The organism is Pseudomonas sp. A39 (genome assembly GCF_058145955.1).
Genome location: NZ_JBYVMD010000011.1, coordinates 53,565 through 111,235 on the forward strand (window position 1 = coordinate 53,565; position 57,671 = coordinate 111,235).

45 protein-coding genes, 1 tRNA gene and 1 pseudogene (3 of these 47 running past the window's edge) are annotated in these 57,671 nt (G+C 56.9%); 28 read left to right on the forward strand and 19 right to left on the reverse strand.

Translation table 11 applies throughout. The annotated features are described in order from the left end of the window. Nucleotides 1-18, forward strand: partial view of an integration host factor subunit alpha gene (gene ihfA / locus AC3ZU9_RS11210; protein ID WP_002553164.1) — the 3' portion only. It extends 285 nt beyond the left edge of the window; the window shows 18 of its 303 coding nt (coding positions 286-303); its start codon lies beyond the left edge, outside the window; its stop codon occupies nt 16-18. Next, nucleotides 1-355, forward strand: the 3' portion of a protein-coding gene (locus AC3ZU9_RS11215) for a MerR family transcriptional regulator (RefSeq protein ID WP_003174972.1). It extends 2 nt beyond the left edge of the window; the window shows 355 of its 357 coding nt (coding positions 3-357); its start codon straddles the left edge of the window (only 1 of its three bases is visible, at nt 1); its stop codon occupies nt 353-355. Before ihfA ends, AC3ZU9_RS11215 begins: the two co-directional genes overlap by 20 nt. Nucleotides 356-445: 90 nt before the next feature. Then, a tRNA-Pro gene (locus AC3ZU9_RS11220) sits at nt 446-522 on the forward strand. 207 nt (nt 523-729) lie between these two features. On the opposite strand, the gene AC3ZU9_RS11225 is transcribed toward AC3ZU9_RS11220, so the two are convergent. Beyond that, nucleotides 730-1,602: a helix-turn-helix transcriptional regulator gene (locus AC3ZU9_RS11225; protein ID WP_490090703.1), complete on the reverse strand. Its 873-nt coding sequence runs from the start codon at nt 1,600-1,602 to the stop codon at nt 730-732. 119 nt (nt 1,603-1,721) lie between these two features. On the opposite strand from AC3ZU9_RS11225, the gene AC3ZU9_RS11230 reads away from it, so the two are divergent. The 11 genes from AC3ZU9_RS11230 to brxL all read left to right on the forward strand — a co-directional run bounded on the left by AC3ZU9_RS11230 (nt 1,722) and on the right by brxL (nt 19,976). Then, nucleotides 1,722-1,976: a hypothetical protein gene (locus AC3ZU9_RS11230; RefSeq protein ID WP_490090704.1), complete on the forward strand. Its 255-nt coding sequence runs from the start codon at nt 1,722-1,724 to the stop codon at nt 1,974-1,976. 9 nt (nt 1,977-1,985) lie between these two features. Continuing rightward, nucleotides 1,986-2,951, forward strand: coding sequence for a BrxA family protein (locus AC3ZU9_RS11235; RefSeq protein WP_490090705.1), 966 nt, complete (start codon nt 1,986-1,988; stop codon nt 2,949-2,951). Beyond that, nucleotides 2,942-3,520: a DUF1788 domain-containing protein gene (locus tag AC3ZU9_RS11240; RefSeq protein WP_490090706.1), complete on the forward strand. Its 579-nt coding sequence runs from the start codon at nt 2,942-2,944 to the stop codon at nt 3,518-3,520. The genes AC3ZU9_RS11235 and AC3ZU9_RS11240 overlap by 10 nt, the downstream gene beginning before the upstream one ends. Nucleotides 3,521-3,525: 5 nt before the next feature. Continuing rightward, entirely contained in the window at nt 3,526-7,203 is a 3,678-nt protein-coding gene (brxC, locus tag AC3ZU9_RS11245) for a BREX system P-loop protein BrxC (protein ID WP_490090707.1), read from the forward strand. Nucleotides 7,204-7,288: 85 nt separating this feature from the next. Further along, the gene (locus tag AC3ZU9_RS11250; protein ID WP_490090708.1) at nt 7,289-7,918 is read left to right on the forward strand and encodes a hypothetical protein; all 630 of its coding nucleotides are present in this window, start codon (nt 7,289-7,291) and stop codon (nt 7,916-7,918) included. Continuing rightward, complete coding sequence (pglX, locus tag AC3ZU9_RS11255) at nt 7,915-11,553, forward strand: BREX-1 system adenine-specific DNA-methyltransferase PglX (RefSeq protein ID WP_490090709.1); 3,639 nt, start codon at nt 7,915-7,917, stop codon at nt 11,551-11,553. Before AC3ZU9_RS11250 ends, pglX begins: the two co-directional genes overlap by 4 nt. Nucleotides 11,554-11,606: 53 nt before the next feature. Next, a complete protein-coding gene (locus AC3ZU9_RS11260) occupies nt 11,607-13,295 on the forward strand; it encodes a DUF262 domain-containing protein (protein ID WP_490090710.1) in 1,689 nt (562 codons plus the stop codon). A 174-nt stretch (nt 13,296-13,469) separates the two neighbouring features. Continuing rightward, nucleotides 13,470-14,234, forward strand: coding sequence for a type IV toxin-antitoxin system AbiEi family antitoxin domain-containing protein (locus tag AC3ZU9_RS11265; protein WP_490090711.1), 765 nt, complete (start codon nt 13,470-13,472; stop codon nt 14,232-14,234). Next, complete coding sequence (locus AC3ZU9_RS11270) at nt 14,224-15,156, forward strand: nucleotidyl transferase AbiEii/AbiGii toxin family protein (RefSeq protein WP_490090712.1); 933 nt, start codon at nt 14,224-14,226, stop codon at nt 15,154-15,156. Before AC3ZU9_RS11265 ends, AC3ZU9_RS11270 begins: the two co-directional genes overlap by 11 nt. 160 nt (nt 15,157-15,316) lie before the next feature. After that, nucleotides 15,317-17,938 (forward strand): BREX-1 system phosphatase PglZ type A, encoded by a 2,622-nt coding sequence (gene pglZ / locus AC3ZU9_RS11275; protein WP_490090713.1) that lies wholly within the window; start codon nt 15,317-15,319, stop codon nt 17,936-17,938. Then, complete coding sequence (gene brxL, locus AC3ZU9_RS11280) at nt 17,922-19,976, forward strand: protease Lon-related BREX system protein BrxL (protein WP_490090714.1); 2,055 nt, start codon at nt 17,922-17,924, stop codon at nt 19,974-19,976. The genes pglZ and brxL overlap by 17 nt, the downstream gene beginning before the upstream one ends. Nucleotides 19,977-20,068: 92 nt before the next feature. On the opposite strand, the gene AC3ZU9_RS11285 is transcribed toward brxL, so the two are convergent. The 4 genes and pseudogenes from AC3ZU9_RS11285 to AC3ZU9_RS11300 form a co-directional block, all read right to left on the reverse strand. After that, the gene (locus tag AC3ZU9_RS11285) at nt 20,069-21,223 is read right to left on the reverse strand and encodes a hypothetical protein (protein ID WP_490090715.1); all 1,155 of its coding nucleotides are present in this window, start codon (nt 21,221-21,223) and stop codon (nt 20,069-20,071) included. A 48-nt stretch (nt 21,224-21,271) separates the two neighbouring features. Then, nucleotides 21,272-21,982, reverse strand: a complete 711-nt coding sequence (locus tag AC3ZU9_RS11290) for a YaaW family protein (RefSeq protein ID WP_490090716.1) — start codon at nt 21,980-21,982, stop codon at nt 21,272-21,274. A 300-nt stretch (nt 21,983-22,282) separates the two neighbouring features. Then, entirely contained in the window at nt 22,283-23,215 is a 933-nt protein-coding gene (locus AC3ZU9_RS11295; protein ID WP_490090739.1) for a methyl-accepting chemotaxis protein, read from the reverse strand. After that, nucleotides 23,192-24,007 (reverse strand): annotated as a pseudogene (locus AC3ZU9_RS11300) (MCP four helix bundle domain-containing protein); the annotation flags it as partial. The pseudogene AC3ZU9_RS11300 and the gene AC3ZU9_RS11295, both read right to left, overlap by 24 nt. Nucleotides 24,008-24,619: 612 nt before the next feature. Between AC3ZU9_RS11300 and AC3ZU9_RS11305 the strand changes: the two are divergent. Beyond that, on the forward strand, nt 24,620-24,823 hold the full coding sequence (locus tag AC3ZU9_RS11305; protein WP_043205631.1) for a hypothetical protein: 204 nt from the start codon (nt 24,620-24,622) through the stop codon (nt 24,821-24,823). A 782-nt stretch (nt 24,824-25,605) separates the two neighbouring features. Here the strand turns inward: AC3ZU9_RS11305 and AC3ZU9_RS11310 are convergent. After that, nucleotides 25,606-26,289 (reverse strand): response regulator, encoded by a 684-nt coding sequence (locus AC3ZU9_RS11310; protein WP_015884913.1) that lies wholly within the window; start codon nt 26,287-26,289, stop codon nt 25,606-25,608. A 3-nt stretch (nt 26,290-26,292) separates the two neighbouring features. After that, complete coding sequence (gene baeS, locus AC3ZU9_RS11315; protein WP_102060005.1) at nt 26,293-27,678, reverse strand: sensor histidine kinase efflux regulator BaeS; 1,386 nt, start codon at nt 27,676-27,678, stop codon at nt 26,293-26,295. Nucleotides 27,679-27,822: 144 nt separating this feature from the next. Between baeS and AC3ZU9_RS11320 the strand changes: the two genes are divergently transcribed. From AC3ZU9_RS11320 to AC3ZU9_RS11335, 4 genes are all read left to right on the forward strand, one after another. Next, nucleotides 27,823-29,007, forward strand: a complete 1,185-nt coding sequence (locus AC3ZU9_RS11320) for an efflux RND transporter periplasmic adaptor subunit (protein WP_490090717.1) — start codon at nt 27,823-27,825, stop codon at nt 29,005-29,007. Between the two features lie 2 nt (nt 29,008-29,009). Beyond that, a complete protein-coding gene (locus AC3ZU9_RS11325) occupies nt 29,010-32,144 on the forward strand; it encodes an efflux RND transporter permease subunit (protein WP_490090718.1) in 3,135 nt (1,044 codons plus the stop codon). Further along, nucleotides 32,141-33,535 carry an efflux transporter outer membrane subunit gene (locus AC3ZU9_RS11330; RefSeq protein ID WP_102060007.1) on the forward strand — a complete coding sequence of 465 codons (1,395 nt, stop codon included), beginning with the start codon at nt 32,141-32,143 and terminating at the stop codon, nt 33,533-33,535. The genes AC3ZU9_RS11325 and AC3ZU9_RS11330 overlap by 4 nt, the downstream gene beginning before the upstream one ends. Before the next feature lie 85 nt (nt 33,536-33,620). After that, nucleotides 33,621-34,322, forward strand: a complete 702-nt coding sequence (locus AC3ZU9_RS11335; RefSeq protein ID WP_046035346.1) for an MlaA family lipoprotein — start codon at nt 33,621-33,623, stop codon at nt 34,320-34,322. Between the two features lie 99 nt (nt 34,323-34,421). Here AC3ZU9_RS11335 and AC3ZU9_RS11340 read toward each other — a convergent pair whose 3' ends face one another. Together AC3ZU9_RS11340 and AC3ZU9_RS11345 are read right to left on the reverse strand one after the other, a co-directional pair. After that, nucleotides 34,422-35,957: a sensor domain-containing diguanylate cyclase gene (locus tag AC3ZU9_RS11340; protein WP_122810223.1), complete on the reverse strand. Its 1,536-nt coding sequence runs from the start codon at nt 35,955-35,957 to the stop codon at nt 34,422-34,424. A gap of 262 nt (nt 35,958-36,219) precedes the next feature. Continuing rightward, nucleotides 36,220-37,260, reverse strand: coding sequence for a zinc-dependent alcohol dehydrogenase family protein (locus tag AC3ZU9_RS11345; RefSeq protein ID WP_043205628.1), 1,041 nt, complete (start codon nt 37,258-37,260; stop codon nt 36,220-36,222). A 185-nt stretch (nt 37,261-37,445) separates the two neighbouring features. Here AC3ZU9_RS11345 and AC3ZU9_RS11350 point away from each other — a divergent pair, with 185 nt between their 5' ends. Continuing rightward, nucleotides 37,446-37,928 (forward strand): Lrp/AsnC family transcriptional regulator, encoded by a 483-nt coding sequence (locus AC3ZU9_RS11350; RefSeq protein ID WP_093541229.1) that lies wholly within the window; start codon nt 37,446-37,448, stop codon nt 37,926-37,928. A gap of 149 nt (nt 37,929-38,077) precedes the next feature. On the opposite strand, the gene AC3ZU9_RS11355 is transcribed toward AC3ZU9_RS11350, so the two are convergent. The 10 genes from AC3ZU9_RS11355 to bamA form a co-directional block, all read right to left on the reverse strand. Continuing rightward, nucleotides 38,078-39,076: a helix-turn-helix domain-containing protein gene (locus tag AC3ZU9_RS11355; protein ID WP_046035349.1), complete on the reverse strand. Its 999-nt coding sequence runs from the start codon at nt 39,074-39,076 to the stop codon at nt 38,078-38,080. 72 nt (nt 39,077-39,148) lie between these two features. Then, nucleotides 39,149-40,627, reverse strand: a complete 1,479-nt coding sequence (locus AC3ZU9_RS11360) for an aldehyde dehydrogenase family protein (protein ID WP_093541231.1) — start codon at nt 40,625-40,627, stop codon at nt 39,149-39,151. Between the two features lie 70 nt (nt 40,628-40,697). Continuing rightward, nucleotides 40,698-41,546: a VOC family protein gene (locus tag AC3ZU9_RS11365; protein ID WP_046035351.1), complete on the reverse strand. Its 849-nt coding sequence runs from the start codon at nt 41,544-41,546 to the stop codon at nt 40,698-40,700. A gap of 22 nt (nt 41,547-41,568) precedes the next feature. Next, the gene (locus AC3ZU9_RS11370) at nt 41,569-43,215 is read right to left on the reverse strand and encodes a bifunctional 3-(3-hydroxy-phenyl)propionate/3-hydroxycinnamic acid hydroxylase (protein ID WP_490090719.1); all 1,647 of its coding nucleotides are present in this window, start codon (nt 43,213-43,215) and stop codon (nt 41,569-41,571) included. A gap of 21 nt (nt 43,216-43,236) precedes the next feature. Continuing rightward, a complete protein-coding gene (locus AC3ZU9_RS11375) occupies nt 43,237-44,058 on the reverse strand; it encodes an IclR family transcriptional regulator (protein WP_015884900.1) in 822 nt (273 codons plus the stop codon). Between the two features lie 3 nt (nt 44,059-44,061). After that, nucleotides 44,062-44,913: a fumarylacetoacetate hydrolase family protein gene (locus AC3ZU9_RS11380; RefSeq protein ID WP_046035353.1), complete on the reverse strand. Its 852-nt coding sequence runs from the start codon at nt 44,911-44,913 to the stop codon at nt 44,062-44,064. A gap of 226 nt (nt 44,914-45,139) precedes the next feature. Next, nucleotides 45,140-46,585, reverse strand: a complete 1,446-nt coding sequence (locus tag AC3ZU9_RS11385) for a carotenoid oxygenase family protein (protein WP_046035354.1) — start codon at nt 46,583-46,585, stop codon at nt 45,140-45,142. Between the two features lie 35 nt (nt 46,586-46,620). Continuing rightward, entirely contained in the window at nt 46,621-47,802 is a 1,182-nt protein-coding gene (locus tag AC3ZU9_RS11390) for an MFS transporter (protein WP_489096990.1), read from the reverse strand. 15 nt (nt 47,803-47,817) lie between these two features. Beyond that, nucleotides 47,818-48,810, reverse strand: coding sequence for a SphA family protein (locus tag AC3ZU9_RS11395; RefSeq protein ID WP_043205623.1), 993 nt, complete (start codon nt 48,808-48,810; stop codon nt 47,818-47,820). A 261-nt stretch (nt 48,811-49,071) separates the two neighbouring features. Continuing rightward, nucleotides 49,072-51,438: an outer membrane protein assembly factor BamA gene (gene bamA, locus AC3ZU9_RS11400; RefSeq protein WP_490090720.1), complete on the reverse strand. Its 2,367-nt coding sequence runs from the start codon at nt 51,436-51,438 to the stop codon at nt 49,072-49,074. 188 nt (nt 51,439-51,626) lie between these two features. On the opposite strand from bamA, the gene AC3ZU9_RS11405 reads away from it, so the two are divergent. The 8 genes from AC3ZU9_RS11405 to AC3ZU9_RS11440 all read left to right on the forward strand — a co-directional run. Beyond that, nucleotides 51,627-52,310 carry a response regulator transcription factor gene (locus tag AC3ZU9_RS11405; RefSeq protein ID WP_043205622.1) on the forward strand — a complete coding sequence of 228 codons (684 nt, stop codon included), beginning with the start codon at nt 51,627-51,629 and terminating at the stop codon, nt 52,308-52,310. Beyond that, nucleotides 52,307-53,590: an ATP-binding protein gene (locus AC3ZU9_RS11410; protein ID WP_046035356.1), complete on the forward strand. Its 1,284-nt coding sequence runs from the start codon at nt 52,307-52,309 to the stop codon at nt 53,588-53,590. The genes AC3ZU9_RS11405 and AC3ZU9_RS11410 overlap by 4 nt, the downstream gene beginning before the upstream one ends. A 57-nt stretch (nt 53,591-53,647) precedes the next feature. Then, a complete protein-coding gene (locus AC3ZU9_RS11415; protein ID WP_043205621.1) occupies nt 53,648-54,088 on the forward strand; it encodes a hypothetical protein in 441 nt (146 codons plus the stop codon). Nucleotides 54,089-54,367: 279 nt separating this feature from the next. Beyond that, nucleotides 54,368-55,036, forward strand: a complete 669-nt coding sequence (locus tag AC3ZU9_RS11420) for a GntR family transcriptional regulator (RefSeq protein ID WP_015884891.1) — start codon at nt 54,368-54,370, stop codon at nt 55,034-55,036. A 64-nt stretch (nt 55,037-55,100) separates the two neighbouring features. Next, nucleotides 55,101-55,907, forward strand: a complete 807-nt coding sequence (locus tag AC3ZU9_RS11425) for an ABC transporter substrate-binding protein (protein ID WP_015884890.1) — start codon at nt 55,101-55,103, stop codon at nt 55,905-55,907. A 12-nt stretch (nt 55,908-55,919) separates the two neighbouring features. Next, complete coding sequence (locus AC3ZU9_RS11430) at nt 55,920-56,696, forward strand: amino acid ABC transporter permease (RefSeq protein ID WP_015884889.1); 777 nt, start codon at nt 55,920-55,922, stop codon at nt 56,694-56,696. Between the two features lie 2 nt (nt 56,697-56,698). After that, a complete protein-coding gene (locus AC3ZU9_RS11435; protein ID WP_015884888.1) occupies nt 56,699-57,478 on the forward strand; it encodes an amino acid ABC transporter ATP-binding protein in 780 nt (259 codons plus the stop codon). A 37-nt stretch (nt 57,479-57,515) separates the two neighbouring features. Next, on the forward strand, nt 57,516-57,671 hold the 5' portion of the coding sequence (locus AC3ZU9_RS11440) for a gamma-glutamyltransferase family protein (RefSeq protein ID WP_490090721.1). The gene runs 1,455 nt beyond the window's last position; the window shows 156 of its 1,611 coding nt (coding positions 1-156); its start codon is at nt 57,516-57,518; the stop codon falls past the right edge of the window.

A 57,671-nucleotide genomic window follows, 5' to 3' on the forward strand; every position in this document is an offset into this window, starting at 1 on the left:
GCTGGAACCAAGTCATAACGACGAGCTACCCGTCATCCCAGGCAAACGCTACTTCACCATTGGTGAAGTCAGCGAGCTCTGTGCGGTAAAACCGCACGTGCTGCGCTATTGGGAGCAGGAGTTTCCTCAACTCAACCCCGTCAAACGCACCGGGAACCGTCGGTATTATCAGCGCCAGGATGTGCTGATGATCCGACAGATCCGCGCGTTGCTGTACGACCAGGGGTTCACCATCAGCGGCGCACGCCAGCGTATGTCCGGTGATGAAGCCAAAGACGACACCACCCAATACAAGCAACTGATCCGCCAGATGATCTCCGAGCTCGAAGATGTGCTGGTGGTTCTGAAAAAGTAATTCCGGCTTTTAAAATACTTCCACATTTCAAAAGCTTGCGGTATATTCCGGATCGCTTCGTCAAGAAGCGAACCCAGTAACACGCCTAGTCGGGGCGTAGCGCAGTCCGGTAGCGCACTAGCATGGGGTGCTAGGGGTCGAGTGTTCGAATCACTCCGTCCCGACCATATTTTCTGAGTAAAATCATACAGTTAAACCGATCTAGCAAGGTCGGTTTTTTTGTGCTCCTGAATTTTTTAGTTTAGGGCACATATAGGGCACATCAGCGTGCTGTGCCCTATGCGATGAACAAAATCGGTATGCCCCGTCCAAAAACCTTACAGATCCCAGCGCTTATAGGGCGGAATGCGATCACTCGCGTCCTGATCATTGAATCACTCGTAAAGCCAGGGCTTCAAATCATCCAAATTTTTCACCACGATCTGTTGAGCTGCCGCCTTGGGATCTAGCTTTTTTGGATCAATTTGGAAGCGTTGAAGAACATATTTGACCAGCGCGCGGCGCGTCGGAATCACCAGTACCCCCTCCTTCATCCCGAAATCGACTTCGATAATCGCCCTTTGTTCCGGCTTGAGGCGTGAGTCGGGTTCGATAACTACGTCGACCTCTGTATTCCAGTCTTCATCTGCGCTAATGAGGTTTTCGGTTTTCCGTTCGAACTCTGGCAGGCCACGTAGGCGGCTAAGCACAAAGTCACGGTACTCACGATTCTTTTCGCAATACGCCCGCACATGCCAGCGCATGCCTGTGTAGACCAGGGTATGCGGTGCGATCAGACGAGTTTCCGGGTTCGGATTGGCCAGTGACACGTATTCGACTTCAATCACTTCACTATGGCGGCAAGCTTTCAGTAGTGGGCGCAAAATTTCGGGACGGATTGTCCTATCTGGTACTTCTAAAACCATGGTGTGCGCATAGGCCAGGGCTAACCCTTCTACATGCGGCGCGCGGGAGTGCGTCTGATTCAATAGATGCAAATAGGCGCTGGCACTGTCGTCAATGAACAGCGGCTTGAAGTGTTTGCTGGGTACGTAGCCTTTCAGTTGCTTGTCATATGTAAGGTTTTTAGGCGCATGTTCAGTGATGTAGGTGTTGATGTCCTTCGAGGCCTGCTGACGGCTTATGCCAAAGCTCTGAATCAGGTGTCCCGTGGTCAGCCGCCCCTCCCACCAGACCACCGTCTCGATCAAACGATAGCGAAGTGCCAGATCCCATCGCACCTGCTTGATATCTTGTTGGCGTTTCATAACCCCTCCATGTGCGTGAATACTTTACCTGTATAAGTCTACATTCTATACCTGTCGTAAAACACTACATATCATTGGCCTGTCTTCGAGATGATTCGAACTCACGAAGGGGTGTGGACATGACAACGTCGGATGCGATTTCGACAGGGGCTCTGCTGGTAATGTTTGTGATTGGAGTGGTACTGCTGCTTCACTACCTGAAACTGAAAGGCATCTGGCAATTGATCGTCGACTGCAAAAGCTCCATGCGCTGGGCGCAGATCCAGGAGGTGGAAAACAGGGAGCTGCGATCGGCCCTACGAGCGGAAAGAGCGCACGTCGAGCAACTGAAAAGAAAAGTGGTACTGCTGCAAGCACTGATTCCGGCAGCGTAAGGAAACAACATGAACAGGCTTCACCGTATCAAAGGATGTCTGCTGGGTGACGCATTGGGGGCACCCGTTGAATTCCGTAAGTGGAACACCATCCGCGCAGAATTCGGGCCACAAGGTATCGTCGATTTCACTACAGGTTACGGCATCTCCGGAGCCATCACGGACGATACACAAATGATGCTCTTTACCGCCGAAGGCTTGCTGCGAGCTTATGTTCGCGGTAGCTCTCGGGGCATCTGTCATGTTTCAGGTGTTATGAGATCTTACGGATACCTGAGTGTCGTGTTTTTTACGGATCCTATGGTGTTCGCGCTGGCGCTGCCTGCCCTTGACCGTCAAAATGTGGCTCTTGTAGCGGTCGCAGAATCAAAGTCATTTATGAGCAGTCAATCCCTAAACAGCTTCACTCGGTGCTCCCTCATCGTTCCTGAGACCCGTGTCGTCGCTGCGATGCTTTTACAGGGGGTCAGTAAGCAGGAGTGGCAAAGGCAGATAGTCGAATTGAACGTGTTGCAGAAACGGACCGCGAAGACTGCAACGACCTACGCGAGCATGGCCCGATCAAGATTGGAGACGATGGATTCTGAGCTGTGGGAGCTTGTGCGAGATGGGAGCTTGCCGGTGGCGACACAAGCCGTGCTTGCGGCCACCGTGAAATTTTCTCCGTTGTTTGGAGACTTTCTCCGCACCGTGGTTCGTGATCAATTTCGACGTTTCTCTACACACCTTGAACCGCGCCATTGGAATGCTTTCTTGGAGGATCGCCTCCACACAAATCTGGATGCTCCCACATTCAGTGATTCGACTCGGGTCAAGTTAAGGCAAAATGCCATGCGTATGCTTGCCGAGGCTGGCTTCATTGATGACACCCGTAGTCTTCGTTTGCGTAGCCAGCACATTGAGCCTGCCGTGTACCACTTTTTACATCAGCACAACGAGCAGTACGTGCTTGATTGCCTTCAGGTATGTCCGTGAATAATCTCGACGAGCGCCTCAACAAAATTTTGGACCGAGTGACTTCTGATGATTTTCTCGGTGGGGAAGGATTAGGGAATGAGGTGCCGTTTTACGCCTTCGATTACCTACCCCAGGATGAACTTAAGGTTCGTGATCACGTTGGATTTCTCCTAGGTGCTATTCCCAAGCGTCGGCCTGATCTGAAGGTTGCGTACATCAATTTGTTCGAACTTGTACTCGATATGCTTACCAGTCGAAATTTGCTGGAAAAATCTATCGAACGGCAAGCTCAAAAAGGGGACGAGGCTTTGCAAAAAGCCCTTAAAGCGCCACTCGACGCCGGCAAGGTCGCCAAAGAGTTGGTGGGTCGCTATCCACCCAATGAGTACGGGCTGATCATGATTACTGGTGTCGGTAGCGTCTATCCGCTTGTCCGTACCCATAATCTTCTGAACAACCTTCAACCGTTTATGGGGCAGACCCCCTTAGTGTTGTTCTACCCAGGTCGCTACGACGGTCAGTCTCTCCAGCTGTTCTGCCAGTTAGGCGAAAAACCTTATTACCGAGCTTTCCGTCTGGTGAGCTGAAAAGGATGTCCACCTTGTTAATCAAAAATTTATTTACGCGTCCCATCAACCGTTCCATCAACGGAGTAATCAAGGCTGACCAGGACGATGCTGAGTCCGTCTGGCAGGAGCTTGATGAGTACGTTATTACCCGAGAATTGGATCAACACCTCCGTAGTTTTTTCGAAAGCTATCTAGCGGCATTAGATAACCCTCAAGCAGCCTCTGGACGGGTTGGGGTGTGGATCTCCGGCTTTTTCGGTTCTGGTAAATCCCACTTTCTGAAAATCCTGTCATATCTTTTGGAAAACAAGCGCGTCAGTAGAGAAGGTGATACTCGCCAAGCCATTGACTTTTTTGAGCGCAAAATAGCCGACCCGATGCTCGCTGCCGATATCAAGCGGGCTATTGCGGCCGATACTGACGTGTTGTTGTTCAACATCGACAGCAAGGCTAACAGCGGCGATGGTCGTGACGCGATCCTTCGCGTATTCCTAAAAGTCTTCAACGAGCGCCTCGGCTTCTGCGGTGATCATCCACATATTGCACATATGGAGCGTTACCTGGATGACCAGGGAAAATTTGTAGCCTTCAAGCAAGCTTTCTCCGAGGCTTCTGGATCTACCTGGGAAGATGAACGCGACGCGTACCACTTCCAGGTCGATGCAATGGCCACGGCCTTGTCCCAAACATTGGGTCAGGAAATAAAGGACGCTGACGCGTGGGTAGAGCGCTTTGAGAACGACTTCAACCTCAATGTCGAGAGCTTCGCCAAATGGGTGAAGGACTACCTGGACAAACGTGGCAAAGATCAACGCATCGTGTTCCTGGTGGACGAGGTTGGCCAGTTCATTGGCCAGGACACCCATCTAATGCTTAGTCTGCAAACCATTACCGAAAACCTCGGCACTGTCTGTGGCGGTCGCGCATGGGTATTGGTGACATCACAAGAGGATATCGATGCGGTCCTTGGTGAGGTACGCGCGTCCAAGGCCAACGACTTCTCCAAGATTCAGGGTCGTTTCAAAACCCGTTTGTCGTTGTCCAGCGGCAACGTAGATGAGGTCATCCAGCGTCGCCTACTCGACAAGGAGCCAGAGCCCAAGGATGCCTTGCGTAAGATATATCGCGAGAAAGCCGACATTCTGCGTAACCAGTTAAGTTTTACCAACACTGGGCGTACTTATAAGGCCTTCACCGACGAAGACAACTTCGCTGCCGTTTACCCCTTTGTGCCATATCAGTTCCAATTGGTACAACGCATCTTTGAAAGCATTCGCAAGGCCGGTGCCACCGGCACTCACCTGGCCCGAGGCGAGCGCTCGCTGCTGGATGCTTTCCAGTCAGCGGCCAAGGCCGTCAGCGAGAACACCATTGGTGTTCTGGTGCCACTTTACCGCTTCTACCCGTCTATCGAAGGCTTCCTTGAAGGGGTGGTCAAATCGACCATTGACAACGCGGCCAGCAATCTCAGTCTGCAAGAGTTTGACACATTAGTTTTGAAAACCCTGTTCCTCATCCGATATGTCGATGAGATCAAGGGCAACGTAGATAATCTGATCACACTATTTATTGATGAGATCGACGCCGACCGCCAGGCGCTACGTAAGCAGATCGAAGACAGCCTCCAACGTCTGGAAAAGGAAACCCTCGTCAGTCGCAATGGTGATGATTTCTTCTTCCTGACCAACGAAGAGCGCGATATCAGTCGCGAGATCAAAGAGGTTGATCTCACCAGTGCCGACGAAGCTCGTGAGCTGGGTCAATTGCTGTTTGATGAGTCCTTGCGCGGTCAGCGTAAATTCCGCTTCCCGGACAATGGCAAAGATTTTGGCCTCAACCGCCAATGCGATCTTCACCCCCTGGGTAACCGTGTCGACGGCGATCTGCTGATCTCGGTCATCAGTCCGTTGGTAGATGACCGTGACACCTGGAGTGAACAACGCTGCATTTTGGAATCCAGTCAGGGTGAGGGCAGTGTGCTGTTGCGCCTGGACGATGAGCGCGATTTAGCGCGTGAACTGCGCCTGTACCTACAGACCGACAAGTTCATCACACGAAAGAACGATGGGACGCTGCCGCATAACACCAAACGTATCCTTCAGGATCGTGCCGAAGAAAACCGCCAGCGCCGCCAGCGCTTGAGCGCAAGTGTGGACCGTCTGCTGCGTGAGGCAGAGGTCTATGTCGCGGGCAACAAGCTAGAAACTAAGGCCTCCAGTGCACCAATGCTGGCGGAGGAAGCGCTAGATTATTTGGTACGGAACACTTTCAACAAGCTCAGCTATATCCAGCACCTGAGCAGCGATCCGCAGAAGGAAATTCAGGCTTTGTTGGCCACGCCGCTCACACCAGGCCTCGGTCTGGAGAGCACTGGTGAAGCCAATCCGCGTGCGCTCAAAGAAGTTAGCCAGCACATCGAATTGCTGGCCTCGCAATCGCGGCGCATCGTCCTGCACGATCTCGCGGAAAGTCACTATGGTCGGCGTCCGTATGGCTGGCCGGAGTGGGAAACCGTTCTACTTATCGTACGTGTGTTGCTCAAAGGTGAAGTCAGCCTGATCGGCAATGGCGGGCCGTTGGCTCCGCAGCAAATATGGAACGAGATTTCCACCCCAGCACGTTGGCGCACCACTGAAATTCAGAAACGTCAGCAGGTAGGTTCTGGAGAGCTGCAAAAGGCCCGCCAGCAGTTCAAGGACGTGTTCCAGAAGATTGCTCCGGACGGTGAAGATACCCTCTACGATCAGTTGCAAAGCAGCCTGGCAAGCTGGGAGAGCGAGCTAAAGCAATGGCGTGTGTTGGCGCAAAATGGCCAGTACCCAGGTTTGGATGAAATCGATCAGGGCCTGAAGCTAGTTGGTAGGCTCAAGGCTGCGCCTGATAGTTTTGATGCAATCCAACTGTTTCTCAAAGAGCGTAGCCCGCTGCTCGACCTTTCTGATAGCTACGGCGATCTAGATAATTTCTACGGCAGCCAGAAAACGGCGTGGGACAAGCTACGTTCCGCACAGTTAGATTTTCAGTCCAACCGGCCAAAGCTGGAGAAGGACGAGAAGGCGGCCCGTGCGTTGACACGTATCGACGAAATCCTAAGTGCCAAAGATCCGTACAATTTGATCCGCGAAGGCGAAGGGCTGGTCCAGACAGTTACCCAAGTCAATGACGGCTTCCTTCAGGAAGCCCATGAGCGCGCCGACTCATGGGTTGAGAAGTACATAGCCAAGGTCAGCGTTGAGCTGGACGCGTTGCTAGCCAGTCCGGATCAACGCAACCGCAGCTTGCTGGCCTTGCAAACCCTCCGTAAGACCATCGCCAAGCAGCCCAGTCTGGCTCATATCAGCCAGATGCAGGATGAGGCCCGGGAGTTGGCGGATGCTGCCATCGATCATCTACATTTGTTGGCCGACCAAGCCGCAGCTAAAGCAAAAATGGCAGCCAGCGAACCGGCACCGAAACCTCCAATATCGGGCAGCGATACGTCAGGTTTGACCGTGGCGGAACCAACGGCTCCGGCGAATAACACCCCAGCGGCAGTAGTAGCACCAGCAGTACCGGTCAAGAAGCGTCGGATTATCGATGCTCAGCTGCTTGCCGGTTCTGGCTACATCGAGAGCCAGGTCGACATCGATAACTTCCTTGCCAAGCTTCGTAAGGAGCTGGAGGAAGCTGTGGCTGACAACCAGCGGGTGGAGATTCGCTAAGAAGTCCGGGTTCAAAAATAGGTATAGCGGTTGTGTGGGGCACAACCGTTGTTCTTCTTAAGTCGGCGCATAGGAGCAAGCGACCATGGATGTTGAAGAAGTACTTGGGTCTGCCGATTGGCGGCTAATCAGGGGTGAGGTGCAGTCCTCCTATAGCGAGCATTTTTCCCAATACAGTTATACCAAGTATCCGGCGCAAGACTATCAGCGCTTCAAGCAGACATTTTCAGCGTTAGAACCTGTCGTCGAACTTGATTCGGCACTGCTCTGGAAATGGGGTCATTGGGGGAAGACCAATTATCCCAGTAAGCAGGGGCTCTTGATCACCGAGATATCGACGCTTTGGGGTGAGTATCTCAAGTGGAATGGTGTGCTCGCTAATGCCCCTTCCCCGAAAGACACCTTCCAATGGTGGAGCGAGCGGCTTGGGCGGCTGCGCTACATTACTTCGGCTTTCCTGACTCACCTGATTCATCCTCGCGACGTGCCGATCATTGATCAGCACAATTTCCGCGCCATGAATCACTTGCTACGCGTGCATCAGCCGAAGAAAAAACCATCCGACTGGAGCGATATCGCTCACCTGAAACGTTTTCTAACCGAAGCAACTACCAAACTTCAGTATTCAGAAAGCGATTTTGACAAATACCTAATGATGTATGGCCGCGCCCTCAAGCCGCAAAAGCCCAGGACGTCTAGCAAGGACAAAGCATGAACCGCTCCGCACTCAAGAAATACGCTCCGCAGGCCCGTTTAGATTTTATTGAGGCCGTCACCCTGCGTGCCCGGCGTTTGGGGCTCGATCCGGCCCTACCAGTCAATATTGAACAAACTGGCGATGTGTTGTTAATCGGTGGCCAGCCATTTCCGGCCAGCATTGCCAAGCAGCGTGCCATTTTGACCCTGCGTATTCAGCAGCAGGGCTTTAGCTCTGTAGTCGAGGCATTGGCCTACACTTGGTTCAACCGTTTGGTTGCTATTCGCTTTATGGAACTCAAGGGCTACCTCAGCCACGGCTATCGTGTGCTCAGCCATCCGCAGGGCCAGCAGCCGGAGATCCTCGATAATGTTCAGCACCTCGATCTGTTCGGGTTAGACAAGGCCGAAGTCATCCGCTTGAAAACTGCGGGCAATCAGGACGAATTGCTTTACCGCGAGATTCTGCTCGCCCAGTGCCACGAGCTGCACCGCAATATGCCGTTCCTCTTCGAAGCGCTGGATGATGCCACTGAGCTGTTGCTTCCGGACAATCTTCTGCGCACCGACTCGCCGATAGCCCGCCTGGTTGGAGATGTCGAAGAGGGTGACTGGCAAGAGGTCGAGGTCATCGGCTGGCTGTACCAGTTCTACATCAGCGAGAAAAAGGGTGAAGTGATCGGTAAAGTGGTTAAGAGTGAGGATATTCCCGCAGCCACTCAGCTATTCACCCCGAACTGGATCGTTCAGTACCTAGTGCAGAACAGCCTAGGTCGGCTCTGGTTAATGGCCAATCCGGGCTCCAGCCTAAAAGAAAAAATGCCGTACTACGTTGAGCCCGCTAAGCAAGCGCCGGAAGTCATAACTCAGCTCGATACCTTAATCAAAGTACGAATGGATGAGGACGCCGGTACTCTTAATCCGGAATCCATCACCATACTTGACCCGGCATGCGGCTCTGGCCATATTCTGGTCGAAGCCTATAACCTGCTGCGGGCTATCTATGAAGAACGTGGTTATCGTTTGCGCGACATTCCACGGTTAATATTGCAAAAAAACCTGTTCGGTCTAGATATTGATGATCGCGCTGCCCAGTTAGCGGGCTTCGCTCTCTTAATGAAGGCCCGTGAGGATGACCGTCGACTATTTGATCTCGAAGGTAATCCACCACACCTCAATATCATGGCCATCCAAAATAGTGCAGGTCTGCCAGATGCAGAGATAGCACAGGTTATCATTGATGCAGCTATCCAGATTGAGGGCGGAGAAGCGTTTCACTCAGGCCAATTGTTTGGCGGTGGCCAACTGGAAACTCGGCATAGCTCCGGGCTTACTGTGCTCGACGTACGCCAGCTAATTCAGTTGTTCGAGGATGGCAAAACTTTTGGTTCGCTCATCAGCGTGCCGGATGCGCTGAAGGGTAAGCTTGGTAAAATCGTCGATCTGCTTGCAAGTGTTCGTGTTAGTGGGGATGACTTATCACGGAGTTATGCCAGTCAAGTGCTTGAGCACTTTGCTTGGCCGGCTAGCTTGCTGGCACTGCAATATGATGCTGTGGTAGCGAATCCTCCGTACATGGGGGGCAAAGGCATGAATTCGGCGATAAAAGATTTTGCTAAGCGAGCTTTCCCAGATAGCAAATCCGACTTGTTTGCTATGTTTATCGAGCGGGGGTTTTCGTGCTGTAAGCCAAGCGGCTTCAACAGTATGGTGACGATGCAGAGCTGGATGTTCCTCTCCTCCTACGATGAGTTGCGAGCTAAGTTTCTAAGCAGTTACTCCTTAATTACAGCAGCTCATTTGGGGGGGAGAGCATTTACAGAGTTGTCCGGCCCTTCAGTTCAAGTGGTGGCGTTTTCTGCGGTCAGAGCTTCAATTCCTGCGTATAAGGCGATATTTATTCGGGCCGACGCGGGAGGCGAGGATGAAAAGAAAAAAAGCCTTACTGAAGATTCTAATAAGCATTGTCTTTACTCGAATTCAGACTATGCATTGTTCCCTGGGCACCGTTTTGCGTATTGGATCCCAAAAGTTCAGGCTGATACATTCTTGGCGGAACAGTATCTTGGTGATGTACTCACTCCGCGCCAAGGTATGGCGACCTCTGATAATTCTCGCTTTGTAAGATTTTGGTGGGAAGTATCTAATGTAAATATTTTTAGGGTGGCAGTTGATCGGGAGTCAGCTTCTAATTGTGGGGGGAAGTGGTTTCCTTATAATAAAGGTGGGACTGCAAATAAGTGGTATGGTAACCAAGAGTCTGTAGTTAACTGGGCTCATGATGGCGCCGAAATTATTTCTCATGCTGCTAAATTGTATGGTTCTCCCACGAGAACGATAAAAAATATTCCTTTTTATTTTAGAGAGGGGATTACCTGGGGAGATATAACTTTCAAAAATAAGGCAGGGGAGGAGTGTTTTGCTGCGAGGTATACACCAGTAGGCGCCATTTTTGATGTGAGTGGGCCCTCAGGGTTTCCGAAAGGAGAGGATATTATGCCTCTTCTTTGTTTGCTGAATAGTAAAGTCGTAAAAGCCTATATGTCTGTTCTTAATCCGACTTCTCATTTTCAGGTGGGTGATGTCAAGCAGGTTCCTTATCTAGTTGATGATTCTTCAAAGGCGGTGCTTCGAGATTTTGGGGCGAAATGCGTGGCTTTATCGCGAGAGGACTACATTCGCCTGGAAACTGCTCCTGAATTTGTCGGTGGTATGTACTTTCAAGAAAGCGATAGGATAAGTGATAGTTTTGAATCTTCTTCAAACGTTTTTGTTGAGCGTAGGGACTGCTTGAAGAGTATTGAAACAGATATTAATTATCTACTTTTGAAAAATTACGGGCTGCATGATTTTGTCGATAGTGCTGTTCGCGACGATGAAATCACCCTGAATATTATTGATGCAGACAGCTTCGCACGTCGTACTTTATCTATTGGGATTGGCTCGGCCATGGGGCGTTATAGTCTAGATGAGCCGGGGGTGATTTATGCGCGTAGCGGCAATATCGACTTCAATCCTGCTCACTATAGTAAATTCTCGGTGGACGCTGACGGAATTATCCCCATCACTGCCGACTCTTGGTTCGAGGATGATGCCGCAGAGCGTGTGCGCGAATTCGTCAAGGTGGTTTGGGGTGGCGACACCCTCGTAGAAAATACGGAGTGGTTGGCCGATAGTCTAGACCGAAAGGCAGGAGAGTCCGCCGACGAGGTTATCCGCCGCTACTTGTCCACCAGTTTCTACAAAGATCACATGCAAACCTACAAGAAGCGCCCAATTTACTGGTTGTTCTCTAGCGGTAAGCAAAAGGCCTTCGAGTGCTTGGTTTATCTGCACCGCTACAACGAGGGCACGCTCTCGCGCATGCGCATGGAGTATGTTGTTCCCCTGCAAAGCCGCATGCAGGCCCGTATCGATAAGCTTGCTGACGACATCAACAGCGCCACCGGCAGCGCTCAGCAGAAAGCCTTGCAAAAGCGCAAAGACAAATTCACCAAACAACTCGAAGAACTCCGCCGCTTCGATGAAACGCTGCGTCCCTACGCGGACCAACGGATCGCTCTCAACCTAGATGATGGCGTCAAGGTCAACTACGGGAAATTTGGTAATTTGCTGGCCGAAGTGAAAGCAATTACGGGTGGCAAGGAAGACTGACTGATTGGCGGCTCACTGATGTGGGCCGCTTTATCTCGACAAGGAAAATGTAAGTGCAAACAGGTAAATCCACTGTCAAAGATATTTTCGACGGCACTCGTATCTTCAGTGTTCCCACCTACCAGCGTGCCTATTCCTGGGAGCGTGAGAACAATCTTGAAGACTTTTTCAATGATCTATGTAGTCAGCACCCGGACAGACCTTATTTCCTAGGTTCCTTTCTCTTCCATCTGAACGGAAACAAGAGCGAGTTCGCGCTTGTGGATATCGTGGATGGCCAGCAACGGTTGACCACCCTGGTCATCTTTATGCACGTATTGCTTGGGAAGCTAATTTCCCAGGGTTCTACGCTCGTATCTGAGCGTACGCGGCGCATCTTTGTGCGTGATGGTGATGTCTTCAAGCTTGAATCGGCGAATGAGGGTAATGCCTTCCTACATGATTTGGTATTGGGCGACCGCCCGCCTGCAACCGAAGACGTAACACTAAGAACCCATTCGCAACGGCTTTTGTTGGGCGCACGGCAATATTTCGAGGAGCAGCTGGTTCGCCATGATCTGGCCATGCTTGAGCGAGTTTATACGACCGCCATCAATGCTGATGTGCTGCTCTATGTGGTGGACAAGATCAGTACGGCTACCCAGATATTCGAGTTGTTGAATGATAGGGGGCGGCGATTAACGGATCTGGAATCGATCAAAAGTTTCCTGATGTATAACGCGGGAATTGTTTACGATCACCCCGAGCAAGTGATAGGGAAAATCCAAGAGGACTTTGCTGAAATTTATCGTTTGATTGAGTCGCACAACATTAATGATCGGGATGTGCTGCGTTATCACACGCTTGCGTTTGAGACGTACCCGAGTGATTACACTGATAAACCGAAGCCCTACATCAAGGAGAAAATACTCGGATTGGTGAGTGATGCGGAGCGGTGGGAAGAGGCGAGAGAGCAGATTAGAGACTATCCAGCTCGCCTAAAAAAAAGCTTTCAATTATTTGCTCAGATCCGAGATAGCCGATTCATTGATCCGGAATTGGCGAAAACTTTTATGATCGGCCGTGTTGCTCCTTTTTATCCAGCATTGATGAAGGTGCATAGTGAAAGGCCATCTGATTTTCCGCGCTTGGTTAAAGCCATTAATGCCTTTACGTTCCGTTCCTCTTTAGCGCGACTGCGAAGCAACGGTGAAAGCTATCAGTTTACCTCTATGCGCAACGACAAAGATGTCATTGAGGTGGTCGAGAGCTTTGTCTTGGAGAATTGGTGGAACATTAATGGGCGCGCGCGCGAAGCCTTCGATTATAATAATTATTATGATTGGCTTGAAAAGAACGTAGTTCGTTACATTCTTTTTTCTTACGAGAATAGTCTTCGTCGTCGTAAGGGCTTTCCATTGTTGTCGAGCAGAGACTACGCTTCGAAGGATACCCGTGAAAAGCTCAGTATTGAGCATATTACTGCGAAGAAAGCATTGTCTGTTGAATTTGATGATGACTTTAGAGAGAACTACCTGAATAATCTTGGTAACTTAGTGATTGATCATGCGGCATCTAACTCCAGCAAGGGTAGAAAGGGCGGTGACGAGAAGGCTGTTCATTATAATTTAGCACCTTTGATGTCCCAGAATGAAATAAATGAGGTTGGTTGCGATTGGAATGATCTTGAATCAATAAAGAGATTTATTCATCGCCGCGAGGAAAAGTTAAAATCGGAAGTATCGGTTGAGTTCAAAATTTGAATCACCGCGAGAGCGATAGTGGTTTTCGCATCATCTTGTAGCCTTCGGACAGGGTGCGTAGCTGTGGTTTGGATCAGGCCCCCTAGGGGCACACCCACCCACATCCGACTGGATGAACCCGGCTGACTGGTTTAAAATCTAGCTGAAAGTCATCCTTATGGATAAATACTGGCAGTGAAAATAAACCAGCTCCTTTCCGATTGGCCCTCCGGTGCTGTCGCCACGCAAGCATGGCTACATGAGCATGGCGTAGGGCCAAACCTGGTACAAAAGTATCAGCACAGTGGCTGGCTGGAGCGTATTGGTCACGGCACGTGGAAGCGGAGCGGCGATAAGATTGACTGGCAAGGCGGCGTTTTCGCATTGCAACAGGACGACCCATTACGGATTTGGCCGGGTGGGGCGACCGCTTTGAGCCTGGCTGGATACAGCCATTACCTGTCATTCGGGAAAGAGGCTGTCGAACTGTTCGCAACAGCCGGCACAAGCCTGCCTGGCTGGTTCAGCAAGTACGAATGGGAAGTCTCGGTAAATTTTCACTCCACCGGGCTCTTCGCCTCAATGGAAGACCCTGCGTTGCAAGCCTTCCAAGTGCCTTACTCTCAATTCGACCTGAAAATCTCTACGCCAGAACGTGCCGTGCTTGAGCTTATCCATCGAAGCGCAAACGAGATTCTTTTTAGTAGTGTGGTGGACGTGTTCAGCGGGTTGGCCACGCTAAGTCCTCGACGCCTACAAAAGCTGCTTGAAGCCTGTAGCTCCATTCGAGTCAAACGCGTTTTCCTTCTGCTGGCTCGAAACAGTGGCCATGCATGGTATCAGCGAATAGATGTTTCAAGGATCGATATAGGCAAAGGCAAGCGTCAGATCACCCCGGGTGGTCGGCTCGATAAAGAGTTCCTCATCACCGTGCCAGAGAGTTTTGCCAATGTCGATTGACCCTCGTTATGCCGCTCAGGTCCGCTTGTTAGTACAGGTAATTCCCTACGTGGCGGCTGAGCATTGTTTTGCGCTCAAGGGCGGAACTGCCATCAATTTGTTTGTTCGGGACTTACCTCGTCTTTCAGTGGATATTGACCTGGCTTACCTACCCAGTTCTGATCGTCAGCAGGCGTTGACGGACGTGCGTCTTGCGCTTCGACGGATTGCAGATGCAGTGGGTCGAGGCTTGCCTCAGGTTGATGCAACCGTGCAGAGCAACCGGGACGATGAGTTGCGAGTTCTGGTAAGAAGTCCGCAGGCTCAGATTAAGGTTGAGGTATCGCCTGTCTTGCGTGGCACTGTGCATCAGCCTGTCGAGCGCGATGTGGTGCCGCTAGTTGAGGACGAATTCGGATTTGCCTCTATCTCAGTCGTCTCCTTACCTGATCTGTACGGTGGCAAAATTTGCGCCGCGTTAGATCGGCAACACCCCAGGGACCTCTTCGATGTCATGTTAATGCTCCGCGAAGAGGGGCTTACACGCGAAATCTTTGAGGGGTTTTTGGTGTATCTGATCAGCCATGGCCGGCCCATAGCTGAGCTACTTTCCCCTCGGTGGAAGAAACTGGACGGCATCTTCCAGGCTGAGTTCGCGGGTATGACTCGTGAGCCGGTCACGCTTGAGCAGTTGGAGGCTACTAGGGCTGCGTTACTTGCTGCGATCCAGGAGCAGTTCACCGGGCAAGATGCCGCGTTTTTGCTCTCGCTTAAGCGGGGAGAGCCTGACTGGGCGCTATTGAATTTGCCGGGGGTTGATCAGTTGCCGGCGGTACGATGGAAGCTGCGTAACATTATGGAAATGTCTGCTTCAAAGCGGGCAGGAGCGGTTGATAAGCTACAAATTGTCGTCGACCAATTGCTGGCAGGCCGAACCTTTTGAAATGTGTGGACGGTTTTGCTTCCCCCAGGAATGGGCATTATGGTCTGGTCCCGGCGTTGAGACTCAATCCAAAATCGCGATTAGTTTATTTTTTTCTAATAAGGCACCCTTATTGGTGCTTTTTTCGTATTTTTTTAAACCCGCTCGGGGGCGGTAAACTATGTCAGAGCAGTCTGCACAACTCGAAAAAATTGGCGAGGGGCTGTTGCAGCTGTTCAGTGTTTGCCGAGTGGTCTGGTGGGACGACGCGCAGGGCGAGTTCAGTGAGCTGCTAGAGAGCATCGTCATGCCTGATGTGCAGGTATTGAGGCGCACTTCGATTCCTGCACTATCAATCAAGAAGACGGTGGAACTTGAAAGGCCTGATGGGCGTTTTCTGATCTACGAAGAGGGCAGTCCACCTTCGCCCGAAAACGACTGGCTGCTCGATATTCGACTCTACGCTGCGTCTTTTGCTGCCGATCGTACGTCTATGTTGTTGCAGGAGCTGGGATTGCGCCGGCCAAGCCTGCGTGACCACCTGAAAGCCCGCAGCGCTTTTTTTGCTAGCAAAGAGAGAGTGGCCAAAATACAGCGGCTGCTGAGTACGGATGATGATGAAGCCGCCGTGGACCTGAAGATCCTTGCTGTGCTGGCGAAGGTTGAACAGGCGGAGCAGTTTGCGGTTTTCACTGCGGTATTTTCATCTCTCGCAGACTCTGAAAATCTTGAAGAAAACGTGCTGTGGGACGCGATTTGCAAGTTCGAAATGCAGGTGGTTTTCTGGCAGCTCATGTTGCAAGCCTTCGGTTATCAACATTCTGATCCCTCGGTAAAACATTTCCTCGTTCGTCTGTTTTCCACTGACGTTGGCTATGTACTGAATGCTCATGCTCCCAGCAGCCTCCGTGCGCTTCAGCTGAATCCGTTACGAGCGGCCAATGTCGCTGTTTTTCTCTCTCAGTGGCGAGACAGCACGCTCCGACAGCGCTCCTATGATCGACTATCCAGCCGTATTGCCATCGACTTGCGCCCCGGTGATTTACTGGCCCAAGTGCCCTTGGAAGCGCTCATGCTGGTCAGTACCTTCGTTGATGTTGAGCGGCAGATAGCCGAGCGTCTCCGTGATGCTGTACTCAACAACACCAGTGAAACGGTTGGCCAACAATTGAGGGAGATGGCCAGTCGTCGTATGGACGGCTATTGGGCCAATCCGCGCTGGCCGGATAACGACGACGCGAACCGCTCTGTCTGGCATGCGTATTACCGCTCGCTGATCGCGGCTTCGGAGTTGTTCGAGCTGAGGATGCGTTACTCGGGTGGCTTTTCCTTCGCCTCGGCCGAAGCCTGTTACAGCGCATATACGCAAGAGCTGTATCGCTTCGACCAGCTCTATAGGATTTATCACGAAGCCGCTGATGTCGTGTATGCACGTAGCCCGGATGCGTTGTCGCCACTGACCTCGCGGGTTGAGCAGGATTACCTGACAGGCTTTCTTCAACCATTTGCGCAGAAGTGGGGGAGTTTTCTCGATGGAGGCTTGCTACAGCAGTGGAGATTGCCTGGGGTTTCCAATCAGCAAAATTTCTATGCAGAGCAGGTTGATCGCTATCTGAAGGGGGGAGAGGATCGGCGCGTGTTTGTGGTGATCAGCGACGCGCTACGCTATGAGGTTGCGCAGGAACTGAGTGATTCTCTTAATGGGAAGTATCGTTTTGCGGCCGAGCTGGGCAGTCAACTGGGTGTGTTGCCGTCCTATACGAAGCTCGGAATGGCTAGTCTGCTCCCACATCACACCCTCAGCTATACCGATGCTGGCTTAGTTCAAGTGGATGGCCTTAGCAGCGATGGTCTGGAGGCTCGCAACAAGATCCTCGCTGGTGTAAATGGTCTGGCGCTACGTGCCGAAGACTTCTTGAACATGAACAAGACCGACGGGCGTGAGCTGATCAAGCCGTATCGTGTGATTTACATCTATCACAACAAGATCGACGCCGTAGGTGATACGGCAAGCACTGAAAGCAGTACATTCAGCGCTTGTCGTGATGCGATCCACGAGCTGGAGTCTATCGTTAGCCGTATCATCAATAACCTCAATGGACATCGAGTCCTCGTCACGGCAGACCACGGCTTCCTATTCCAGGATTCGGCGCTAGAGTCTTTAGACAAGAGCAAGCTGCTTACCAAGCCAGCAAGCAGCGTGGTGTCGAAAAAACGCTACCTGATTGGACGTAAACTGGGTACCAGCGACCAAGTACACAGTGGGTACATCAGAGAAACAGCGGGCATCAGTGACGACATGATGTTTTGGTCTCCACGTGGGGTGAACCGATTCCATTTTGTCGGTGGCGCGCGCTTCATCCACGGTGGTGGAACCTTGCAGGAGATCGTTGTTCCTGTGCTCAAGGTGCAGCAAGTCAGAGGGCAGAAGGTCAAGGACACCGCAGTACGCAAGGTACAGGTAACGGTGCTAGGTAATAATTTCACGATCACCACCAACCGTTACGTGTTTAACCTGTTGCAGACCGAAGCTGTATCTGAACGTATTCAACCTACCGCATTACGTGTCGGAGTTTTTGATGCAGCGGGCGAGGCCGTGTCGGTCGTCGAGCAGGTTTCATTCGACAGCGATTCCCCAAACCTTGATCAGCGTCAGCGCAAGGTGATCCTGACTCTTCTGAACCGACCGTTTTCCTCCAGTGAGAGTTATTTCTTTAAGCTGCTAGACGCTGAAACCGACGTAGAGCAGTTCCGTATTGATGTCCGTATAAACTTGGCGATCAGCAATGACTTCGATTTCTGACAGTGACAATCTCGACCTTGATCTTGATGGTCGCCTGAACCAATTCTTCATGGGGAAGGTGGTACGCAAAGATCTCACCAAGCGTTTGAAGGAAGGTATCAACGTACCTGTGTACGTGCTTGAGTACCTGCTCGGCATGTACTGCGCCTCAGACAATGAAGAGGTGATCGCAGATGGTCTGGAGACAGTTAAGCGCATCCTCGCCGAGAACTATGTGCGCCCCGACGAGGCAGAGAAGGTCAAATCGAAGATCCGTGAGCGTGGGAGCTTTAAGATCATCGACAAGGTCTCTGTCAGCCTGAATGAGCGTCGCGATATCTATCAGGCGCTGTTCATGAACCTAGGTGTCAAGGATGCTGAAATACCCAGCCGGTTTATCAAGGAGTTCGAGAAGCTCCTAGCGGGTGGCATCTGGTGCATCGTGACGATGAACTACTTTTTTGAAGAGGGAGCGAAAGGCTCTCCGTTCACTGTCCATGACCTCAAGCCGATTCAGATGCCAAACATGGATATGGATGCGCTGTTGGAGGCCCGTAAGCAGTTCACTGAAGATCAGTGGATGGATGTCTTGCTACGTTCAACCGGGATGGAGCCGGCGCACTTCAATCAGCGCACGAAATGGCACCTGCTCACGCGGATGATCGCTTTCGTTGAAAACAACTATAACTGCTGCGAGCTGGGGCCGCGCGGGACAGGTAAGAGCCACATCTACAAAGAAGTCAGCCCCAATAGCATTCTGGTTTCCGGCGGCCAAACCACGGTTGCTAACTTGTTCTACAACATGTCTAGGCGTCAGATTGGTCTGGTCGGGATGTGGGACGTGGTTGCTTTCGATGAGGTAGCGGGGATCTCGTTCAAGGACAAGGATGGTGTTCAGATCATGAAGGATTTCATGGCCTCGGGTTCCTTTGCTCGTGGTCGTGACTCCATCTCAGCCTCGGCCAGCATGATGTTTGTTGGCAACATCAACCAGCCTGTGGACACCCTCGTCAAGACCAGTCACCTGCTGGCACCGTTCCCTTCAGCGATGATTGACTCGGCTTTTTTCGACCGCTTCCATGCCTATATTCCGGGCTGGGAAGTACCGAAAATGCGGCCTGAGTTTTTCACCAACCGCTATGGATTGATCACCGATTACTTGGCCGAGTTCATGCGTGAGATGCGTAAGCGGAATTTTGCCGATGCTATCGACCGCTATTTCAAGCTGGGTAACAATCTCAATCAACGAGACACCATCGCCGTGCGACGCACGGTCTCCGGCCTGTTAAAGCTTCTCCACCCAAGCGCTGACTATGATCGTGAAGCGGTTCGCCGTTGCCTTGAGTACGCCTTGGAAGCCCGCCGCAGGATTAAGGAACAGCTGAAGAAAATCGGTGGTATGGAATTCTACGACGTCCACTTTTCTTATATCGATGCGGATTCTTTGGAAGAGACCTTTATCAGCGTACCGGAGCAGGGCGGTGGTGGGCTGATCCCAGAAGGGCAGGGCAAGCCTGGGGCCATGCACTTGGTCTCTACGGGGGCGAATGGGCATCTGGGACTGTACCGGTTGGAAACACAGGTAACAGCGGGCAGTGGCAGATTAAACATGTCTGGTCTCGGGAATAGCTCCTCAGCGAAAGAAGCCTTGAAGGTCGCTTTCGATTACTTCAAAGCCAACATCAATCGCGTCAGTGCCGCATCAAAAGTCGGTGACCATGATTACCACCTGCATGCTGTTGAGCTTCATAACACCGGAGCGCCGAAAGCGCTGACCCTCGCCGGATTTATCGCCTATTGCTCCGTGCTGATGCAGAAACCACTCCAAGCGCAGATGGTCGTACTGGGTGATATGAGCTTGGGCGGCAATGTAATACCCGTAGAAAACCTTGCTGAGTGCATGCAGGTAGCGTTCGATGCGGGGGCTAAACGTATTCTTCTGCCGATGGCGAGCGTGAAGGATATTCCGACTGTCCCAGGGGAGCTATTTGCGAAATTCCAAACGAGCTTCTACAGCGATCCTGTTGATGCAGTGTTTAAGGCTTTGGGTGTTAGCTAAAGTATGAAATGCGCGGTGCTGGGCCGCAGCGCGCAATTTCAGATGCGAGTCAGATCGACTCAGTTAGTAGGGAGGGGACAGGGCTTGCTTCTCTAAGCCTTCGAAGCGATGGCGTAAGCCTCTGATATCCGTCCGTGTTCCACCTTTAACTGCATAACGACAGACTGTGGTTTTTGCTGCTCCACCATCAATCGATCCATCAAGATAAGCGTGGAATTGCTAGATTCGGTAAAAGCAGGTAATTCCAGCTTCTTCCACTTGCTGAGTCGAATTCGGTTTGCGTGAATGGTCGTCTTCGAATCAACGAAAGACGATAGGCCCATAATCCTGATATCCATCGCACGCTCAAATTTTCTAACCGGTCCAGATTCTGACAAAAACTGTTCCAGTTTGCCCTTCAGTGTATCAAGACGTCGAGCAGCGACAGGTGCTGATTCTTCAAACTTACTCAATAGTTGGCACGCAATCATTCGTGCTCCCATGCACAGTTTCCATTGCTCTAGAACAGGGGTAAGTGCAGTTTGCCGCTTCAGCAACGACTCCGTCAGGCTGTCTGAACCAAATAGGCTGGAGTCCTTTTGGTTGGAAACCTGGCCGGCCATTTTGTTGATTTCGATATCGAGGTGGTTTTGCACCGCGCCCAGCTCCACTTCGCAACGTTCGAGTTCATTGCTTATGGCTGGATACGATTGGGAAGTCATGACCTCTGGAGCTATCTGGCGAAGGTAGTCAATGCGCCCTGTGATGGTCGCTCGCCTTGAGTCCTCCAGGAACGAAACGATCTTATCGACTCCTTCCTGGATCTCACTCAATTTCGCGCTGATATCGGCAAGATGCTTTTGTGCGACAACAATCGAGGCTACCTGTAGCAGGGCACCGCTTGTTACTAAATTTTTCAGTCGGTCATCTTCGTAGAAACGACCGTGACTCTGAAATTTTCCCTGAGCATCCCGCGTAAAACCGCGTAAGCCATCGCCATCTGCCGCGGCGGCAAGCGGACCATCAACGACAACCCGAAGATATCGGTGGCCGCCAACCTCATGAGCGACCAATGCGCTTGGGACAGCCTGAAGCAACGACGAGAGACGATCTATATGCACGGGGTCGAGGGCGAGTAGCTCTCGATCACTCATCCGCATCTGTGAAGGAAGGAAATCAATCGTTGCAAGAGGCTTGTCAGCGGAATACCCGATTAGGTAGGTGCTGGGGTCGGCGTTTGACGCAGATTTCGGGTCTAGAGGAGGCATAGCGATTCCATGTGGCTACTGACTTGATCCAAGAAACCATTATATGACCTATGGGGCCACGAGTTGCTTGTGTCGAATTATTCCAATTAGCGCTACGCAGGGAATTGTGACCCGCAAGGCCTCGCCGGTAGCTTTGTATGCTACCCAGCCGACTATACCGGCAATGCCCGCCAATCCGCCGGCTAGGAAACGCCCTGCGAGGGCTCCGCTGCCGAGCATCTTCAAAAATTGAGGAGCGAAAAACAGTCCTTGAAGGCTACTAACCGTACCGCCGTTCATCATTAGTGCTTTCAGCAGGGCAAAATTGTACGTTCCGTCAGCGTTAAATCCACGAGCATCGGCGCTGTGACGTTCACGTTCCGCGGGACCCATTTCCTGCCAAGTTTTCGCGAATAGCTGAGCAAGAATCTTACCCTCCATGGTCACGACAGACTCATGAGACGTTACTCTTACGCCTAGATAGCTGGCCACATCTGCTACTACCTCCCGATAATCCACGCCATCCCCGCGTGCGAGATTAACTAAGCTGTTGCCACCAAAGTGCTGAAGCTCTGAAATGATCAATTTTATGATGTCTTCGTCATAAAATTTCGAGGATTTTGCTTCAGACATCGCGACTTTCGAACTCTTCGAAAGCGCCACCCGACCGCCGCCAGCGTCTGTCAAAACGTCTACCAAGGCATCAAGATCTTGGTGGTCCGCATTCGACAAAAGCTCAAGAAGTGCAAGGTCGTTCTTAATGTCGAATTCAATGGACATATTCTGATCCGAAGTGCGTCTGGAGGAGTCAACTGTATCGGCGGATCGCCGTTGTTCTTGAGCAGTTTAAGCCTGTTCGATGGTAGGTAGAGGGATCCAGGAGAAGCGCCCATGGCCTAGGAGCTGCTTTAGATCTAATTCGATCCCCTATAAATAAATCAGACTGTAATCAGCGAGAGGCGGGCTTAGCTGGTTCCTTCGAACTCGATCCCTTTCTTCAGCCCATCATTTTCCAGACTGTCCAGCGAGCGAGCGAGTTGCTCTGCGAGCTGCTGCTCAAGGGCGGTAAATTCTGCACGGTTACTCCCTTTCAAACTCCATCATTTTGTTGGCAAACGCATTGCGTTCATTGAAGGTTTTGAATCTAAGAACCAAGTCGTTTAAGTTGACGGCTAAGCGAGAAAGTTCGTTGCTCGCGGTCAGTGTTTGGCGAGTGCCTTCACTGCTCTGTACTGCAAGGTCGCGGATGCTTATCAGGCTGCGATCAACATCCCGCGCCACGTGAGCTTGCTCCTCTGAGGCGGTTGCAATCTGGATATTGCGGTCGTTAATTTCAAGCACCGAATCGATAATTTGGCGCAGTGACTGGCCTGCATGTTCTGCAGTGTCTCGCGTGCTATAGACCTCGGACGTGCTCTTTTGCATGGATTCGACCGCGGCAGAAGAGCCTGTTTGAATCGTGGATATCATCTGCTCAATTTCTTGCGTCGATGTTTGTGTTCGGTGTGCCAGCGCTCGAACTTCATCTGCGACTACTGCAAAACCGCGACCCTGTTCTCCTGCACGAGCCGCTTCAATGGCGGCATTCAAGGCAAGCAGGTTGGTTTGCTCAGCAATTGCCCTTATCACACTTAGGACTTTGCTAATGTCTTGAGCTTGGGCTGCCAGTTCTTTCACCTGATCCGATGACACTTCAACCAAGCCCGTCAACCCGCGCATCGCCGTTAATGTTTCAGTGACTTTTTGATTGCCGAGGTCTGCGGCGATGCTCGACTGCATTGCGGCTTCAGAGGTGGAGTTGGCGTTCCGGGCAACCTCTTCGACCGCGGCACTCATTTCAGTGACCGCGGTGGCGGCTTGCTCTATTTCGCTGTTCTGCTGCTGAAGTGTGCGATCAGCACTTTCAGTAATCGAGGTCATTTCAACGGCAGCGGTACTCAGCTGGGACGACGCTCCTGAGATTTCTAAAATGGTGTGTCGTAAGTTTTTCTGCATCAGATTGAGTGCATGCATCAAGCGCGAAGCTTCATCTGAACCTGTTACTTCAAGATCATGGGTAAGGTCGCCCGCAGCGATATCCTCCGCCAACTTAAGGGATGAGCTGATGGGGCTGACGATGCTGTTAGTGAACAAAACAGCCAGTACGATGGTTAAGATAAACGCCACGATCAGCACCGCTACCAACACTTGGACGCTATGGTTGTATACGTTGGTAGCGTCCACACCAGACGCCACGGCCTGGCGTGCATTTTGCTCGCGCAGAAGTGTCAGTTGCTCTTGATAGACAGTGGCTCTTTGCGCTTGGTCAGTATTGGCAAAAATAACCGCTTGATCATGGTCGGATGAATCCAGTGCAATGACTTTTCTGAGGCCGTCGATATAGGCAGTCATAGCCTCATTGGCTTTTGCGAACTGGATTTCGTCTTGCTCCCCAGACATCAGGTGCGCGCGATAATAATCAGTCTTCGACTGAAGTGTCTGTATTGCTTCTTGGACCTTTGCCAGCGAGAAATCATGTACATCGCGGGTGGTGCTTGAGAGCATGCGAATACTTTCAAGGCGGGCGTGAAGGAGGGCGATTTGGATATCGTCAATGACCTGGATACTGGGGAGGGAGTTTAGCTCGATGTTCTGTTCTGCAGCGCGTAGCCGATCAATTTGCAGATAAGAGAAGCCTGCCAAGCTCATAAGCAGGCATGTAATTAGGCCAAAGCAGACAAAAGCTCTTCGCGCGATACTCAAGGATCTTAATTTCATATAGGCCTCCGAGGGCCGGGTTTTAGTAGCGTGGCATTCCCACGTCATTTCGTTGATCACGAACAAAGGCGGCCTTTACATGCAGCACAGTGATTTCCAGTTGCAGCTTGCGGGCTGCGCTTGAAACGAAGAATGCAAAAAAATGTATTGAGGTAATAGGTGCGCAAAATGATTGCGCGCTAATCAATTGAGGCGGCACTTTCTATGGGCGTTCAACAAGGAGGTTTGGGCTATGCCACGTACTGGACGGGCCGTCCTTGTCGGGCACTGTGTGGAAGGTGGAGTGGTATTGGTTTGAACTGCTGATTCCGGCAGCTGCCGGAATAATTACCACCCAGAGGACATCCTGATGACTGAAGAAAAGAACAACGAGCCCGAGCAAGAAACCCCGGCGCATTCGACTGAGAAAGAGCGCGAGCGCCTGAAGGATTTCAACAAGGACGGGATACCGCCTGGCGCATGCTGATCATCAAGCAGCGCGCTTGCAGGTGCTCGTCGCCTGGGGTGTGGTGATATCTGCAAGGGTTCCATGGTTCCGGCATTCCAGGGAATAAGAATCAACCATGGCTACATGCCACCACTGGTCGGATCGACCGCCGCACAGATGAACGATTTTTGCTGGGCACCGCTCTATTTCCGCGGACATAATCAGGTGCTCAAATGCAACCATCAGCGCGGCGTTCTGCGGTAAAAGCCTGGGCAGATATCTACGCCCATGCGGTAGACGAACAGGATATTGAGGATAAATATTTCAAATTGCTGAGGAGGGCCGACGATATGGAGAGCACCGGCCTCATCAATGAGAGGGAGTGGAGGAGGCTTGTTCGCAGAGCGGGCGAATTTCTCGCAAGTACCGCAGAATAAATGTGTAGGGGAGAGCTAGCCCGCTCTCCCTCCCTTCGACATATCGATCTCAAACACAAGTTCATCAGCAAGCTTCTGAATGCTTGGGGTATCTGCAAGCGTGGCAAGGTTGATACCTGTCGTGCAGAACATAGCGTCATGGTCGGGCTGTCGCACCAGTATGGTCGCAGTCCAGCCATTCACCAGGATGCAATCTACCTGATGCCCGGGCAGGCTCCGCTCTAAACCCTCAGTCAACGACATTTTCTTCCAGCTGTGCATGATGAGCTATCACTCGGCATTGATGTGAAGTTGACATGCCGCAGTTGAAAAAGTGCCGGCGGTTCACGGCTGGCGCAATCTCTGGCCGTCATTGCTCAGTGTGGAGCGGTGAGGGGTTGTCTACGGCGTCAGCCTATGTTGAGCGTTCGCGGTTTTTCGACGAGTGACGTGTCTGGATCAAGGGTTATGAGGCTTTTAGGGTTGTCACCTCTGGTTTTGGCGATTACTCTGAAAATGTATGGATTGTTACGAATAATTTCGGAGGCGCTAGTTTTTGAGGCGCGATACTTCAGGACGAGGAACGAAACATGTTTTCACACGAAGGTCCCGCAATAGAGCTGTTGTTGTTTATTTTTGGTGTGGCAGGTCTACTTTTGGTCGCCTGGTTCATTCACCACCAACATGAGCGAAGGAACGGGAAAGGCGTTAAAAAACAACAAAATCGTAACGAGGGCCGTTCTACCTAGGGCCGCTCAATAGACTCATGTCGTTTTGTTCGGCGACCGGCGCCCAGCGGGTCTTCAGGCGCCGGACAACTGAAATCGATAGCCCACCCCATACAAGGACTCGATGGGCGTTTCCCCTGGACACGCCTGCTCCAGCTTGCGCCGCAGGTTACGGATATGACTGTCCACCGTGCGGTCGGTGACCACGCGGTGGTCGGAGTAGAGCTTGTCGAGCAGTTGGTCGCGGGAAAATACCCGGCCGGCGGAACGTGCAAAAGTGCTCAGCAGTCGCAGCTCCAAAGGCGTCAGGTCTAAAGCGACGCCGTCGAGTGATGCGCGGTACTGCGTTTCGTCGATCAGCAGTCGCGCTGGGGTACTGCTCAGCAGTTGGGGGCCACGGCGCAGGATGGCCTTGACCCTGGCAACCACCTCGCGGGGGCTGAAGGGCTTGCAGATGTAGTCGTCGGCGCCCAAGTCCAGGCCCAGCAGACGGTCCACTTCTTCGACGCGGGCGGTGATCATGATGATCGGCACGGCGCTGAAACCGCGCAGGTCCTGGCACACTTGCATACCGTCGCGCCCAGGCAGCATCAGGTCGAGCAAAATCAGGCGAGGGGGCTGGGCGCGCACGGTCGGTACCACCTGCAGGCCGTTGTCCAGGCACAGGGTCGGGTACCCCGCTGCGACCAGGTAATCCTGCAACAATGCGGCCAGTTTCGGTTCGTCTTCAACGATCAGGATCGGGCTTTCTTCGCTCATGGGTCAGGTATTCCTGGGCAGGCGCAGGCTCAGCCAAAGGCCGCCGAGAGGGGAGTGAGCCGCGCTGAGGCTGCCGCCGTGGGCGAGGGCGATGCTGTGGCAGATCGCGAGCCCCAGGCCGGCCCCGCCACTGGCACGGTTGCGCGATGATTCGCCGCGATAGAAGCGCTCGAACAGGCGCGGCAGTTGCTCGGTCGAGACACCAGGGCCAGAGTCGAGGATGTCGATGCACACGTCAGCGCGATCCAGGACGGCGCGTATGCGTACGAGCCCATTCGGGTCGGTGTAGCGCACAGCATTTTCCAGCAGATTGGAGAACAGTTGCTGCAAGCGGCCGGCATCGGCCAAGAGTTCCACGGGCGGCGCTGGCAAATCCAGTTCGATGCGTAGATGGCGCGCGTTCATGCGCTCCTCGAACATCGACACACTGGCGCGCAGTAGCGGCTCCAGCGCGCAGGCGCGCTTGCGATAGGTCAGCGCCCCGACATCCGCCAGGGACAGGTCATACAGGTCATCCACCAGTTTGCTGAGCATGCTCACTTCGCCCTGCAAGGACTTCATCGAGCCTTGGTCGAGGGTGCGTACGCCATCCTCGATGGCCTCCAGCTCGCCGCGCAATACCGACAGCGGGGTACGCAGTTCGTGGGACACATCCGCCATGAATTCGCGGCGCATCTGCTCATTGCGTTCCAGGGTGTAGGCGAGCTGGTTGAAGTCTCGGGCCAATTGGCCCACTTCGTCATTGGAGGTCACCGCCACCCGGCTGCTGAAGTCGCCGCTGGCCAGGCGATGTGTTGCCGCAGCCACCCGCTTGACTGGCTCCAGCAGCGTGCGGGCGATCCACCAGGCAATTAGCATCGCCAGCAGCAGCGAGAAGGCGCCCATGACCAGGCTGGTGCGTAACTGGTATTGCTGGAACCGTTCGCCGCCGGCTTCGGTCACGCTCTGGAACGGCGTCACGGCCAGCCAGCCCACGGTTTCATCGGCCACCACAATCGGGCGTAAGAGGGCGTCGGCGCCGATATCCGGATAGCCGTTCACGCGCTTTTTATGGTTATCCAGCAGGGCGATCCGGAACAGGGCCCCCGTCAGGTCCGAGGCCAAGGGGGTGCGCAAATCGTTCTTCGCCGGATCCTCGCCGAGCTCGGGCCGCATGATTTCAAACCAGCGATCCGGCTGGTTACGCAGGAACTCCCAATTGCCCTCACGCGCATAAGCATTGGCCAGGCGTGGCAGCACGGGCGCCATGCGGTCCAGTGCCTGTTCATTGAGGTACCCGAGAAAGCCCCGTCCAAAACTCCAGCTCGTCGCCAGGCCCATGCTCAGGATGACCAACAGCACACCGGCCAGTACCGCAATAAACAGTTTGGTGGAGATACTCAACTTCATGCAGGTGGGCCGTTAAGAATAGGTGGGACCATTTAGGCCCTGGTAAAGGAAAGATTCAACCCGGCCGGGCAATCTTCAATTTTCCTGCACATTTGCCTTGCAGGATGGCGCTGACTCAAGCCATTCCGTGTCGCAGAGGCCGCTATGTCCACGAAAATAATCGCCAAATACCTGGTAACCGCCGCGGTTTTCCTGTCCTTGATCGTTCTGGCCATGCTCGGCGGCTGTTCCGGCGGCGAGCCACCTCCCGAGGCGGTCACGCCCAAAGTCTCGGTGATCAGCATAAAACCCCAAAGCCAAGTGCTGACCACTGAGCTGGCGGGGCGCACCCAGGCCTTCATGGTGGCGCAGATTCGTCCGCAGGTCGGCGGTATCGTCCAGCGGCGTCTGTTTGTCGAAGGCGCGGATGTCGAGGTTGGGCAAGCCTTGTACCAGTTGGATGCGGCGTCCTATACCGCCGCGCTGGCACAGGCCCAGGCGAGCCTGGCCAAGTACCGCGCCACGCTTAAATCGGCGCAGACCACCGCCAGGCGCGACGCCGAACTGGTAAAGATCAATGCCATCAGCCAGCAAGATAACGAGGACGCCCAGGCGACCTTGCTGACCGCCGCCGCCGACGTACAGGTCGCCGAGGCCGAAGTCCAGACCGCCCGGATCAACCTGGCTTACACCCGTATTGTCTCACCGGTCAGCGGGCGCATCGAAACCTCCACCGTGACCCCGGGGGCGCTGGTGGTGGCCAATCAGGACAGTGCTTTGACCACCGTGCAGCAACTCGATCCGATCTATGTGGACGTGACCCAATCGACCACCGAATTGCTCAAGCTAAAGCGTGACCTGGCCAGCGGCGCGTTGCAGTCCAACGGCGATGGCCAGGCACGGGTCAGCCTGAAGCTGGACGATGGCAGCGCCTACAACCATCAGGGGCGGCTCAAGGTCAGTGGTGTCAGTGTCAACGAGGGGACAGGCACGGTCACCCTGCGTGCGGAGTTCGCCAACCCGGAGCACCTGCTGCTACCGGGCATGTATGTGCGCGCGGTGCTTGAACAGGCGCGTAACGAGCAGGCCATTCTGGTTCCGCAAAAAGCCGTGAACCGCAGCGCCAGTGGCGTGACCACCGCGTTGCTGGTGGTCGACGGCAAGGTCGAACAACGTGAGCTGACCATCGATCGGGCGGTGGGGAACCAGTGGTGGGTCACGGCAGGCCTGCAGGCGGGTGACCAATTGATTGTCGAAGGCGGACAAAAAGTCCGTGCCGGCGCCGCCGTCCAAGTGCAGGACGCCAATGCTCAGGCCGCCACAGCTCCCACCCCCGCGAAGGAGGGTTGAGCGTGGCGCACTTTTTTATTGATCGACCGATTTTCGCTTGGGTCATTGCCATCGTGATCATGCTCGGTGGCAGTCTGTCCATCAGCCAGTTGCCGTTGGAGCAATACCCGGATATCGCGCCACCCACGGTGAAGATTTCCGCCACCTACACCGGGGCCTCGGCCAAGACCGTTGAAGACTCGGTGACCCAGGTCATCGAACAGCAGATGAAAGGCCTGGATAACCTGACCTATATGTCGGCCACCAGCAGTTCGGCAGGCAGTGCCAGCATCAGTTTGACCTTTACTGCCGGCACCGACCCGGACGTCGCCCAGATGCAGGTGCAGAACAAGCTGCAACAGGCCGAGTCGAGGCTGCCGCAGTCGGTACAAAGCGAAGGCCTGACCGTGACCAAGGGCGGCTCGGACTTCTTGATGATTGTCGCCCTGGCATCGGATGACCCCAGCGTCACCGGCACCCAGATAGGTGACTACATTTCCACCACCTTGCTCGATTCCATCAGCCGGATAGACGGCGTCGGCGATGTGCAGACGTTGGGCTCGGGCTACGCCATGCGCATCTGGCTGGACCCCGCCTTGCTGGAAAAGTATGCGTTGATGCCGTCGGACATCAGCAGCGCCCTGGAAGCGCAGAACACCGAAGTCTCGGCTGGACAGCTCGGCGGCTTGCCTGCGGTCAAGGGGCAGCAACTGAACGCTACGATCAGCGCCCGCAGCAAACTGCAGACTGTCGAAGCGTTTCGCGAGGTAGTGGTCAAGTCCAACAGCGACGGTGCCGTGGTACTGCTGGGCGATGTCGCGACCCTGGAGCTGGGCAGTGAAAGCTACGACATCAGCACCGCCCTCAATGGCAAGCCCGCGGCGGCGATGGGCGTGCAATTGGCCGCCGGCGCCAACGCACTGAACGTCGGCAAGGCGGTCAAGGCCAAGCTCAAGGAGATGGAGCCCTTCTACCCGACGCAAATGCAGCTGAAAAACGTGATCGCCTACGACACCACGCCCTTTGTCAGCTTGTCCATCGAAGAGGTGGTCAAGGCTTTGGGCGAGGCCATCGTGCTGGTGGTGTTGATCATGTTCCTGTTCCTGCAGAGCCTGCGCGCCACGCTGATCCCGGCGATTACCGTGCCGGTGGTGCTGCTGGGCACGTTCGGCGTGCTGGCGCTGTTCGGCTACTCGATCAACACCTTGACCATGTTTGCCATGGTCCTGGCGATCGGCTTGCTTGTGGACGATGCCATCGTGGTGGTGGAAAACGTGGAGCGGCTGATGGGCGAGGGGCTTTCGCCCGTGGCGGCCACCCGTCAATCGATGCGTGAAATCAGTGGCGCACTGGTGGGGATCACCCTGGTGCTGAGTGCGGTATTTATCCCCATGGCGTTTTTCGGTGGTTCCACCGGGATCATCTATCGGCAGTTCTCCGTGACCATCGTCTCGGCCATGGTCCTCTCAGTACTGGTGGCGATGACCCTGACACCCGCGCTGTGCGCGTCGTTGCTCAAAGCCCGCAATGGCCAAGGGCATGGTGCTCAGCGTGGATTCTTCGGTTGGTTCAACCGCACCTTCGAGCGTGCCAGCGCCGGTTATGAGCGCTGGGTGGGCGGGGTGTTGCGGCGCTGGGCGCGCAGCCTGCTGCTGTATGGGCTGGTGCTGGGGGTCATGGCGGTGGGCTACGTCAGCCTGCCCACTTCATTTCTGCCGGACGAGGACCAAGGGATTCTGCTGGCGCAGATCCAGTTGCCGGTCGGCGCGACGGATAGCCGTACACAGGCGGTGATCAAGCAGTTCGAGGACTACATCCTGCAACAGCCCGAGGTCGAAGCGATGATCAGCATCAGCGGCTTGGGCATGGGCGGTAACAGCCAGAACACCGCACGGGCGTTTATGCGACTCAAGGATTGGTCCGAACGCGGTGGCTCTGGTCAGGGTGCAGCCGCCATTGCCCAGCGGGCGACCCTGGCACTGTCCAGCATCGGCGATGCCGATGCGTTCGTCATGCAGCCGCCGACCGTACGCGGCCTGGGCCAGAGCTCGGGCTTCGACCTGCAACTCAAGGACCTCGGTGGCCTGGGCCATGATGCGTTAGTGGCCGCCCGCGAACAGTTCCTTGAGCTGGCCAGGAAAGATCCTCGCTTGCTGGGCGTGCGCAGCAACGGCCTGGACGATGCACCGCAGCTCAAGGTCAGCATTGACGACCGCAAGGCCGGGGCCCTGAGCCTGAGTACCAGCGATATCAACACCACCTTGGCGACGGCGTTAGGCGGCACTTATGTAAACGACTTTCTCAACCAGGGCCGGGTGAAAAAGGTCTACGTACAGGGCCAGGCATCCTCGCGCATGCAGGCTGCGGATCTTGATCATTGGTTTGTGCGCAACAGTAACAATGAAATGGTGCCGTTCTCGTCCTTTGCCAACAGCACCTGGGGTTACGGCTCGCCGCTGCTGGAACGCTACAACGGTAACGCCTCCCTGGAAATCGTTGGCGATCCGGCGCCAGGGGTCAGCTCCGGCGATGCGATGGACGCAGTGGAGGCCATTGTCCGGCAATTGCCCCAGGGTATCGGCTACGAGTGGACCGGGCAGTCCTATCAGCTGCGATTGTCCGGGTCCCAGGCGCCGCTGCTCTATGGTATTTCCGTGTTGTTTGTATTCCTGTGCCTGGCCGCGCTCTACGAGAGTTGGTCGGTGCCGTTTTCGGTGATCCTGGTCGTGCCCCTGGGGGTTATCGGTGCGGTGTTGGCGACCCGTGTCGCCGGGCTGAGCAACGACGTGTATTTCCAGGTCGGGCTGTTGACCACCGTGGGCCTGGCCGCGAAAAACGCGATCCTGATCGTTGAGTTTGCCAAGCACTTGCAAGAGCAGGGCAACAGCGTGGTCGACGCGACGCTGATCGCGGTGCGCCAACGCCTGCGGCCGATCCTGATGACCTCCCTGGCCTTCATGTTCGGCGTATTGCCGCTGGCCTTGAGCACCGGTGCAGGCTCAGCCGGGCGCCAGGCCATTGGTACGGGGGTACTGGGCGGCATGTTCAGCGCCACGGTGCTGGGGATCTTCTTTGTACCGTTGTTTTTCGTGCTGGTCCGCCGTCGTTTCGGCCGCGTGCGCAGCGCTAATCAATCTGCTCCGACAGGTGATGCATGATCAAGTCACACTGGCCTCTGCTGGCCGCCATGGCCTTGGCTGGCTGCGTCAACCTGGCGCCGCAGTATGAGCGCCCTGAGGCCCCCGTCTCCGAGCAATGGTTGCCGGCGGCCCAACTGCCCAAAGGGCAAGTGGGGGCTGATATCCATTGGCAGCAATTTTTTACCGACCGCCGCCTGGCGCAGTTGCAAGCCTTGGCGCTGGCCAATAACCGCGACCTGCGCCTGGCCAGCCTGAATGTGGAAAAGGCCCAGGCGCAGTACCGCATCAAGCGCGCCGACCTGTTTCCCACTGTCGACGCGAGCGTCAGCGGCACCCATAGTCGTACGCCGGGGTCGTTGTCCAACACCGGCGCGGCGGTCACCACGCACGATTACAGCGCTCAGTTGGGGCTGAGCAGCTATGAACTGGACGTGTTCGGCCGGGTTCGCAACCTCCGCGATGAGGCGCTGGAAGACTACCTGGCATTGACGGAAACCCGGCGCAGCACGCAAATCAGTCTGGTGGCGGAAGTTGCCACCGCCTGGCTGACCTTGGCCGCCGACAACGAACGGCTGCTGCTGGCCCAGGAAACCCTGACCAGCCAGTTGGCCACCTACGACCTGACCCAGCGCAGCTACACCTTGGGCGGCTCCTCCGCGTTGTCGGTGGCGCAAGCCCAGACCACCGTCGAATCGGCACGGGGCGATGCAGCGTCCTATGAGAGCCAGATCCTGCAGGACCGTAATGCCTTGCGCCTGCTGGTGGGCAGTGATCTGCCCGAGGCCCTCTTGCCGGGTACGCGCCTGGAGTCGTCGGCAGTGCTGGTGGACATTCCGGCAGGGCTGCCCTCCAGCCTGTTGCAACAACGCCCGGACGTGCTCTCGGCCGAGCATACGCTCAAGTCCGCCAACATCGATATTGGCGCGGCCCGTGCGGCGTTTTACCCGAGCATCACCCTGACCGCCAACGCCGGCTCGTCCAGCTCGGCATTGGCCGGCCTGTTCAAGTCCGGCAGCGGCGCCTGGACCTTCGCCCCGAGCATCAGCGTGCCGATTTTTGACGGGGGCAGTAACCGCGCAACCCTGGATTCGGCCAAAGTCGAACGTGAGATTCAGGTGCAGACCTATCAGCAAACCCTGCAGACCGCATTCCGCGAAGTGGCCGACGCGCTGGCGGTGCGCAGCACCCTGGATCGCCGAATCGCCGCGCAACAGGCGCTGACCGACGCCAGCCGTAAAAGCTTCGAACTCTCGGATGCTTTGTATCGGAGCGGCTCGCAAAGCTACCTCGAAGCCCTGGATGCGCAACGCTCGCTCTACAGCGCACAACAGGACCTGATCACTCTGCGCCTGACCGAGCAGAGTAACCGCATCACGTTATACAAAGTGCTGGGGGGCGGTTGGAATTAACGGCGCTGGCACACGCACACATCACCGCAGCGATGGAACGGCGTGCGCGGATCAAATCGGCTAGTTCATTCAACGGGGAATCAACATGTGTGCTTTTCGTTTCACTTTAAGCGGTTGCGTGCAGGTGCTGGGCTGCGCTTGTTTCATCATTATGTCACCGCTGTGCCTTGCGAATTCCGACGCGGACCCGTGGGAAGGTATCAACCGGCCGATCTTCGCATTCAATGACGCACTGGATACCTATGCACTCAAACCCCTCGCCCAGGGCTATCAATTCATCACGCCCGGTGTTGTCCAGGAGAGCATTCATAATGTGTTCAACAACCTGGGGGAGGTCAAAAACCTGGCTAACGATGTCCTCCAGGTGAAGTTCCACAGTGCTGGCGTCGACACAAGCCGCTTTTTGCTCAACAGCACGATTGGCTTGGTGGGGTTGATCGACGTCGCGACCCCCATGGGGCTGCAGCGCAGTGACGAAGATTTCGGTCAAACCCTCGGTTACTGGGGGGTCAACAGCGGGCCTTACCTGGTGCTGCCGCTCCTGGGACCAAGCACACTGCGCGATGCGCCAGCCATCCTTCCCGACGCCTACGCCAATCCGGTTCGCTACATCGGCGACGTGCCTACGCGTAATAGCTTGTACGGCCTTGGCGTGATCGACGGACGGGCTCAATACCTGACAGCCGAGAAACTCATGACCGGCGATAAATACACGTTTATTCGAAGTGCCTATCTGCAAAGCCGAGCGTTCAAGATCAACGGCGCAACCGCAAAGGATGACTTTTGACCGGCGCGTGACGGCAGCATGTTCAGGCATGAGATCTGCCCGCCACAGCCGCCCATCAACGCCTCGGCGCGGATGGGCGGCGCCCCTGCGTTCGGTAGGTTATATATCGGCGAGCTGGACTTGATCACGACCACTTGATTTAGCACTGTACATGGCACTGTCCGCACGCCGAACGAAAGCGTCAAATGATTCCGATGGAATCCACGTCGCGACGCCGAAGCTACACGTTACTTGACCGGCCTCCTCAAAGGGGAGGGCGCTGACGAGGGCTCGAAGCTTTTCCGCCAACAGCTTCGTATCGTTCAGGTCGCTTCCAGGGCAGATCAATGCAAACTCCTCCCCACCCGTTCTGCACAGAAGATCGGTTTTGCGTATTGCCGAACGTAGTCGCACACACAATGACTTCAGTACGCTATCACCGCACTGATGCCCCTTGAGGTCGTTGATGCGTTTGAAGTGATCGACGTCGAACATGATCAGCGATAAGGGGCTGTGTTGCGCGTCAGCCTCAACGAGCAGGCGTTCCATCAACGCTTCGAAGTGCCGGCGGTTATACACGTCCGTCAGGTGGTCGGTAATGTTCAACAAGCGCAAGTCTTGCGTGCGCTCATCAACCAGAGAGAGCGCGCGCGCACGCTGTGTGATCAGCATGTACACCATGAGCGTCATCAGCAGCGTCAATCCTGCTCCAAACGCGACGATCAGACTGACAAGCGCTGCGTGACTGTTAGAGCTCAAAAATATCGAGCTTGGCCGAAACTGCATCGAGTAGTGCTGGTCGGCTACTTTCAACACGCGTTGAGCGTAAAGCGCCGAAGGGGCGGCCGGCGATAAGCTCTGATAAAAGATGTCGTTCGGATGCGGCGTGTCGATCAATGACAGGGTCACGTTCAGTCGTTGCAGACTGGGTAACGGAATGCCATGTTCCATCAAGGACGCCAAGCGTATCGTCGAGACGATGAACCCCTGCAAACCATCATCGTTCAATGAGGCTGCCGAGGACTCCTTGAAAACAGGCGCGACAAAGAAAAACCCGGTATGGCCACTGGTCATTTTCAACGGCGCCGACACGACCAGCCGGTGTGTTTCTCGTGCCTTTCTCAACAAGGCCTCGCGATCCCGGCTGGCGAGCACATCCATGCCCGGTGTTATCTTCACGTCATTGCGCTTGCACAAGTAGAGCAAGACCATGTGCTCCGGACGGCTGGTGAGGGGGGCTTCGGTCTGGGTCGTGGGATCAATCTCATGATACGAAAAGTCACTCGTACCATTGAGTAGCGCTTTTTCGCGAAACGTTTGTAGATCCTGCTCGAGAATCCTCGGTACCCAGCCGTACGTTTCACCCTCTTCGACGAGAGGCGTGACAAACCCCATGAACTCCTTTTCCGTGACATCGTCGGCGTTGATGAAGAAACGCCTGACGGTGTCCAATTTCAAGTCCTGGAAAGTAAAGCGTCGCTGCAGGCGACTGAATCGCTCGTCAACCTCCAGTTGGAACGCAACGCTGACGGTGCGCTGCTCCGATCCGACGAAAAGTATCAGTACCAAGGTCGTGATGGCCACCCCAGCCAGGCACACGAGAACACAAAGGGATACGTCGGATGCTTTGAGGGCGCTCATACGAAAGGACATCATTTCGTGTTCCTTACTCATCGCCAAAAACAACCTGCAGCCACTTGGTACGCTTTTTCGATTATCGGCACGCCAGCCAACATCTTTAAAGATTAGGCGATGAAATATTCACTGTCACCGCAAGTGATAGGGTTACCCGGCCAGCCGGTTTTTGCCGAGCACGTTGCTTCTCCGTCAACGGCTGATCCGCACCGTGAGGAACCGCCTGGCCTGGTCGATGCGCCTACTCCAACCCTGCCGGTTGTGCGGTTGCGTCCTGCATGAGCTAGAACTCGGTCACGACGGTTACGCCGGCGGTCTCGAAGCGATCCATGTTCATTAACGCGTCGATGGACTGCTCCAGGCTGATGGTTTTACCCACGAGTTTTTCCGGCGCCAGTTTTCCGGAGGTGATCATCTGGATCATGGCGTCATAACGATGTGCTTGCATGCCATGGCTGCCATAGATCTCAAGCTCGTGCGCGATGACCTTGCTCATGGGGATCGCTGGCGTGGCGTGGTCGGCGAGCATCAGGCCCACCTGGACGTGCTTGCCTCGACGGCGCAGGTTGTTGATGGAGTTGAAGCACGTGGTGGGATGGCCCAATGCATCCAGCGATACGTGGGCGCCCCCCTGGGTGATGTCCAGCACGGCTTCGGTGACGTCCGCAACGCTGTGTGCGTTCACGGTTGCAACGGCGCCGAGCGCGCGAGCCAGTTCGAGTTTTTCCGGCGAAATATCGATGGCGATGACATTCGCGCCGAGGGCCTGGGCGATCATCACGGCGGACAGGCCCACGCCTCCGCAGCCATGCACCGCCACCCACTGTCCGGCGCTGACGTTGCCTTGGTCAACGACGGCGCGAAATGAAGTCGCGAAGCGGCAGCCCAGGCTCGCAGCGGTAGCAAAGTCCATGCTCTCCGGAAGCGCGACGAGGTTCAAGTCGGCCTGGTGTATACCGACGTACTCCGCAAACGACCCCCAATGAGTGAAGCCCGGTTGAAACTGCGTAGTGCAGACTTGCTGGTTACCGCTGTTGCACTCGGGACACGCGCCACATCCGCCGACAAAGGGCACCGTTACACGGTCGCCGACCTTCCACCGGGTGATGTCCCTGCCAACCTCCGTCACGATGCCGGCAAGCTCATGCCCGGGAACATGCGGCAGTTGGATGTCCGGATCATGCCCCTTCCAACCGTGCCAGTCGCTGCGGCAGACGCCCGTGCCCCGCACCTGTACGACCACACCGTGACGCTCCGGCGTCGGGTCTTCGACGTTCATCAGGCGCGGCGGTTGGGAAAAGGCTTCATAGACAACTGCTTTCATGAAAGTCACCTCTGCTTGGGATAGACACGACGCTGTATTCGATGGGTTTCCAGTGCCGGGCGGCTCGAATCAGTGCTGATCCATTATGTGCGAATGCCTTGAAATTGCTTTTCAGATTGCTGTTGATAGTGGGCGCTGAATGAAATTAATCTTCGTGAGCCGGCACATAATTGAAAGGATCAACCATGCATGAGCGTCTGGATAAGGTGGATATTGCAATCTCGGAGCGACTGCAGCGAGATGGGCGACTCTCGAATGTCAAGTTGGCGGAGCAACTTTCCCTCAGCGAAGCATCGTGTTGGCGTAAACAGAAACGCCTGGAGGAGTGCGGTGTGATCGAGGGGTATCAAGCCATCCTGAATCGCAGAAAACTGGGCCTGGGGGTGATGGCTTTCGTGCAGATCTCCTGCAGTGATCACAGTGAAGAAGCCACGGAAAAGTTTGAGAAAATCATAGCGTCGGCGCCGCAGGTGCTCAGTTGTCACAATACAACCGGCGAGGCGGATTTTTTACTTCAAGTCGTCGCAAGCGATTTGGACAGCTACAGCAGATTCGTTGAAAAGGTGCTGAGAAAGCTCCCGGGCGTATTGAGTATCCGCTCGAACCTGTCACTGCGAGAAATGAAGACCACCCATCGTTTTCCAGTGGCCGAGCTCCTGAGTATCTGAGGACCTTGAATCAGGGCGGCGGCCCGTTTGCCGGGCCCGGTCCGGGCACTGCCTACTTGGCTCTCGGCAGGGCCTTTATCGCCTGGACGACCGCATTGACGATGGCCTGGGCGATGATCCCTTTGCGCCGCAATTGAGGGGCTTCGCGCTCAAAAAGCTGACGATTGGGCGCGGTTGTCGCTGGCCGTTTCCCGGAACAGTCGTGGTGACATACCGAATGTCGATTTGAAGTGCCGGCTGAAATGTGAACTGCTGCCATAGCCCCAGGCATAGGCAATCTCGGTGAGTGAGCGATGCGCTTGTTCGCGGTTACGCAGGTCCTCGGCGCAACGGGACAACCGACGCTGCCAGATATACTCGCTGACGCTGCAGCCCAATTCATCCTGAAAGGCCCGGTGCAAGCTGCGCACCGAGCACTGTTCGGCATTGGCGATGCGCTCGATGCTGAGGTCGCGGTCGGCCAGGTGGCGCTCGATATAGGCCTTGAGGCGATTCTGTTTGAAGAAACGGAAGTCGTGGTCCAGTTGCTTTTCATCTTGCTTGTTCTTCAAGGCATTGTTCAGCAACCCGGCGATGCTGTCGCCGATTAGCCCGGCCGACTGGCTGTTGAGCAAGGGGTATTGATGGTAAGCGTCGCTGATCAGGTGCATCAGCATGCGCCCCAGCCCGTTGCGGCCACTCAAATGCATGTCGCCGGTCTGCGTCAGTTGCCCGGCGGCGCCCTGGAACAGCAGGATAAAGTGTTCGCAACCCTGGGTACTGGTGACGCTGAAGGGCTTGCCACAATCGACCAGGAGCATGTCGTCCGGTGCGACGGTACTGCTTTGCTGGCCTTGCTCGAAGTGACTGACACCGGCGACTTGCAGGATCAACATGCGCGGCGTGTCGACGACATCGAGCGCTTTGCTCAAGTGGCGTGAATAGCGATGGGCACTGGCGGTCATGCGGCAGAAACGCAGTTGGCCCAGGTCGCCGTATTCCAGCCGCCCCTGGAAGTTACCGTTGTGCAACGGGTCGATGTGAGTGGCTTCCAGGCGCTTTATATACTCCGGCGTGCGGCCCAGGTGGTCGCTCATGAACTCTTTCCACTTCATCAGCCGGTCAGAGCGAACGACCTGTTCGGTGGACACACAGGCTAGGTTATTCATAGGTTTCGCCTTCTGTCTTTTTGTTATGGCTGAAGGGGCAAGGAGGGCGCCTTGCCCGATTCTGGCATGCGATCAGAACGGGTAGCGATGGCTCCCGGCTTGCCAGGTGACCCAATGTGCCCGGGTAAATTCATCCAGGGCATAGTGACCGTTAAACCGCCCGAGGCCAGAGTTCTTCTCGCCACCGAACGGTGCATTGGGTTGGTCATCGACGGTGATGTCGTTGATATGGGTCATGCCCGCCACGATGCCACGCGCAAAACCGAGGCCGCGTGCCATGTCCCGGGTGAACACGGCACTGGATAGACCGTATTCGCTTGCGTTGGCCAATTCCAGGGCGTGGGCCTGATTGTGTGCAATCATCAATGGCAATAACGGGCCGAAGGTTTCATCGCGGGCCAATGCCTGGTCGGGACCCACATCGCCGAAGACATGGGCGGGCAGCACCAGCCCCTGCGCCTGGCCGCCGCACAGTTGCTTGAGGCCGGCACGCTCGGCAGCGTCGATCTTCCCCAGCAGGCCATCGAGCTGGCTCTGGTTGACCACCGGCCCGATCACCGTATCGGCCTTGGCTGGGTCACCGGTCTTGAGGTTGCGCACGCGCTCGACCACCAGCGCGGCGAAGTCGGCATACAGCGAACGATCGACAATGACGCGGTTGACGCTCATGCATATCTGACCCTGATGCAGGAATCGCCCGACCACGGCGGCATGCGCCGCGATCTCGATGTCCGCATCGTCCAAGACCACCAGCGGTGCGTTGCCGCCCAGTTCCAGCGCCACGCGCTTGATGTGCTTGCCACCGGTGGCGATGCGTCCGACGTTGCGGCCGACGTCGGTGGAGCCGGTGAAGGAGATCAGGCTGGGTATCGGGTGTTCGACGAATGCATCGCCAATCTCCGAGCCCGCGCCGACCACCACATTCAGTGAACCTGCGGGGAACCCGGCCTCTTCGAACAAATGGGCAATCAGCAGGCCGCCGGTGACCGCCGTGTCACTGGCGGGCTTGAGCACCACGGTATTGCCCAGCGCCAGGGCCGGTACCACCGAGCGCATGCTCAGGTACAGCGGGAAGTTCCAGGGGCTGATGACACCGACCACTCCCAGCGGCTCGCGAAACACGAAGCTCTGCTCGCCAGGCTTGTAGCTGCTCAGGATCCGCCCCTCAACCTGCATTGGCAGCGTTGCGCACTCGCGAACCAGGTTGAGGGTGAACTGCCATTCCATCCCCGCCTTGATACGGGTACTGCCGGACTCACGGATCAGCCAATCAATGATTTCTTCGCTGCGGTCCTGGATGACCTGGGCGAGTTTTTCCAGCTGCGCACCGCGCTGTGTCGGGTGCAGTGCTGCCCAGTCGATCTGTGCGCGCTGGGCAGCCTGGTACGCGTCCTCCAGGTCGGCCACCGAGGCCAGGGGCATCTCCAGCAAGCGTTCGCCGTTGAACGGGTTACGGTCATCGAGGCGTCGTGTCGAACGACCTGTGCGCCAGGTGCCATTGATATATTGGTCGCCGCTGATGGCGTAGGTCGCGAAGGTTGGAATTGTCATTGTTTTACCTTGGGCAGGTAGCCGCGTTGATTGAGGGTAGATGAGGGCAGACCCTTTGGAATGTGTCTTTTCAGCTGCGGATCCAGGCGCGTCCCCAGGAGTTGAGGGTGTATTCCTCTTGGGGCCAGACGCCTGGCGCGCGGCTGGCTTCGGTGATTTCCAGCTCCGCCGAGAACTCCAGGCGATTGCGATCGGCATCGACCACCATGAAGAACAGGTTATTGCCCGGACCGTGGCGACCCGGGCCAAAGAACAACGTAATCCGCTCCTTGGCGAAGCGGTCGCCCCAGTCACGAATGTCATTCCACTCGTTGGTTTCGTAACAGTGATGATCCCATTCGTTTTTCGAACCGCGGAAAAACGCCAGCGAGTGGTGCTCGTCGTCTGAACGCAGGAAGCAGGTCGTGAGCTGGCCGCTCTGCTCATCGACGACATTGTCCGAGACCGTGAACCCCACCGTGTTGACGTAGAAGTCGATCATCGCTTCCAGCTCCGTGGTCTGGAACACCACATGCTGCAGGCGACCCGGCATGCCCTTGCGGTCGGTGGTGACGGCGCCACGAGACACGCCAAACACGGTCTGCCGGCCCTGGGGGTCACGGATTTGAAAGGCGCCGGTTTCCAGCAGCGGCGAGTCGAGCGCTTCGAGGCTACAACCCTTGCCCACCAGGTGCGTGCGCAGTTCGCTCAAGCGTGCTTGGCTGCCCAGGTCGTAGGCAGCCGCGAGCAGGCCGCTGTGATCGGCTGGCGAGATCAGCATGGCCCGTTGCGGCCCTTGGAGCAGCCAGCTGCCGTCTGCCTGCGCCAGGCCCTCCATGTCCAGCAGGCGCCGATAGAAGTCAACTTGCTGGTGGGGCGCTTTGCTCGCCAGGTGTAAGTAGCACAGGCGTGCGGGGGTAGAAGTCTGCAAGGTTTGCATAAACACCTCTGGGGCTGAAGGTTCAGGGGTAGACGGGGGCCATGGCCGGCTGATCCGCGCAGGCGCTTGTCGGGGGGATGCCGAACAGCGCCTGCAAGGCGGCGGCAGCCTGGTCCTGGGTGGTCCGGTCGAAGAGGGCGGCGACATAGCGATCGGGGCGCAGCAGCACAAACGTGTGGCTGTCGCCGAGCAGCTCCTTGAGCGCTTCCTCATGGTCTTGAAGTACGGTGCAGCCAGGCAGCGATGGCAGGGCCTGGAAGTGTGCAGGCAGGATCAGGATGCGCTTGGCCTCCAGGTGATCCCAAAGACCGTGGCGCAGTTCGTCAAGGCGCTGGCGAGCAGGGTCGCCATATTGAATCAGGGCAAAGCCGGCACCGATGCTTGCGTCCAGCAACTGGACGTGGCCTTGGGCATCGGTCAGCAGCGGCTGAGGAAACATTTGCCCACAGGCCAGCTTTCCGGCCTTGCCTTCGGGCAGCACCAGGCCTTGGGTAAAGCGTGGTTTTGGCTTGAAGCGCATCTGTAGGAAATAGTCGCGCAGCGACGGCACCAGGCCGACCAACGCGAATGCCGCACTGATCAGGCGAGCACGCAGCACGGTAGCCGGCGCCATGACCACGCCCAGGTTCAGCGCCAACTTGATCAAGGCCCAGGCATGCCCGCGCCGCTCGCTTTCGTAGGACTGCAAGGCGGTCGCGGCCAATTTGCCGTTGAGTACACCGATCAACTTCCAGCCCAGATTGTGTGCATCGCGAACGCCACTGTTCATCCCTTGCCCAGCGTAGGGCGGGGTCAGGTGCGCGGCATCGCCGGCGAGCAATACGCGGCCCACCTGCCAGCGCTCGGCCACGCGGGCGTGAAAGGTGTAGACCGTCTTGCGCACGATCGACACCGGGGCATCGCCCTTGAACGGACGCAGCAGCGTGTGCAGGCTTTGCGGGCTGAGCACTTGCTCCTCGGTTTCGTCCGGCCGGAGCATGAATTCGAAACGCCGCGTACGGTGCGGGCCGGGCACTTCCACCACCGGGCGCCGGGCATCGCAGTACACGCGGGTCTGCCAGAACGGGTCGTCGTCCTGGTCGGTATCGACCACCAGCCAGCGCGAGGAGAAGCTCGACCCGACCATCTCGATCCCCAGTAGCTTGCGCACCGGGCTGCGGCCGCCGTCGCAGGCGACCAGGTAGTTGGCCTTGACGTCGAGCAGTTGGCCATCGGCGTCCTTGATCAAGGCACGCACGCCGTGCGCGTCTTGAGTGAACTCCAGCAGCTCATGATTGAAGCGTGCAGTCACGCTCGCAAAGCGCTCAAGACCGGTCTTCAGCGTGTGTTCGAACAGCGGCTGGCGAAAGGCATTGCGTTTGGGAAACCCATACACCTTGCCGGTGGGCTCGACCTTGCCAAAGCAACGCCCGCCCGCGCGGGTGAAGTAATGCACGCCGTAGCCGGGCACCACATCGCGTAGCACGGCGTCGTCCAGCCCGATCGCCTGCATGGTGCGCAGGGATTCATCGTCGATGGAGACCGCGCGGGGCTCGGTCACGGTGCCGGCTTTGCGGTCGATGATCAGGGTATCCACCTGGGCCTGGCCAAGCAGGTTGGCCAAGGTCAGTCCGGTGGGGCCGGCGCCGATGATCAGGACTTGAGTGCTGAAGCTGTTGAGGGTTGTCATTGTTATTCCCTTCCAAAGGTTTCAGTCCGGCTGCGCGGGGCGGTGAGTCAGGGCCGCCATGCGTTGCGAGAGTGTCTGCGCGAGGGCCAGCATCTGTTCCCCTTGTTGCGCTTCCTGGGCGTTGTCGCGCTCCTCGATCGGGCGTACGCAACTGATGCTGCCCAGCACCTTGCCGTCGCTGTCGAAAATCGGTGCCGCCAGGCCGTAGACGCCGGGATCGATTTCCGCCGCACTGGCGACATAGCCCTGGCGACGCAGTTGCTGCAGCGCGCGACGGAACTGTTCCCAGGTCTGGCCCAAGTGGCTGGCGCGCACTTCATCCGGGTTTTCCAGGAACAGCTGGCGGTGCTGGCGCGAGGTCATGTTGGCGAGGATCGCTTTCGATGTCGCGCCGAGGAACAACGGCCTGGGCGAACCCCGGGAGTAGCTGACCTCACTGAACAACTCGCCATGCTGGTGGATACACACCACCTGGTCCTTGAACAGCCGGCAGATCAGCCATACCTGTTGCTCGCTCCAGCGTGGCAGAGCCTGTTCCAGCGACTGTGCCGCGCGCACCAGAGGGTCGCTCAGGCGCAGCTGACGGTCCCAGGTGATGATCCGTGCGCCCAGTGCATAGCGTCCGGCTTCGACCTGAAACAACAGGCTCGCCTCGGCCAGTTCGCGTACGTAGCGGTAGATGGTCGAGCGGGTGTAACCCAGCGCGGCGCCCATTTCGTCCACCGCCCAGATCGGGCTGGCCTCGGTGAACAGATCCAGCACCCGCAGCATGCGTTCCAGGCTGGAACCTTTGCTGTCGGCATCCAGGTCCGACGGGCGTTCTGATTCAGACAGTAGATTCATGACTCACTGCTCGTCGGCGATGCTGTTGCGCAGGAGGCCGATGCCGGATATCTCGACTTCGACGGTGTCGCCGGGCTTCATCCAAACCGGCGGTTCGCGGAAGGCCCCGACGCCACCGGTGGTGCCGCTGACAATCACGTCGCCGGGTGCCAGTTCGGTAAACGTGGAGCAGTACTCGATCAACTGGCGCACGTCGAAAATCATGTCGCTGGTGCGGGTGTGTTGCATCACTTCGCCGTTCAGGCGCGTGGTCAGTTCCAGGTTTTGCGGGTCGCTGATTTCATCGCGGGTCACCAGCCAGGGGCCGAATCCGCCGGTGTGAGGGAAATTCTTGCCAGGCACAAACTGAAGGGTGTGCTTCTGCCAGTCGCGCACGCTGCCATCGTTGTAGCAGGCATAACCGGCCACGTAGTCCAGCGCGTCTGCTGCGTTGACGTGCCTTGCGGTTTTGCCGATGACCACTGCGAGCTCGCCTTCGAAATCCAGTTTGTGCGACACCTTCGGACGGATAATCGGCTGCAGGTGCGCGACCTGGCTGTCGGCGAAGCGCGTGAAAATCATCGGATAGGTCGGCATGTCACGCCCGGTCTCACGCACGTGGGTGGCGTAGTTGATGCCGATGCACAGCACTTTGCCGGGATTGGCGATCACCGGCAGGAAGGTGACGTCGGCCACTGGCACTCGGGGTAGTGGCGCGAGCACGGCGGGGGTCAGTTCTACCAGGCGATTGGCGGCGATGGCATGCTTGAGGTCGGGGCCAAAGGTGGGTTTGACCGATTCCAGGTCAATCAGTTGATCACCGTCGACCACACCGTAGGTCGTGCGACCGTGAACACTGAAGCTTGCAAGTTTCATGAAATGTCCTCTCGAAAAGGAAGCGGGAGATGGCGGCAATGGGGTCAATCTAGTCCTGCACATTTATCCTGTAAAGTGGGATTTATGCATAAATCCTGCAATATGAAATAAATGCTAATTTTCTGTTCGATCATCGGATTCAGCCCGGCAACCGGGCAGCCCGCGCCCTTCCAGCAAGTGGATGGCCACGGGCGTGTCGCTTGGAGGAGAGGTGGGCTGGCGCGATTTAGCGCGGTGCCCAGCAGCCGTGCAGGGACATGCGCATGCGGAACGGGATTTTGATGCGTGCGAGAGGGCCGGCGGCCATGTCGGTGGCGTCCAGCACCACCAGTTCGTTGCGGCCTTCGGCAATCAGGTTGAGCAGGCAGACCACATAGCCATCGCCTTCTGCGGCGTGCGCTGAGCGCGGAATGAAAATGGGTTCCTGGAAACAGCCACTGTCGCCGGGAAACCAGGCATCGGTGACACCGGTCGTGAGGTTGAGGTGAACCAGCAGGTTGAAAAACTGGAACGGCATCGGCCCGTTCGACGGGTTGTACGGGCGTTCTGGATCGAAGGCGAGGAGGAACCCATGTTCATACTTGCGACCGATGTAGCGATCATCGCAGCGTGGAAACTCGCAGGGATAGTCCGTCAGCGCCTGGGGTTGCAGTTCATCCTGCGCACTGTTCAGGTCGAATATCCAGCGCATCAGGCTGGCGGCCAGGGTCTCTGGCGGCGGTACGAAACCGTCCGCCTGGGGGAAGAAGTAGAAGATGTTGCCGCCGGTGACCGGCATGTCCACATAGATTTTGCCGTCTTCGTCGAACGCATTCAGGGTATGGCCCTGGAAGCCGTCCTTGGGCCCTTTGAACCAACGTACGTCGCGCGCATGGCCGTCACGGGGCACCACGGCAAATAGCTGGGGCAATTCGGGCTGCCACTGAAAATGCTGGCCGCCTTTTTTCATGCGCTCGACGTCCACCGTCAACGGGATCAGTGGGAACACCACATACCTTTCCGTGACCGCGAAGTCGTGGACCATCGCGGCGTAGGGCGCCTGGAACCAGATTTCATGCAGCAGCTTCCCCTCCGGCGATATCTCGAAATAGGCCATGTCGGGTGTGCCGTCGCCTTTGGCTTCGTAACTGAAGGCCAGCAGGTTTCCCGTGACGGGGTCGAGCTTGGGGTGGGCAGTGAACGTCGCGGCGTCGATCTGCCCGTCGAAATTCCACTCGCCGAGGGTCTCCAAGGTCAGCGGGTCCAGCGCCCAGGGCATGGCGTCCTCCTTGAGAGCCAGCAGGACGTTGTTGTGCGGGATCACAGACGTGTTGGCGGTGGTGTTGTTTTTGGCCGCCAGCGGGTCGTTGGTGTAGACATTGCGGTACACACCATTGAGCGAACGCCCTTCGCGACGCTGGGCGACCAGGCGATCGGTCAGCACATAGCGGCGGCGCAGCGAAACCTTGCCGTCGGCAAAATAAAAGCCGCTGACCAAGGCATCGCCATTGAAGAAAATATCGCTGCCGAGCATGGGCGGGTACTGCGGGTCGGGTGACACCTGGTAAAAGGCACCCCGGATCGCTTCGGGAAGGGTGCCTTCGATCTCAAGGTCATACACGTCGCCCTCAACGCGACTGGGGGCATACAGCGCCCCGGTAAACTCCGGGGTGTGGGGGAATGGCGTATTCATCGGGTTATCTCATTGATCGGTTGGGTTGACGTCGTTCAGGCGGATTGGGCTGACAGGGCCTGCCCGCGAGGCTTGACGCCGCGACGGAAGCGGGCCACCACCAGGCACGAGATAATCAAGGCCAGCCCATAAGCGCAGGCGGCCAGCCAGCCGACCGCCCGGAAATGCCCCTCGCCGACGACCAGCGCGGCGCCAAAGGGGCCAAGCCCTTGCCCGATGAATATCGCGGCGTTGCCCAGGCCTGCCAGGCGACCGGAGGGATCCAGTTCGGCGGCCATGGAAAGCAGGTACGGCAAGCTGAAGAACCACACCATATGGATCAGGCACGCCGTGGTGGCAAATGCAACGGTACTGTCGCCGTACACCATGATCAGGGTCGCCACTAATGCAGCACCGAAGCTCAACAGTTGCGGGAACAGTAGGCCAAGCCGCCGTCCGATCAGACCGGAGAGGCCCGCACCCAGGGCGCCCGCCAAGATGCTGCCACCGAGGATAGCCCCGATCTGTTGAGGTTCCAGGCCCAGGCTTTTACCGATTCGTTCCTGGTACACCCACAGGGCGGAATGCCCGAAGAACAGCAGCGCAAACAGCGCGATCAGCAGCAGCGAGGTCAGCCCGAACGGTCGGGCGGCGCCATGGGCGATGCGTTGGGCGTCCGGGTAGTACCGGGGGATTCTCCCGCAACCCAATGCGGCAAGCAGGCTGGTGATGGCCAGCAGGCCAAAGGCACCGCGCACGCCAAATACCTGCAGCAGCAGAGGCATTGAGGTGACCAGCAGCATGCCCCATAACAAGTTGCCGATATTGATCACTGCAAACGTTGCATCTTTGGACCGGCGCAGTGCCGCGGTCGCATACACCACCGCCATGACCGCGCCACCGCTGGCGCCGCAGATGATCCGCAAGATCACCAGCCACGTCTGGCTGTGAAGCTGGGTGCTGGCCAGGTTGCCGGCGGCCAGTATCAACAAGGCTACCCGTGCAAAGCGGCGGCGGTCGACACGGGCCATGAGCAGGGCACATACGCCGCAGGCGATGGCCATTGCGATCAGTTCGGCGGCGAAGATCACGCCGATGGCATTGAGCGGCACCCCCAGTTGATCAATCAGCGCGCCGCCCAGAATCGGCTGGATCTGCAGCGTTCCCAGGGAAATGACCATCATCAGGCAAATAGCGCCCAGTGATTGCTTGCTGTCGATGGAGTCGAGCGCATTCATCACACATCACCTCAGTCAGAACTTATGGACGTAGCGAACTTGCACGGCGTAATCGGTCTTGCTGCGGTTCTCTACCCCGGTTTCTTTATAGGTATTGAGCCAGAACGCTTTGTCCTCAGTGATCTTCCAGAACAGGCCGGGGCCAATGCCAAGGACTTTCTCGCGAGAGTTGCTCAGGCGGTCGCCGTTGACCTGGTCATCGGAAATCTGCCGGAAGTAATACCCGTTGATCCCGACCGAGACCTTCGGGTACACCTCGTAGGAGGCGGTAAAGTTGGCCCAGGCCGACTGCCCTGATTGGGTGTCGCGCACGGGGCGCCCTTCAAAGAACTGTGCCGAGCTGCTCGCGGGATCGTCGTTCTTGAAGTTGTACAGGTAATTCAGGCGCCAGCTCACTTCCCAGCGTGGTGCCGGCATCAAGGTCGCGGCCCAGTAGGGGTTGAAGGAAAAGTAATGGGAGCCGGGGTTCAAGTCCTTGTGTTTGTCGTACTTGCCTGTGGGCAGGATCGTATCGAAGGCCACGCGTTGCACGAACACCGGTCGGCCTTCGGCGTTGACGAGTGGATCGAACTGGATCTGCGGGCCGACAGTGACGTCACCCAGGCCGACCCCGTTGTCCTTGAGTTTGACGCCGTTGTCGCCGAAGTCGCCGTCCAGGGAAACCACCGGTACCAACAGGCTCCAGCCCAGGTGCGCGCCGCCGCCGATGGTGTCCGGTGAGTAATAGCTGAACTGGTTGATCAGGGTAATGACATTGATCTTCGGGTTATCGAAGTTGCCGTTGTCCTTGCCGCCATTGTCACGAATGCTGCTGGACGTACTGAACTTCAAATAGGTCTGATGCGTCAGCCCCGGTGGGCCGGCGAACCCGTCGTAGAAGCTGGTGCCGCCCAGGTTGATGCCGCTGGGTTGGCTGACGGAGGGCGGTGGAGGGCCCTCGGCAGCAAAGGCGGCAAGTGATACGCAACTGAGGGCCAGGCACGCTGGCAAGGATGGTGTCAGTCTCATTGACGTCGCTCTATTATTGGAGTTGTGAGCTGGGGTTGCTTCCCCTGGCACTTCAACTTTAATTCCCGAGCGTTGCTGTTACTTGTACACAGCGGTCAGAGTTGACTGAGAGCGTCATGCCACACCGGTTGATTTGCCCTCTCAACGGGTTGAGAGGCGCGATGCCGTGAACGTGGTCATGTTCAACGTCCCAGTAGATGACGCGGCACACACCCCTACTGTGCGTCGCCACTCACTGTGGAAAAAATCGATCAGGCCCTGTTAAAACGTCTGGCCCATGGAAAACTGGAAGACCTGCTTGTCGGCATTCTCAGGTGTGCGAATCGGATAAGCCAGGTTGACGCTCAATGGCCCCAGCGGGCTGTACCAGGTCACTCCCACCCCCACCGAACTGGCCATCTGGCTCAGGTCCACACCGCCGCAGCCTTGGGTAGTGCTCAGGTAGCACTTGTCCGAATACACCGAGCCCACATCCCAGAACAGCGACGTGCGCACGGATTTGTTGTCCTTGATGAACGGCACTGGGAACAAGTACTCCGCGCCGCCGGTAATCAGGATATTGCCGCCCAGCGCCTCCGTATCCCGGTCCGAATAGTAGGCCTGGCCGGCGCTGGCATAAGTCCCGGTCGCCGGGGTGCTGCGTGGGCCGAGCGTGCCGCTTTCAAAACCGCGCACCGTGCCTTCGCCACCGGCCGTATAGCTTTCATAGAAGGGTAAGCCGTCGGTGGAACCGTAGCCGTTGCCGTAACCGAGCTTGGTATGCAAGCGCAGGGTGGTGTTGTTGCTGACCGGCAGGAAGGTTTGTCCCGTGTAGTCGAGCTTGTAGAAACTCAGGTCGCTGCCGGGCACCGTCACCGTCAGGTTGAGGTTTTGCGAGTGCCCACGCGTTGCCAGCACGCCTTTGTTCAAGGTCGATTCCGACCAGCCCAGGTTGGCTTTGAAGTTGGTGAACTGTTTGCCTTCGCGCTCGATGAAGTCGTAGATCTCGTCGGCGCTGTAGGTGCCCGGTTCGATACTGTCGTGTTGGGCGGTCAGGCCGACACTCAGGCGCGACGTCTCATTGATCGGGTAGCCGAGGCTGGCCCCCAGGCCATAACTGTTGATGGCGTAATAGGACACGCCGTCATCGTAGTATTTGTTGTAGTCGGTCTTGTTGTAGAACGCGTTGTAACCCAGGCTCACGCCATCACGAGTGAAGTAGGGATCGGTGAAACCGATGTTGTACTTGCTCTGGTAGGACGACCGGGTCAGCCCCAGGCTGGCGGAGTTGCCTGTGCCGAGGAAGTTGTTCTGGGTAATCGACCCGCCAAGGATCAGCCCCGAACTCTGGGCGAAGCCGACGCTGGCCGTGATCGAGCCGGACGCTTGTTCTTCTACGGCGTAATTCACATCCAGCTGGTCATCCAGCCCGGTCACCGCTGGCGTCTCGACGTTCACTTCCTTGAAGTACCCCAGGCGCTCCAGGCGTACCTTGGACTGGTCGATCAGGTAGGTCGAGGCCCAGCCGCCCTCCATCTGGCGCATTTCGCGACGCAGCACCTGGTCGTCGGTCTTGGTATTGCCCCGGAAGTTGATGCGGTTGACGTAAGCCCGCTTGCCAGGCTCGACGCTGAAGGTGATGTCGACCGTGTGGTCTGCTTCATGCACCTGCGGCGTGCCGTTGACGTTGGCGAACGTGTAACCGTCGTTGCCCAGGCGGCGGGTGATCAGGTCCGAAGTGGTGGTCATCAATTTGCGCGAAAACACTTGGCCCTTTTGCACCAGTAGCAACGCCTGGACTTGGTCCTGCGGGACTTTCAGCTCGCCACTCAACTTGACGTCGCGCACCGTGTATTTCTGGCCTTCCTGGATATTCGCGGTGATGTACACGTGCTTTTTGTCCGGGGTCATGGAGACCTGCGTCGAGGTGATATCCATGTTGATGTAGCCGCGGTCCAGGTAAAAGGAGCGCAGGCGTTCAAGGTCGCCGGAGAGTTTCTCCCGCGCGTATTTATCGTCGTTCCGGAAAAAGGACAGCCAGTTGCTGGTCTTGAGCGTGAATGAGTCGAGCAAGGCGTCGTCGGCGAATACCGTATTGCCGACCACATTGATGTGCTGGATCGATGCCACTTCGCCTTCGTCGATCTTGATCTTCAGGCCCACGCGGTTGCGCGGTTGGGGCACGACCTCGGTGTCGACCGATGCCGAATAGCGACCCTGGGCCACGTACTGGCGCTGCAGTTCATTGCGTACGCCCTCCAGGGTGGCGCGCTGGAATATCTCGCCTTCGGCCAGGCCTGATTGCTTCATGCCTTTCATCAGGTCATCGGTGGCGATCGCCTTGTTGCCCTCGAACTCGATACTGGCAACCGAAGGGCGCTCGACTACATTGATAATCAGCACGTCGCCTTCGCGGCTCAACTGGATGTCCTGGAAGTAACCGGTCTTGAACAACGCCCGGGTGGAATCCACCAGGCGCCGGTCATCGGCTTCGTCGCCGACGTTCAGCGGCAATGCACCGAACACGCTGCCCGCCGAGACCCGTTGCAGGCCATTGATTCGAATATCCGAGATTTTGAAGCCTTGGGCGAGTGCCAGTGAGGCATTGAGCAGCAGCGCAACCGAGCAGAGCAGGCGCGAAAAATTCATCAAGATCTTTTCCAGAACACATCGACAAGCAGCGCCGGCGCGCTTGGTTCACTCGCCGACCGGTGAAGAGCCAGCATAAGAGTGCACGGCGTTTGGTGCGGTTAACTGAATGTCAAGTTAGGTAAAGGTTGGCCCGAATCCCGGCTGCAAGGCTGATAATGCGCGCCCACCCCTCGGACGAGCCCGTCATGATCTCCGTACTGTTAGTCGACGACGACCAGGAATTGACTGAAATGCTGCGCCAGTACCTGGAGTGCGAAGGGTTCGCGGCCACGGCCGTGCATACGGGCGAGGCGGGTGAGGCTGAGGCGCTGTCGGGTCGCTACAGCATCGTGGTGCTGGATGTGATGCTGCCCCAGCGTTCGGGCATCGAGGTACTGCGGCGTATCCGTGCCGTTAGCCAAGTCCCGGTGGTGTTGCTCACCGCCCGTGGCGACAACATCGACCGCATCACCGGCCTGGAGCTCGGTGCTGATGACTACGTGCCCAAACCCAGCTCCCCAGGCGAGTTGGTGGCGCGCCTGCGAGCCATCATGCGCAGGGTGCAGGCGGTGGGCCAGCCAACCACCGAGGTGATCAAGACCGGCTCGCTGGTGTTATGGCCCGGCAAGCGCCAGGCCTTGTGGAACGGTGCAGAACTGGGCGTGACCAGCACCGAGTTCAGCCTGCTCGAAGAACTGGCCCGCAGCGCCGGCCAAGTGGTGAGCAAAAAGGACCTGTCGCTCAATGCCCTGGGTTGCCCGCTGACCCGCTATGACCGGCGTATCGACGTGCATATCAGCAGCATCCGGCAAAAGCTGGGGCCGCGCCCGGACGCCAAGGCCTGGATCCAGAGCGTGCGTGGCCTCGGCTACCTGTTGATTGCCGAATGACCAAGCCCAGCCTGCTGTTCTGGAAACTGTTCCTGGCGTTCTGGCTGGCAACCACCTTGACGTTCCTGGTGGGGGTCGGTGTGCTGGAACTGAGCCGCTTCCGCCCGGGAGACCCACATGTGGGCGCCATCCTCGCGAGTGAGCAAAAGCTGCTGGAGCAATTTGGTGTCGACGCCGCTGGCCAGTTCCTGGCGGTATGGGAGCGTCCGCCAGACGAGGTCATCGGCATCTATGACCGCACCGGCCAGTTACTGGCGGGGTCTGCGGTTGCGGCGCCGGCCTTTGAACGCGCGGTGACCAGCAAGGAAGGCCTGGCGCTTTCACTGCGCTCAAGCCACGCCCCTGGTGATGACGGCGGCAGGCCCTGGCAACAGGTCCCGCTGATCATCGGCACGTTGATGAGTGCGCTGTTCAGCGGGTACATGGCGTACTACCTGGCCTGGCCGTTGGCGCACCTGCGCCGGGCGATGAGCGATGTGGCCCAGGGGCGCTTCGAAACCCGGGTCAAGCCCTCCATGGGCAAGCGCCGCGATGAAATCGTCGACCTGGCCGAAGACTGCGACCGCATGGCCAACCAGTTGAAGGTGTTGGTGCAAGCCCAGCACCATCTGCTGCACGACATCTCCCATGAACTGCGCTCACCGTTGACGCGCATGCAAGCGGCCATCGGCCTGTTGCGCCAGGACGCCGCACGCCTGGAAATGCTCGAGCGCATCGAGCGCGAGTCCGAACGCATGGACACGCTGATCGAGGCGTTGCTGACCCTGGCCCGCCTGCAGGGCCGCCCTGAAAGCATCGAGCGCGAACCCGTGGATATCGTTGAATTGCTGACGATGATTGTCGACGATGCGCAATTCGAAGCGGGTATCAAGGACTGTCGCGTTCACTTGCAGGCTTGCCCGCCGTTTATCGCCTGTGTCAGCGGCGAGTTGCTGTACCGCTGTTTTGAAAACGTGATTCGCAACGCCGTACGCTATACCCGTCCGGGAACGACCGTGCAGGTGTCGGCGCAGGTCAATCGTGAAGCTAATCGCTTGAGCGTGCGCATCAGTGACCATGGGCCAGGGGTGGCGCCCGGCCGACTGCGCACGATCTTCCAGCCGTTCGAGCGCGGTGTGGGCGATGCCACTGTCGGCTTTGGCCTGGGCCTGGCCATTGCCGCGAGGGCGGTGCAGATGCATGGCGGCCATATCGAGGCGCGCAACGAGTCAGGGGGCGGGCTGACCGTGGAGATCAACCTCCACAGCGCGCGATCTTTACACGACATTACACTGGCTTGACCGCCCTGTACGTCGCCCCTCATTAGACTGCTCGCCAGTGATCGAGCGGAGGTGGCAATGTTTCAGGTGCATAAAAAGGGCTTTGTGCCCGGCAGGAAGATGGTCGACGGCCTGGTCCCGTATGATTTTTTTTGCGAAGACAACCCGGCGATCAATCTCTTCGTGTTTACCGGTGCCGCCACCCCTGGCGCGGCGGTCGAGGAGCAGACGCTGTGGGGGTTTACGCGGCTTGAGCGGTTCGAGGCCATGACCTGTGCGCTGCTGGGCAACAAGCAGCACAGCGGCTGGTTCCAAAGCGTCAGCGTGCTGACCGGGCCCAACCAGAACGGCACGCAGAGCGTGAAATTCCAACGCGTGCTGAAAATCATCAAGCACGCAAGCAACACCCGCAAAGTCGACTACGAGATCCTCACCGACGAAGGTGACACCTACTTCACACGCCCCCCCGTCGCTGAAAGCAGTGCGCAAACCGTCATCTACTCGGCCGAACCGGGTTGAAAATGGCTGGTTTGCCTTGACTCCGGATCTGCGGGCCAAGGGCGGTGTTTCGATAGGTGCCCCGGCGTGGCTCGCCACCTGTTACGTGCGCCCACCCACGGGGCAGTTTCTGAGCTGTTTGGTAGCACACGCCTACGGCGTCATTGCGAGCCCGCTGTCGTCACTTCCGAGCTGTTCCATCTAAATCAATCACTTGGCCGATCTTTGCGTAATGTGGCACGTATTCTGCTTTTTTGTATTCATGGATAATTGGATACAAAAATTCAAAAGGTGCCGTCGATGCAATTTGCCCCCGCTTATGTTGAACGTCAGCCCCTCACGGCGGAGGAGGAGGCCTACAACTTCCTGTTGGATGCCATTTGTAGCGGCCGCTACCGCAAGGGTGATCGGCTGATCGCCGAAGACATCGCCGGTGAGATCGGCATGAGCCGCATGCCGGTGCGCGAAGCCTTCCGCCGCCTGGATGCCCAAGGCCTGGTGACCCTGCGGCCCAACCGTGGCGCCATTGTCAGCGGGCTGGATATTGACGAGCTGCACGAGGTGTTCGAGATGCGCAGCGCCCTTGAGGGCTTGGCGGTGCGCGTTGCGGTGGGGCGTATCGGCGAGCGCCAACTGGCGGCCCTCGAGCGCATGCTCGACGCGATGGACGACTACCGCGATGAAGGCGCCGCGTGGGTCAGCCGCCACCGCGCCTTCCACGAATACCTGTGCAGCCTCAGCGGCCGCCCGCGCCTGATGAAGCAGATTTGCGCGCTGTACTCGCTGGTCGAGGCCCCCATGCGCCTGTGGCTGCAACACGGCGAAAAACCCCTCAGTGCCCGCGAGGAGCACGCGGTGATCCTCGACGCGATTCGTGCCGGTGATGCCGCGCGCGCCGAAGCCGTGGTGCGCGAACACATCGAGGGTACGGTGCCGGCGCTGATCCAATTCCTGCAAAACGAACAATAAGAAAGCTGTCGTGTTTTGACGTTGATTCCTGCCCCCGTTATTCAACGAACTGGAGTGTCTGGTCATGCATAAACGCCGCGCCTTGCTGGTGGCTGTCTCCCTCGGCCTCTGTAGCCAATGGGCCTTCGCTGCGCCCCAGGTACCGGAGCGCCTGAAGAGTGTCGACAAACTCACCTACTGCTCGGGGATGGATTCACCGCCCCTGGTGTCCTTCGATGAAGCGCAGAAACCGCGGGGACTCACCGTCGACCTGGGACTGGAGATCGCCAAGCGCCTGGGCGACAAACAGGTGCAGTGGCGGGTGATTCCGTTCTCCGGCCTGGTGCCGGCGTTGCTCGCCCAGCAGTGCGACATGATCGTCGACCAGCTGTTCGACAAGCCCGAGCGGCGCCAGGTGATCGACATCGTCAACTACATGTATTCCAGCCAGTCGGTGGTGGTGCCCAAGGGCAATCCCAAGGGCATCAAGGCATTGGACGACCTGTCCGGGCACAAGGTCGCGGTACTCAACGGCTCCACCATCAAGACCTTGCTGGACACCCAGAACGACAGCCTGGCCAAGGCCGGCAAGCCGCCGATGAAACTGGTGGTGTACAACACCGACACCGACGCCTTCCAGGCCCTGCGCATCAGTCAGGTCGACGCCTACGGCACCACCGTGGAAACCGCCGGTTACTACGCCGCCATGGCCCCGGACCTGTTCCAGGAAGGCGTGCCCGCGTTCAGTCGCATCCTCACCGGCCTGGGCATACGCAAGGATGATCCACAACTGACCGCCGCCGTGCAGCAGATCATCAGCGACATGCGCAGCGACGGCAGCTATGTGCAATTGCTCAACAAATGGCATGTCAGCAGCGACACACTCGACTGAGGTTCTACAACGATGAATTTCAATTGGGATGTGTTCTGGCAATACCTGTTGCAGCCCAGTGGGGTCTACCTCACCGGGCTGTGGCTGACGTGCCTGATCAGCGTGCTGGCGATGCTGCTCGGCTGTGCGCTGGGCCTGGCGGCGGCGCTGTTGCGCCTGTCGAAGAACCCGTTGCTGCACCTGCCGGTGCGTTTTTATGTATGGCTGATGCGCGGCACACCGTTGCTGGTGCAGATCGTGTTTCTGTACACCGCGCTGGCGGCCGGCGGGATTTTCCGCTTCGAGGACATCGAACTGTTCGGCCTGATCGTCCCCGGCAATATCCAGGCGGCGATTATCGCATTGGGCCTGAATGAAGGTGCCTACATGGCCGAGATCATCCGGGCCGGCATCGGCGCGGTGGACAAGGGCCAGTACGAAGCCGGCCGTTCCCTGGGCATGGGGTTCGCCAAGCTGATGCGGCGCATCGTGCTGCCCCAGGCGTTCCGGGTGATCGTGCCGCCGCTGGGCAACGAGTTCAATGTGATGCTCAAGAACACCACCCTGGTCAGCGTGATCGGGGTGCAGGAGTTGCTGCTCAGTACCCAGATGATCACCTCGGCGACCTTCCGTGTGTTCGAGTTGTACCTGGTGGTCGCCCTCTACTTCCTGACGCTGACCACCTTGTGGGGCTTTTTCCAACGTTGGCTCGAAACGCGGTTCAGCCAGTCTGACCGGCCTTCTGCGCCACCACCGGCAGCCAGCCGCATGTTTGGGCGCAGCACCCTGAAACTGCTGAGGGGACGTTAACCATGGCGCACCAAAGTGAAGAACTGATCATCGAGGCGCTGGATATCCACAAGTCGTTCGGCACGCTGCAGATCCTCAAGGGCATCTCCCTGCAAGTGCGGCGCGGTGAAGTGGTGGTGCTGATCGGCGCCTCGGGCTCGGGCAAGACCACCTTTATCCGCTGCATCAACCTGCTCGAAGACATCCAGGGCGGGCGCATCCGCGTCAACGGCCGTGCCATGGGCTATCGCGAGCGCAGCGACGGCAGCCTGGTGCGCGATTCGGAGCGCAACATCGCTCGCCAGCGCCGCGACATCGGCATGGTGTTCCAGCGTTTCAACCTGTTCCCGCACATGACCGCGTTGGAAAACATCATCGAAGCGCCGATCCAGGTGCTCGGTACCCCCCGTGCCGAAGCGTTGGAGCAAGCCCGTGGACTGTTGGCGCGGGTCGGCTTGGCGGACAAGGCCAGTCATTACCCCTCGATGCTCTCCGGCGGCCAGCAGCAACGGGTGGCGATTGCCCGCGCCCTGGCGATGAAGCCCCAAGCCATGTTGTTCGACGAACCCACCAGCGCCCTCGACCCGGAAACCGTTGGCGAGGTCCTGCAAGTGATGAAGGAACTGGCCGAGGAGGGTATGACGATGGTGGTGGTCACCCACGAAATGGGTTTCGCCCGCGAAGTCGCTGACCGTGTGGTGGTGCTCGATCAGGGCGAACTGATCGAGCAAGGGCCGCCGGAACAGATCTTCAGCCACCCCAGCCACCCCCGTACCCGGGCGTTTCTCAGCCGCGTGTTATGAGCCCGCTAATAAACCCTTGTGTTGAAGAGCCTTTGCCATGTTGAAATTCTCCGCTCACGAGTACCCCTATCCCTCGCAACGCCAAAGTGTGTTTGCCCGGCGCGGCATGGTTGCCGCGTCCCAACCCCTGGCCGCCCAGGCCGGGATCGAAATCATGCAAAAGGGCGGCAACGCCATCGACGCCGCCATTGCC

Excerpts from the sequence above, each read along its gene's own strand:
- AC3ZU9_RS11225 (WP_490090703.1), bottom strand. The coding sequence starts at position 1,602 with ATGAAACGCCAACAAGATATCAAGCAGGTGCGATGGGATCTGGCACTT.
- AC3ZU9_RS11230 (WP_490090704.1), top strand. The coding sequence starts at position 1,722 with ATGACAACGTCGGATGCGATTTCGACAGGGGCTCTGCTGGTAATGTTT.
- AC3ZU9_RS11235 (WP_490090705.1), top strand. The coding sequence starts at position 1,986 with ATGAACAGGCTTCACCGTATCAAAGGATGTCTGCTGGGTGACGCATTG.
- AC3ZU9_RS11240 (WP_490090706.1), top strand. The coding sequence starts at position 2,942 with ATGTCCGTGAATAATCTCGACGAGCGCCTCAACAAAATTTTGGACCGA.
- brxC (WP_490090707.1), top strand. The coding sequence starts at position 3,526 with ATGTCCACCTTGTTAATCAAAAATTTATTTACGCGTCCCATCAACCGT.
- AC3ZU9_RS11250 (WP_490090708.1), top strand. The coding sequence starts at position 7,289 with ATGGATGTTGAAGAAGTACTTGGGTCTGCCGATTGGCGGCTAATCAGG.
- pglX (WP_490090709.1), top strand. The coding sequence starts at position 7,915 with ATGAACCGCTCCGCACTCAAGAAATACGCTCCGCAGGCCCGTTTAGAT.
- AC3ZU9_RS11270 (WP_490090712.1), top strand. The coding sequence starts at position 14,224 with ATGTCGATTGACCCTCGTTATGCCGCTCAGGTCCGCTTGTTAGTACAG.
- pglZ (WP_490090713.1), top strand. The coding sequence starts at position 15,317 with ATGTCAGAGCAGTCTGCACAACTCGAAAAAATTGGCGAGGGGCTGTTG.
- brxL (WP_490090714.1), top strand. The coding sequence starts at position 17,922 with ATGACTTCGATTTCTGACAGTGACAATCTCGACCTTGATCTTGATGGT.
- AC3ZU9_RS11285 (WP_490090715.1), bottom strand. The coding sequence starts at position 21,223 with ATGCCTCCTCTAGACCCGAAATCTGCGTCAAACGCCGACCCCAGCACC.
- AC3ZU9_RS11290 (WP_490090716.1), bottom strand. The coding sequence starts at position 21,982 with ATGTCCATTGAATTCGACATTAAGAACGACCTTGCACTTCTTGAGCTT.
- AC3ZU9_RS11295 (WP_490090739.1), bottom strand. The coding sequence starts at position 23,215 with ATGCATGCACTCAATCTGATGCAGAAAAACTTACGACACACCATTTTA.
- AC3ZU9_RS11305 (WP_043205631.1), top strand. The coding sequence starts at position 24,620 with ATGCAACCATCAGCGCGGCGTTCTGCGGTAAAAGCCTGGGCAGATATC.
- AC3ZU9_RS11310 (WP_015884913.1), bottom strand. The coding sequence starts at position 26,289 with ATGAGCGAAGAAAGCCCGATCCTGATCGTTGAAGACGAACCGAAACTG.
- baeS (WP_102060005.1), bottom strand. The coding sequence starts at position 27,678 with ATGAAGTTGAGTATCTCCACCAAACTGTTTATTGCGGTACTGGCCGGT.
- AC3ZU9_RS11320 (WP_490090717.1), top strand. The coding sequence starts at position 27,823 with ATGTCCACGAAAATAATCGCCAAATACCTGGTAACCGCCGCGGTTTTC.
- AC3ZU9_RS11330 (WP_102060007.1), top strand. The coding sequence starts at position 32,141 with ATGATCAAGTCACACTGGCCTCTGCTGGCCGCCATGGCCTTGGCTGGC.
- AC3ZU9_RS11335 (WP_046035346.1), top strand. The coding sequence starts at position 33,621 with ATGTGTGCTTTTCGTTTCACTTTAAGCGGTTGCGTGCAGGTGCTGGGC.
- AC3ZU9_RS11340 (WP_122810223.1), bottom strand. The coding sequence starts at position 35,957 with ATGATGTCCTTTCGTATGAGCGCCCTCAAAGCATCCGACGTATCCCTT.
- AC3ZU9_RS11345 (WP_043205628.1), bottom strand. The coding sequence starts at position 37,260 with ATGAAAGCAGTTGTCTATGAAGCCTTTTCCCAACCGCCGCGCCTGATG.
- AC3ZU9_RS11350 (WP_093541229.1), top strand. The coding sequence starts at position 37,446 with ATGCATGAGCGTCTGGATAAGGTGGATATTGCAATCTCGGAGCGACTG.
- AC3ZU9_RS11355 (WP_046035349.1), bottom strand. The coding sequence starts at position 39,076 with ATGAATAACCTAGCCTGTGTGTCCACCGAACAGGTCGTTCGCTCTGAC.
- AC3ZU9_RS11360 (WP_093541231.1), bottom strand. The coding sequence starts at position 40,627 with ATGACAATTCCAACCTTCGCGACCTACGCCATCAGCGGCGACCAATAT.
- AC3ZU9_RS11365 (WP_046035351.1), bottom strand. The coding sequence starts at position 41,546 with ATGCAAACCTTGCAGACTTCTACCCCCGCACGCCTGTGCTACTTACAC.
- AC3ZU9_RS11370 (WP_490090719.1), bottom strand. The coding sequence starts at position 43,215 with ATGACAACCCTCAACAGCTTCAGCACTCAAGTCCTGATCATCGGCGCC.
- AC3ZU9_RS11375 (WP_015884900.1), bottom strand. The coding sequence starts at position 44,058 with ATGAATCTACTGTCTGAATCAGAACGCCCGTCGGACCTGGATGCCGAC.
- AC3ZU9_RS11380 (WP_046035353.1), bottom strand. The coding sequence starts at position 44,913 with ATGAAACTTGCAAGCTTCAGTGTTCACGGTCGCACGACCTACGGTGTG.
- AC3ZU9_RS11385 (WP_046035354.1), bottom strand. The coding sequence starts at position 46,585 with ATGAATACGCCATTCCCCCACACCCCGGAGTTTACCGGGGCGCTGTAT.
- AC3ZU9_RS11390 (WP_489096990.1), bottom strand. The coding sequence starts at position 47,802 with ATGAATGCGCTCGACTCCATCGACAGCAAGCAATCACTGGGCGCTATT.
- AC3ZU9_RS11395 (WP_043205623.1), bottom strand. The coding sequence starts at position 48,810 with ATGAGACTGACACCATCCTTGCCAGCGTGCCTGGCCCTCAGTTGCGTA.
- bamA (WP_490090720.1), bottom strand. The coding sequence starts at position 51,438 with ATGAATTTTTCGCGCCTGCTCTGCTCGGTTGCGCTGCTGCTCAATGCC.
- AC3ZU9_RS11405 (WP_043205622.1), top strand. The coding sequence starts at position 51,627 with ATGATCTCCGTACTGTTAGTCGACGACGACCAGGAATTGACTGAAATG.
- AC3ZU9_RS11410 (WP_046035356.1), top strand. The coding sequence starts at position 52,307 with ATGACCAAGCCCAGCCTGCTGTTCTGGAAACTGTTCCTGGCGTTCTGG.
- AC3ZU9_RS11415 (WP_043205621.1), top strand. The coding sequence starts at position 53,648 with ATGTTTCAGGTGCATAAAAAGGGCTTTGTGCCCGGCAGGAAGATGGTC.
- AC3ZU9_RS11420 (WP_015884891.1), top strand. The coding sequence starts at position 54,368 with ATGCAATTTGCCCCCGCTTATGTTGAACGTCAGCCCCTCACGGCGGAG.
- AC3ZU9_RS11425 (WP_015884890.1), top strand. The coding sequence starts at position 55,101 with ATGCATAAACGCCGCGCCTTGCTGGTGGCTGTCTCCCTCGGCCTCTGT.
- AC3ZU9_RS11430 (WP_015884889.1), top strand. The coding sequence starts at position 55,920 with ATGAATTTCAATTGGGATGTGTTCTGGCAATACCTGTTGCAGCCCAGT.
- AC3ZU9_RS11435 (WP_015884888.1), top strand. The coding sequence starts at position 56,699 with ATGGCGCACCAAAGTGAAGAACTGATCATCGAGGCGCTGGATATCCAC.